Genomic DNA, 44,211 nt, shown 5'->3' with positions numbered 1-44,211 from the left:
CTTTCGATACAGGCCCTAGTAGAGGGGGCGGTCCCGCTCCTCGCCGACCACCGGGGCCGACGGCGGCACGACCACGCGCCGGCGCCTGGCGATGCTGGCGAAGGTGGCGACGCCGATGATGCCCACGGCCATCAGGATCAGGCCGATGACGTCGAGGTTGGCGCCCTTCACCTCCCAGTCGGTGGCGAATGTGAGGATCGCCCCGACCGCGATCAGGATGATGCATCCTCCCAAGCCCATGCCTCTCCCCTTCCCTGCGTGTTCCGTGCGTGATGTTCACTGACCGCGTCCGGGTACCCCTGTCCGGACCGGCCATGCCTGCGGAGCGGGTCTGACCTGGATGGCGACCAGGGGCGCCCCTGCCCGGACAGGCCGTATCCACGGCCCCGGCCCGCCTGCGCGCGGTCGGCCAGGGCACCCCCTGCCCGGACGGGCCGTGTCTGCGGGCCTGACCTGCCCGTGGCCGGCCGGCCACGGGCACCCCCGCCCGGGACCAGGCCGTATCCAGGGGCCCCGACCCGTTTGCGGGGCTCAGGGGCCCTAGACCGCGACCGGGCCGGCACGCGGCCTCTCCAGGGTGTTCTCGGTGAGTACCTCGCCCCTTCACACCGGCGTCACCACCCCTTCCCTTGCACTCGTTCCTCTAGGAAACTCCGCTCACTCCTGTTTCCTCACAGCAAAGAGGACTCCACACTCATGTCTGAACTCAATCGGCGCCGATTCCTTCAGATCGCAGGCGCGACCGCGGGATTCGCGGCACTGTCAAGCAGCATCGACCGTGCCGCCGCCATCCCCGCCAGCCGACGCTCCGGCACCATCAAGGACGTCGAGCACATCGTCGTGCTGATGCAGGAGAACCGTTCCTTCGACCACTACTTCGGCGCGTTGAAGGGCGTACGAGGATTCGGCGACCCGCGCCCGGTGACGCTGGACAGCGGGAAGTCGGTCTGGCACCAGCAGGACGGCGGCAAGGACGTGCTGCCCTACCACCCGGACGCCGAGAACCTCGGCATGCAGTTCATCGAGGGCCTCAACCACGACTGGGCCGGCGGCCACCAGGCCTTCAATCAGGGCAAGTACGACCAGTGGATTCCCGCCAAGACCGCGGGGGCGATGGCATACCTGACCCGCCAGGACATTCCGTTCCACTATGCGCTCGCCGATGCGTTCACCGTGTGCGACGCCTACCACTGCTCGTTCATCGGAGCCACCGACCCCAACCGCTACTACATGTGGTCGGGCCACACCGGCAACGACGGCAAGGGCCGCGGGCCCGTACTCGGCAACGAGGAGGCCGGGTACGACTGGACCACCTACCCCGAGCGTCTTGAGCAGGCGGGGGTCTCCTGGAAGATCTACCAGGACATCGGCGACGGTCTGGACGCGGCAGGGCACTGGGGCTGGATCGAAGACGCCTACCGCGGTAACTACGGCGACAACTCGCTGCTCTACTTCGACAAGTACCGCAACTCAAAGCCTGGCGATCCGCTCTACGACAGGGCACGCACCGGGACCGACGCGAAGGCCGGCGACGGCTTCTTCGACATCCTCAAGGCCGATGTGAAGGCGGGGCAGCTGCCGCAGATCTCCTATATCGCCGCCCCCGAGGCCTTCTCCGAGCACCCCAACTTCCCCGCGAACTACGGCGCCTGGTACATCTCCCAGGTGCTGGACGCGCTCACCTCCAACCCCGAGGTGTGGAGCAAGACCGCGCTCTTCATCACCTACGACGAGAACGACGGCTACTTCGACCACATCGTTCCGCCGTATCCGCCGACCTCGGCCGCCCAGGGCCTGTCGAGCGTGGACACCACGCTCGACTACTTCGGCGGCAACAGCGGCTACGCCGCCGGAGCATACGGTCTGGGGCAGCGCGTGCCCATGCTCGTCGTCTCCCCCTGGAGCACGGGCGGCTTCGTCTGCTCGGAGGTCTTCGACCACACCTCGATAGTCCGGTTCATGGAGAACCGCTTCGGCGTGAGCGAGCCGAACATCTCGCCGTGGCGGCGCGCAATCTGCGGCGACCTGACGTCCGCGTTCGACTTCGGCCTCAAGAACACCACGCCGGCCGCGCTCCCGGACACCGACGGGTACGAGCCGCCGGACACCGAGCGGCACCCCAGCTATGTACCGAAGCCGCCGGCCAACCCCGTGCTGCCCAAGCAGGAGAGGGGTTCGAGGCCGGCCCGCCCGCTGCGGTACGCACCGCTGGTGGACGGGGCCCAGACGGCCTCGACCGGGCGCTTCACCCTCACCTTCAGCGGTGGCGCGAGAGCGGGAGCGCACTTCCTGGTCACGTCGGCGAACCGTACGGACGGGCCGTGGACGTACACCGCAGCAGCCGGCAAGACCCTCTCCGACACCTGGAACACGGCCTACTCCAAGGGCGTGTACGACCTGTCGGTATACGGCCCGAACGGCTTCCTGCGCACCTTCAAGGGCCCGGGCACAACCCCGGGCCCCGAGGTGACAGCCCGCCACATCGCTTCCATCGGCCGCGTCGAGCTGACCATGACGAATGCGGGCCGCGCCGATTGCCACCTCACGGTGACGAACGCCTACAGCGGGACGACGCAGACGTTCACGGTGCGCGCGGGCGGACGCGTCGTGCACACGGTGGATCTGCGCGGCAGCAAGCGCTGGTACGACCTGAGCGTGGTGTCCGACTCGAACAAGACGTTCCTGCGACGGTTCGCCGGGCACGTCGAGAACGGACAGCCGGGTGTGAGCGACCCGGCGATCATCACCGGCTGACCCACTGACCGGCTGCCGTCCGAGGGGGCCGTCCGCACTGCCGCGGGCGGCCCCCTCGCCTGCTCCGAATGGCGTCCGGGAGCCGCCGATCGACCGACACCTGGCCGGGGATTCGCCGTCAAATACGCGCCCTGACGCTCATTCCGTGATTCCGTCGGACAGTTGAAATCCGACATCTCAGGAGTGCTCTGTGCGCAGTTTCACTGTCACGGCTGTTCTCATCGCCTCGCTCGCCTCGGGCGGTTCCCTCTGGGCGGCCGACCGGTCCGCCTCCAGCTCGCCTGCCGCCGGTGAGGCCAATGGCACCAATGTCCTCGTCGTCGGAATCGACAGTCGTACGGGCTTGTCCGCCCAAGACAAGAAGCGACTGCACGTCGGCGGCAAAGGCTGTGATTGCACGGACGTGATGATGGTCGTTCATATCGCCGAGGACGGCCGTCGGATGAGTGTGGTCTCCATTCCCCGGGATTCCTATGTGGAGTTCGCCGATCACGCACATGCGCGGCATTTCGGGAAAATCAATGGCGCATTTGCGCACGGCGGCGGTGATCTCACGGTACGTACGGTGGAGAAAGCGACCGGGCTGCGTATCGATCACTATCTGGAGACGGACTTCACCGGCTTCGCGGACACCGTGGACCGCCTCGGTGGAGCGAAGGTGTGTACGGACAAGTCCCTGCAAGACCCGGGTTCCGGGCTGGACCTGGCCGCGGGAGCACACCGGCTGAACGGAATCCACGCCCTGCGTTACGTTCGCGCCCGGCACCTCTCGCCACCCGGCGACCTGGGCCGGGTGCGCCGTCAACAGCGTCTGCTCATCGAGATGCTGTCCCGGCTGCGAGCTGAGGGAGCCTTCGCCAACCCGGTCGCCGCAGTTCGCACCGCCCTCAAGCTGCGCACCTCAGTACGCACGGACCCGGACACCAACCTCGCGGACCTGATGAAGCTGGGTTCGCGTCTGCGCGGGCTGGCGGCGGATCAGACGGAGTTCGCGACCGTGCCTATCTCGGAATTCGATCACCGCGTACCGCAGTGGGGCTCCACGCTGCTCTGGGACAAGGACCGCTCCGCCGCCCTGTGGGCCGCCCTGCGTGCGGACCGGCCGATCGTCGGCGACCGCGGGATCCGCCCCAGCATGGACGTCCCGGTCGAGATTGCGCCCGCCTCGCTCCACCTCCGGGTCACGGACCAGGAGGTCGCGAGCGCCCTGCGGGCGAACGGCTTCGTCGTGGAGTACGTCCCGCGCAAGCCCGACGAGCCAGGCCCCGCGGGTCCGACCGTCATCACCTACGACCCGGCCCGGGCCCGCCACGCGCCCACGATCGCAGCCGCGCTCCCCGGCGCCCGCCTGCAACCGGTCGCGGGTCATGGCCAGGTCTTCGACATCGCGGTCGGGTCCGAGGCCACCGCCGTCGTCAAGGTCGTCCATGACCGAAGCAGCGTGGAGGGGGCCCCTGTCCACGGCGACCGACTGCGGTGTACGACTCCGGACGAGCCCGCCGGGTGACCCAAGTGCCGTGCGCTTGCGCCCGGCGGCCGGTCTTTCAGGTCATCTGGAGCACGGCGAGGGTATTGCCGGCCGGGTCCGTGAACCATGCGATGGGCGGGCCCTCCGCACGGAAGACGCCCTTCTCGTCCTGGTCGAAACCGGCGTACCGCTCGAAGGTCACCCCGCGCCGGGCCAGTTCACTCACGGCCTCGTCGATGTCCGGAACCGGGAAGTTGAGCACGGTGAAGGACGCCGCGACATGGTTCGGCTTGGGGTAGAGGAGGATGTCTGCGCCGCCCGCGAGATGCAGCGTCAGCATGCCGCCGGTCGCGTCGGTCTCTTCCGAGACCCGCAGGCCGAGCGTCTGGCCGTAGAACTCCTTCGCCTTCTGCAGATCGTTGACCGCGAAGCCGCTGAAGGCCTTGCTGTTTGCGAGCATGACCGCATTCCTTCCATCGGGACATCGCCGATGCGCCGGCCTGCGGCACCCGGGACCGGTCGCGGCGCGACTGGCGCGACTAGCGCGAGTCGTCGGGCTCGGCGCCGTGCCACACCGTGGTCACGTTGCAGAATTCGCGGATGCCGTGGCCCGACAGCTCCCTGCCGTAACCGGAGCGCTTGACCCCGCCGAAGGGCATTGCCGGGTGGGAGGCCGTCATCCCGTTGAAGAAGACACCGCCCGCCTCGATGCCGCGGATGAACCGCTCGGTCTCCTCGTCGTCGCGCGTCCACACATTGGAACTGAGCCCGAAGGGCGTGTCGTTGGCGACGGCCACCGCCTCGTCGAGGTCGGCCACCCGGTAGACCGTGGCGACCGGGCCGAACGCCTCCTCGTGGTGGATGCGCATGTCGGGGGTGATGCCTTCGAGGACGGTGGGCTCGTAGTACCAGCCCTGGGCCGGCTTCTCCGGGCGCCGGCCTCCGCACCGTGCCGTCGCGCCGCGGCGCAGGGCGTCCTCGACGAGCACCTCGACGTCCGCGCGGCCCTGTTCGCTGGCGAGCGGGCCGACATCGGTGGACTCCTGCATCGGGTCGCCGACGGTCAGCTGTTCCATCCGCGCGGTGAAGCGCTCGCAGAAGTCGTCGTAGACGTCGGCATGGACGATGAACCGCTTGGCGGCGATGCAGGACTGGCCGTTGTTCTGCACCCGGGCGGTCACCGCCGTACCGGCCGCCCGTGCGATGTCGGCGGAAGGCATCACGACGAAGGGGTCGCTGCCGCCGAGCTCCAGCACGGTCTTCTTCACCTCGTCGCCCGCGATGGCGGCGACGGAACGGCCGGCCGGCTCGCTGCCGGTCAGGGTCGCGGCGGCAACCCTGCGGTCACGCAGGATCTTCTCGACCGCGCCCGATCCCACGAGCAGCGTCTGGAAGCAGCCCTCCTCGAACCCCGCGCGCCGGAAGAGCTCCTCCAGGTAGAGAGCCGTCTGCGGCACGTTCGAGGCGTGCTTGAGCAGACCGACGTTGCCGGCCATCAGGGCCGGGGCGGCGAAGCGTACGACCTGCCAGAGCGGGAAGTTCCACGGCATCACGGCGAGGACGACGCCGAGCGGGCGGTAGCGGACGATCGCCCGGGAGGCACCGGAATCCTTCACATCGGCGGCGGAAGGGTGCTCGTCGGCGAGGAGGCTCTCGGCGTGTGCCGCGTACCAGCGCATCGCCTTGGCGCACTTCGCCGCCTCCGCACGAGCTGCGGCGATCGGCTTGCCCATCTCGGTGGTCATGATCCTCGCGATGCCCTCCCGGTCCTCGTCCAGCAGCTGTGCGGCCCGGTTCAGCAGGTCCGCCCGCCGGGCGAAATCCGTGGTGCGGTAGCGAGAGAAGGCGGTCGCCGCGAGCGCGAGCCGCCGGTCGATCTCCTGAGCTCCCAGCGCATCGAATGTCTTGAGCGTCTCACCGGTTGCCGGATTCACGGTGGCGATGGGCATGGGACTGTCCTCCTCGAACTCGGTCCTTCGACATTCGCGCGGTACGGAGGGTCCCGCAACGCGGAACGGAGCCCGAAATCCGGCGGCTGCAGCTACCGGCCTCCGCTCTCCAGCCGCAGCTGGACGTCCTTCTCCTGATCGCCGGCCGCCATGCCCTCTTCGGTCACCTCGAACGCGGCGGCGAGTGCGTCCCTCGTCCGGTCCACCGCCCAGTAGCCGCCCTGCACTCCGACCTGGACGGCGGCGGAGAGCCGCGCGGGCTTGTCCGGGTCGGGCGCGGGCTTGTGCGGAGCGTGTGAGGGCTCCACGTCGAAGGTCGCGGTCCACACGCTCAGATGCGGGTGGGGCGTGTACTGGGGAACGTCATCCTCAGCCCGGTCCGAGGCGAATGACCGTCCCAGTACACGAAAGACGGTGTCGGCGTCCTCCCTCGAGCAACCGCTGAGCGTCACCTCGACCGGCGTTGTGTGCTCCTGTGTGCTGTTCACCCTGGTTCCTGCCTCTCCGAACGCTGTTCATGGGCGCCCGCCGGGGGCCGACGGTGTACCGAGGGTTCCCGGCGGAGGCGATGCCTGCCGCGAAGACCCCGAAACGTGTGCAGGCCGAGCCATCGAGAGCTCCAGGGGCACCATCAGTTGCTCGCCGCGGCGCTTCATCGGCGTGCCTTGCGCCCGGTCATCGCGGAGAGGGCGGGCGAGGGGCAGACGCACTGCACGACCCGGTCAGCGGTCCCGGTGCGCGGGCGCAGAGCCTCCGTGCCGGCCGAGACGACGGCCCGGCCGCGGCCAAGCGGGTCGGAGCCGGTGAGCTGCCGGTTCAGGGGCCATCGGCGGATCGGTTCGAGCACACCCATTCGCTTCCTCCAGCAGACCTGCGCTCTTGGGTCTCGCAGGGGTGTCACCACAAGACTCCCCCGCTGATCGTCGGTGTGCGACCGGGCTTCAGCCGGACGGTTCGTCCGGGACCGGCTGTTCGGGGTGTACGCCGCCACTGCGGGGCGCACCGCGCCGGCCGGCCCCCGTCTCGTCCATGTCGGGGATGCTCTGGTCGGGCTCGTTCGCCTGCTCGGCGAACTCGTCGGGGCCATGTGCGTCGAGCGGGTCGCCGCCCTCCTGCGACTGCTGCTGATCGGGCGGGTCCCGGGGCACTGGGGTGTCGTTGTCGGATTGGTCTTTCGGCCGGTGGCCAGTCATGAGGTCCTCCTCTTCCGCGATGAGTACGGGTGCCCTGCCTGGCGGAAATCAACCCGATGCCCGGCTGTCCGGCGACCCGGCAGGCGGGAAGTGCGCACTGGCGCGGGCCGCGCCCGATCACATGGATGAACGGACATGACTAATCGGGATGAGGGGGGTACGCGTTGAGTCAGCGAACCGGGGAGGACCTACAGAGGAGGACCTGATGTGGACAACCATGTATGTCGTCGGGATCGGGCTGGTCGTGGTGCTGATCTGGCTGGTCTGGTGGGACAGTCGCAGGAAGCGCGCCCAGCCGCCGAGTGTGGACGAACAGCCTCGCCGCCCCAAGCACCGCCCGCACATCGACGAAACCCGCGAGCCCGACGATTTCGGGGCGGAGGGCGAACGTCTTGGCCCGCACGAATTCCACGGGTACGGAAACCTGGGTTCCAGGCCCGCCCGCGAGAACCTGCCGTCACACGATGACGACGGCGGAGGCGGCCGCGGCGGGGCCTGAAACAGCGGCGGACGCGAGAGCTGACCCCCTGCGCCGGATGCTGTGGGCCCGGTCCATCGGGTGAGCCGTGTGTCGGTTAGCTTTCATTCATGACGCAGACGGATGAGTTTGGTGAGGACCTTGCGGATTTCGTCAGACGCGTGGGGGAACTGAGGGCGGCGCGTGGTCTGCCGTTGCAGGAGCAGCACACCCTTCTTGACGCGGCTCTGTTCGAACTCCAGCACGTCGCCGAGAATCTTCTGCCGAGGTACGAGCGGCTGGCGGCGCAGGGCCCGGGCAAAGCCTCCGGGGACCGGGCGGAGGAGCAGCTGCTCAAGGCCGTATTCCAGCTGCTGCCGGTGCCCGTGGCCCTGATCGGCGGTGACACGGTGGTGAGGCGCATGAATCCGGCCGCGACAGAACTGACCGGTGTCCGCGCCGGCCATGCTGCGGGCCGGCCGCTGACGGGCGTGCTGCGCCCGGGCGACCGGGCGGCCCTGCGGTCGCAGGTGGCGGCGGTGGCACGCGGAGAGGGCGACCGCAGCCTGCGGGTGCACCTTCAACAGCGGCCCGGCGAGCCCCTGCTGGCCACCCTCGCCGCTCTCCGTACGCCGAACGAACCACACCCGGCGATCCTGGTGGTGTTCCAGAGCGACGCCGTCCGCACCCGGCGGAAGGGCGGCTCGGCGGCCGGATCGCACCGGCAGTTGCCCGACCTGGCCGAAGCGACCAGGCATGCCGAGCTGATGGACCTCCTCGACAGCATGACCACCGCTCTGCTGAGCGGGCCGGTCGCGGACCCGGAGGGCACCCTCGCGACGGCCGCCCCGGTGCTGGACGGCCGGTTCGCGGACTGGGTGATCGCCGACCTGTTCGCGGACGGCCCGCCCAGACGCACGACGGTGCTCGGCCCCGCCGGAGCCGGAAGTGCCGGGGCCCACGCGCTGCTGAAGAAGATCACGGATCAGGACCCGGCGGACTGCCCCCTGGTGGTGGAGACCGCGCGCAGCGGGTCGGTGGCGCTCCAGGTACGGCCGGATGACCCCGAATGCTTCGGCCGCGACGACACCGGCACCTCGGTCCTCCTCCAGGCCGAGGTGACGTCCCTGCTCTGTTTGCCGCTGCGCGGCCCCCGGGACGGCGACCCCGTACTCGGCGTACTGACGCTCTTCCGGACCGGCACGAGACTCGCCTTCTCCCTGGCCGAGGCCCGTGTCATCGATGTTCTCTCCCACCATGTCGCCCTGGCGATGCGAAGACCCGGCTGACTCCGGGATCCGCATGGGCTCGCGGGCAGGGCTGCCCAGGGGGAGGATGGCGCTGGGGGTGAGGCGGCGCGTGTCGGGTGTTTCTGCCCAGTGATGCTCTCCTTCGATCGGGACACTGAGTGAGATGGACAAGAAATCAGCGGCGGTATCGTCCGCAGGTGTGACATCGAGCCATGAGGTGTTCGGCGCCCCGTGCTGGATCACTCTGATGGCGCGCAACATGCGGGACGCGCAGGATTTCTACGGCGCGGTCCTCGGGTGGCGGTTTCGGCGGGCAAGACTTGGCGCCGAGGGCACCGAGTTCAGCCTCGCCCTGTCCGACGGCGCGCCGGTCGCCGGTATCGGTGTGGTCGACGCCGCCCTGCAGGCCCCGGGCGGCTGGACTCCGTACTTCGCGGTCGCCAACGCGGATGAGACAGCGGCGCGTATCCGGGAGCGCAGCGCCACGGTCGCAGTGGGGCCGCTCAACCTGTCAGTGGGCCGCGCCGCGCTGGCGGCGGACCGGGACGGCGCGGTCTTCGGCATCTGGGAGGGAGAACTCATCCCCGACTGGCTGACCTGGCGCAAGAGCGCGCCCGCGTGGGTGCACCTGCGAACCCGGAACGCCTTCGAAGCCGCGATCTTCTACGGAGAAGTCTTCGACTGGGCGTCCGACAAGACAGGCTGCTGCCAGGTCGACTACGAAGAGGACGAGGTCGTGCTGCGCCACGAGGGGCAGATGGTCGCACGTCTGAGCTCCGGCGCGGCGGAAGCTGCTCCGGACCCCATGATCCTGCCGCGCTGGCATGTCTACTTCCCGGTCGCCGATGTGGAGACGACCGTCCAGGCGGCGCGGCACAACGGCGGCGAGGTGCTGGCCCGTCGCTCCACGGACCATGGGTCGGAGGCGACGCTGCGCGACTCCGAGGGCGCGATGTTCACCGTCACCACCAGGGGCTAACGGCCTCAGTAGTCGCCTGTGGTCGTCTGTGTTCGTCGGTGGATGTCTGTGGTCGTCGGTGGTTGTCGTGTGTTGCCTTCCGGCCTTGCCGCGCGGCAGCGCCTGAATTCCGCCAATCCGGCGGGGCGGCGCGCGGCAGCACCGGGCGCCGCCCAGCCGCTCATCCCAGCGAGAGGCGAGCCGACCGGGATGCCGCGCGCCGTTACCGGCCGGACGACTTCCTGGCCTGCTTGGCGGCCCTCTCCTGAGCCTTGCCCCGCATCTGCTCGGCGCGGCCCTCGGCCCGCATCCGGTCATTGTCCAGGGCTATGCCATTGGCTTCGGTCATCTTGCCCTTGAGCTGCCTGGCCTTGGCCTTGAAGGTTTCCTTCGCGCTGCCCATGCCCTTCTTCCTTTCAACCACCGCCGCCGGGGCGTCGGCTACTGCTGCCTGGTCAGAGCCATAACCACCTCATGAGCACTGCGGTACTTCCCCTGCGCCGGCAGCTCGCTGACCAGATCGACGAGTCGGTCGGGGGCGTGGTGGCGCTTCAAGTCCGCCAACAGCTCCCGTGGCGGGGCGGGGAATGCTGTCCGGCTCAGGTACCTGGCCAGCTCGGTACCCATTTCATCCTCGGGCCGGAGTGAGCCGCGAGTGGGCACCGGCCGCAGGGCGACATCCGGGTCGTCGTCCGCGGGGGGCTCGGGGTCGTGCCACTCCTCTACCCGGGTGGGGTGTCCTGACCGGAGCAGCCCCTGCAGTTCATGCTTCATCTCTTCGTCCCTGCGGGCGCTGAGACGGTCGCTGCCTCGCTGCATGTTTCCCTCCTGGAGGCTGGGGACTGGTCGCGTACCCGATCTGCCACACGTAACACGGCGAAGCGAGGCATTTCGAGCGAGTGCGCATGTTTCCGTGGCGCGGAGGCGGGCAGATGCGCCGTGTGCTTCGGACAGGAGGCACGCCCGTGGGAGCCGAAGGCTCCGGGCGTGCCCTGCCCGCTCGGTCTCCCACGGTGAGTGCAAGCCCCACAGGCGAAACAGACCACTCAGGGAGCTCCGAGCATCATGCGCACCTACGCACCCTCCAAGCACCCGCACTCCGATGCCCCCGACACCGCGAGCGCCTTCCGCAGGATGGCCGCTCTGCCCGACGGGCCCGAGCGTGACCAGGTCCGTCAGGAAGTCATCTGTGCCTGGCTGCCCATGGCAGATCGGCTCGCCGGCCGCTTCCGCAACCGGGGAGAGAACATCGAAGACCTCAAGCAGGTCGCGGCTCTCGGCCTGGTGAAGGCCGTCGACGGCTACGACCCCGCCCGCGGCAACGCATTTGAGAGCTACGCCGTGCCGACCGTGGTGGGCGAGGTCAAGCGCCACTTCCGGGATCACATGTGGACCCTCCATGTGCCCCGCCGGGTCCAGGACCTGCGAAACCGGGTCCGGTTCGCCCGCCAGGACCTCTCCCAGACGATCCCCGGCCGCGCCCCCACCAACGCCGAGATCGGGGAGCACACCGGCATGACGGAGGAGGAGGTGCGGGCGGGGCTGGACGCGCTCGACAGCTTTACCGCGCTCTCCCTCGACGCCGAGCTGCCCGGCTCGGACGACGGTTACGCGCTGCGCGACACGCTCGGCACCGCCGACCCGGCGCTCGACGTTGTCGTCGACCGGGAAGCGGTCAAGCCAGGGCTGAGCCGACTGCCCGAACGCGAGCAGCACATCCTCTACCTGCGATTCTTCCGCGACATGACGCAGAGCAGCATCGCCAGGAGCCTCGGCATATCGCAGATGCACGTGTCGCGGCTGATCAGCCGCTGCTGCGACAACCTGCGAGAACAGGTCATGCAGGACGCCGCGTAGCGGGGCGGGGGTTTCCCGGCAAACAGGACGGGCAGCCGCACCCCGGAAGGAGGAACCACGCCATGCCGTCCGCACCGGAATTCACCGCCGACTCCGCCTCAACCGCTCGTGAGCTGTCGAAATTCACCGAACAGGCGATGCAGTTCGCGAACGCGTGCTGCGGTGCCGTAGCCACCGTCGCGAACGGCAGCTCCGACCGTCGCTCGACGGCCACGCATCCCGACCTGACAGCACTGCTGTCAGTGGAGATGACCTCGGGCGAGGGGCCTACGCCGAGCGCACTGGACGCGGGCGAGCCCGTGAGTGCTCAAGACCTGCTGACCGAGGACCGCTGGCCCGACTACCGCGCTGTCGCCCTCGATTCAGGCATCCGGTCCAGCGTGACGATGCCGTTCACCCGGAGCGAGCTCGAGGTGACCTTGAGCCTGTACAGCTTCCAGCCCGGTGCGTTCACCCAGGTCTCCCACCAGCCCGTCTACATCCTCGGCGAACATTTCGCGGAGCGGCTGGTGCGCGACCACTACTACCGGGCCGCTCTCGCCGAGGTGGACCAGCTGGAGGCCGCGCTGCGCTCGCGCCCGGTCATAGACCAGGCGAGCGGCATTCTGATGCATGTCATGGGGTGCGACGCCGCTCAGGCCTTCGGGACGCTCCGTCGTCTCTCACAGAGCAGCAACCGCAAGCTGGCGGAGGTCGCCGAGACCGTCGTACGCAACATGGGGCACGGCCTCGAGAAGGAACTGCCCCGGCTGGCCCCGCCCCCGTAGCGCCGGGCGGGAGGCGGGCTCGCGGCACGGCACAGGGCCGGCGCGCGCGGACTCAGCGGGCGGACTCAGCGGGCGGCCGGGCGACGGCGCTTGCGGCGTACCCGTCGATACCACTGAAGGATCGCTGCCAGCCGGGGGTAGCGTTCATGGTGCTCACGGGTGACACGGTCCAACTCCTCCATCAGTCGCCTGGAGCGATGCTCCGTGTCCAGCTCGTCCAGCATCCGGTCGATCTCGGCGAGCAGCGCGCCTTGCAACTGCCACTGGCGAGGGCGCCGCTGAATGTCCCGGAGCAACATATGCGCCACCTCCTCGCGCTTGGCGGCGGCTGCGGCGAGCTCCCCGGCCAGCCGGGATTCGGCCGCGTCGGCGCTCTCCCTCACCTGTGTGGTGACCAGGACCGCGAAGCTGACGAGGGTGTCCGCCACATGGGCGAGCAGTTCCTCGATGGCGACGGCCACCTCGTCCGGGAAGAGCCGTTCCTCTTCGCGTTCCTTGGCGAGATCGGTGAATGTCCTGGCCAGTACGCGCAGGACGACCGCGCAGATCTCGAGGGTGTCGAGCCCGGTGCGCAGGACGACGCGGTGCAGCAGTCCTTCCTTGACCCGCGGATTGAAACGGAGGCTGTCCTCCGCCTGCCGGAGCGCCGCGTCCACGTCAGCGATGTCGTTGTCGAGACGACGCGCCTCGTGCAGATGGGCGGCGGCGCGCTCCACAGGGGTGGGTTTGCGCAGTTCTTCGCCGAGGCCCAGCAGCAGTTGGCGCATACGCCGGCCCAGCTCCTGGATGGAATCGCCGGCCGTGTGGACCCAGACCGGGGGCACGAACAGGAAGTTGAACAACAGGCCGACCACGGCGCCGATCAGCGTCTCCAGGACCCGGTCCCAGGCGGTATCCCCCACCCGGGTCACTCCGAGGACCAGCATCGCGCTGATCGCGACCTCCGGAACGAACTCGCTCACGCGGACGATCCGGCCCACGATCAGGGAAGCCAGGATGATCAGGCCGAGGCTCCACCAGGTGAGTCCCACGAGCGCGCTGAAGCCGATGGCGAGCACCACACCGGTGACGACGGAGTTCACGCGCCGGACGCCGGTGGTGAGCGTGGCGTAGAGGGTGACCTGGACGACGAGCAGGGCGGTCAGGGGGGCGGTGAGTGGTGCCGGTTCGCTGCTCAGCTGAAGGGCGACGACATAGGAGATGGTCGCGGCCGCGGTGGAACGCACCGTCTGGGCGACGGCGGGCTCCTTGCGCAGGCGGCCGAGCTCGGCCAGCGTCGCTCTTACTGATTCGCGAACATCACGCACCCGTTGGTCCTTCCCGCTCGTCAGCAGGACAGACCTGCCTGGCTGTGAGCGCGCCCGGGTCAGCGCCGCCTGGAGGTGCCGCTGCGGCCCTCGGCGCACTGCGGGCTCGGCCGTACGCGACCGAGGTAGCGTTGCGCCGCAAGCATCGCTTCACGGGCTGTGCGCTCGCCCATCAGCACACACAACGTATAGGCGGTGTCCTCGAAGCGCCTTCGGGCGAGCGGGTCGTGCGGGGCGGCCAGAACGAGGCGTTCCTGGGCCCGGTAGCGGGCCATCACCCCAGCGATCACATCTGCGTCAGGCATCAACATCAGTGCCCTCCCGGAGTGGGACCACCGGTTGGCAGTCGGGCCGGCACTCATTCTGATCCGCGGCGGTCACGTCCGCCATCCGTATGATTACGTTCAGTAACATCGGCCTCACTCGGCCCTGGGGAGCAGCGGTCCCAACGGCCCGAGGTCGATGTTGAGGTCCCCCGGCTCCAGCCCGAATTTGTCCCGCAGTTCTTCCATACGGTCTTCGAGCAGCATCAGGGTCAGTCCGATCCGTTCTTCCTGGTCCTCGCTCAGGTCCCCTTCGTCGACCCGGCGCAGCGCCTGGCGCTCCATGAGCTGGCGGAGCAGTTCCACCACGGTCAGGACCAGCTTCGCAAGGTCGCGTTCGACGGTGTCGGGGTCCAGGTCCAGCCTGCGCGGGGCGCTCACGGGGACTCCTCCCACAGCGACGGGACCCCGGAGCCGACGGAGCTGATGAGGGCATTGAGGTCGATCCGTACGAGATCGACGTCCGCTATCCGCAGCGTGAGGTTCCCGGTGATCACTACGCCGCCGGCGAGCAGCCGGTCGAGCAGATCGACCAGCGCGATCTCGCGCTGGGCAAGGGGTGTCGGCCTGGTGACCGTCATCGGTCGCTCTCCTCACCCGCGAAGGAGTACGGCGCCCAGGGGCCGGTCAGTTCGACCCGCAGGCCCGGCTGGTCGGGACGCAGCCCCTCCACGCACTCGATGAAGGCTGTGCTGTCCTCGCGCGGGACGAGATAGGCGGCGTTGAGGACGTTTTGGCCGGGCGCTTTGGAGAGTTGGGCCTGCTGCGGCCGGTGCAGCATTCCGGCCTCGGCCCGCCGGGAGAGTTCCTCGTGCAGGCGCCGCGACACCGCGTCGGCCAGCTCCCAGGTTCCCTCGCGGGATCGGCGCTCGCTCAGGCGCCGACGCAGATAGTCGCGCCCGGTGGATGCGGACTCCGCGGGGGTGTCCGCCTCGGGCGCGGGTGTCTCCGCGTACACCTTCACACCCCATTCGACGCGCCCGTCGAGCCGCTCCAGGGTGCGTACGAACCGCTCGCGCCCCGTGTCGAGCAGCCGGCGCACCCCACTGTCGTCCCGGCAGACGGTGGCAAGCCGGAGCGGCAGCGGGCAGGTGATCGAGGTGAGAGCCGCGACCACGCCCTGGTGGGCGCGGGCGGTCCCGGTCAGCCAGTCGAGGTCCTCCAGACGGGCCCGGAGCGGGATCTCGCCGAAGTCGTCGGCGGACACCGAGGACACGACCGCGACGAGGTCACCGTGGCTCAGCAGGCGCGGTGGCTCGCCTGCGATGCCGCGGAGGTCTTCGGGCAGCGCCCCGTCGAAGGGGCGGGTGACCGCGTACACGTAGCGCAGCTGGTTCATGCGGGATCCCTGCGTTCGTCCCCTGTCTGGAGGACCGATTCCAGTTCGGCGATGCGGCGCTGCAATCGCTCGTTCTCCTCCGCCAGTTCACCGCCGCCGTCGGCCAGTTCACCGCGACCGTCCGCCAGTTCACCGCGACGGGCGCGGCAGGAGAGGGCGGGATCGTCCTCCCACCAGTCGATTCCCATCTCCTTCGCCTTGTCCACGGAAGCGATGACAAGGCGGAGTTTGATCGTCAGGAGTTCGATGTCCAGGAGATTGATGCGAATGTCGCCGGCGATGACAATCCCCTTGTCGAGCACGCGCTCGAGGATGTCGGCGAGATTCGCACTCTCCGAAGCGCCGTACGAACTGGGCAGGCCGCCGGCGACCCCTTCGAGTTGCCGGTTGCTCATTGCGTCTGCTTTCTGTTCTGAATGGTTTCCAGCCGGTCGAGGAGTTCGTCCTCGCGGCGGTCGAATTCGTCCTCGTCGATCTCCCCCGCGTCGAACCGATCGGAGAGGCGCGCGAGTTCGGCCTGGACGACCGACGGGTCGTAGTACTGCCGCTCCGCCTCCTCAGCCACCTGGCGCAGCACCCAAGCGGCGCCGCGCACAGGGGCTGCGGGCAGGAGCAGCAACTCTCCCAGCAGGCCCATGAGTCACTCCACGAAGCTGTACGGCGGAAGGGGCCCGGTCACGGTCAGCACGAGGTGCGGCTGTTCCTCACGTACGGCTTCGACGGCGTTCACGAACCCCGCGCTCTGTTCGCGGTCCACGAGGAATGAGAGGTTCGTCAGCCACCCGGGGCTCTGCGGACCGGCGCTGACTTCCTCGGCCGCGCCGTTGAGCGCCACCCTGACCAGGTCGGCGTCCTGTGCCTCGCGCACTCGCACGGCGTTCGCGATCCGCTCGCCGAGCTCCAGCTTCCCCTCGTGCGAAGTTTCGCCGCGGGACCGGCTCGCCTCGGCCATGGCCCGCAGCGCGGGGTCGTCCGCGAGCACCCGGCGCAGTACCAACTGCTCGTCGTGGGACGCCTTCACGTTGTACTCGGACTTGCCGTCGAGGGCCTGAAGCCGCTCCAGGTAGTGGTCCTCGCGCTCGGCGAGGACGGTTGCCAGTGTCTCGTCGTCGGGCGAGAGGCCGCCGAAGCGCAGGGGAAGTACGGTGCCCTCCGCCCCCGCCTCGCGAAGGACATGCTGATGCGCGAGGAGGTCGCGCCGTTTGGGCCGCAGGGCTTCGGGCGCGTCGCTGACCAGGGCCATGAGCCGGCCCTGCCGAAGGACGCGCACGGGCCGCGGCGGATCGCCGACTCCGCCCAGCTGCTCCGGAGGGCTCGGGTGCGTGCTCCTGGCGATGCCGTAGACGTAGGTACTCACTCCGACTCCTCCTTCCTGCTGCGGGACGAGGTGCGCCTGCTCTGGGGCTTGGATTCGGGCTCCTCGTCATGGTCCTTCGAGAACACCTCCGAGATGGACTGTGCCGCGCCGGACAGCGCGCCCTTGGACTTGCCGCGGGCGCCGGACTCGGTCATCTGCCCCACCAGGTCGGGCAGGCCGGGGTTCTTGCGGGGGCCCGCCTCCAGGTCGAGGCGGTTGCACGCCTCGGCGAACCGGAGATAGGTGTCGACGCTGGCCACCACGACCCGAACGTCGATCTTGAGAATCTCGATGCCTACGAGCGAGACGCGCACGAACGCGTCGATCACTATTCCTCGGTCGAGTACGAGTTCCAGGACGTCGTACAGACTGCTGCTTCCGCCTGATCCTCCGGCCTGCTGTGCCGGTACAACGGTCATCGGTGGCTGCCTCCTTGTGTGATGTGGGTCATGGACGGGACGGGCCTCAGGAGTCCGCCCGACTCCGCACGTAGCGACGAATCCGGCGGTAACCGGTCATCTCGCCCTGGGAGTCGAGAGTCACCTCGTAACTCGCGAGCAGGCTGGTGGTGTCGGGGATCCGGCGCAGTTCCAGCACCTGGACCTCCAGCGACCAGCCGTCGTCGGTCTCCGTGAACGAGGAGACCGAGTCGGGCTCCATCCCGGTGAGCTCCGCCAGCTGTGCGCGCGCTCGGCGCGCCACCTCCATCAAGCTCAGCTTCTCCGTCGCGCTCTCATTCTTCTTCGCTGTGTTCTCCGATGAATTGGCCATGCTCACCTCGTCAATGCGTGTCTCACCGTTGAGCCGTTCCAAACCTCAACTCATGTCTCGGCATGCCGATGGGCGCCCGGCAGGAGAGAGTGGAAGGGCCTGCGGCCAACCGTTCGGAGGGAAGAGATGCGCCCCGTCGATGCTCTGGAACGGATCGCGTTCCTGCTGGAACGCGCCGGCGCGGAGAACTACCGGGCGCGTGCCTTCCGGGCCGCGGCCGCGGCCCTGGCGCAAATGGACGACGACGAGATCGCCCGGCGCGCGGCGGCGGGCACCCTGGAGGCCGTCAAAGGCGTCGGCCCGAAAACGGCCCAAGCCGTACGGGAGGCGCTGGCCGGCGATGTGCCGCAATACCTTCAGCGGCTTGAAAGCGAAGCACCGCCTTTGCCGACCGAAGGCGGAACGCGGCTGCGTCAGCTGCTGCGAGGCGACTGCCATCTGCATTCCGACTGGTCGGACGGCGGCAGTTCCATCGAGGCGATGGGGTTCGCAGCGGCCGCGCTGGGGCACGAGTGGGCGGTGCTCACCGACCACTCGCCCCGGCTGACCGTCGCACGCGGCCTGTCCGCCGAGCGGCTGCGCGAGCAGCTGGAGGTCGTGGCGGAGCTGAACCGGCAGTGGGCTCCGTTCCGGCTGCTGACCGGCATCGAGTGCGACATTCTCGCGGACGGTTCGCTCGACCAGGAACCCGAGCTGCTCGACGAGTTGGATCTGGTCGTCGTCTCGGTCCACTCCGAACTTCGGATGAAGTCAACCGATATGACGCGGCGCATGGTCAAAGCCGTACAGAATCCGCTGGCCGATGTGCTGGGCCACTGCACGGGGCGGCTGGTCACCGGCAGGGGGCGGCCCGAGTCGCAGTTCGACGCGGAAGAGGTCTTCGCGGCCTGTGCCGCTCATGGCACCGCGGTGGAGATCAACAGCCGGCCCGAGCGGCTGGACCCGCCACTGAGGCTGCTTCGCCTCGCGGTGAGCGCCGGGGTCTTCTTCGCGATCGATACTGACGCCCACGCGCCGGGACAGCTCGACTGGCAGATCTTCGGCTGCGCCCGGGCTGAGGCCTGCGAGGTGCCCCCCGAGCGGGTGATCAACACCTGGAGCGCAACGGATTTGCCCGCCTGGACACAATCACGCTCAGCGCCGGATCATCCTGCCGCGCCCGGTTTGCAAGGGTAGAATCCGGTTCGCGATTGCACGGCCTCCCCGAGCTGGAGCAGTCATGATCACGCCCGAACAGGCACCACCCCCCGAGCCCCCGGCCGGGACGGATGACCTCAGTGCCGCGGTCGCGGAGCTGACCACCGAGGTCACGGCCCTGCGAGGTGATCTCGCCAGCCGCCATCTGCTGGATCTGGCCGCCGGAATCCTGGTGTCCCAGCTCTCCATGCCACCTCCTGACGCGGCGGAGCACCTGGCCCGGCTCGCCGACTCGGCCGGGATCAGCCCCGAAGACCTCGCGGCCGACATCGTGAACGCCGCATCCGGGGCAGTGGTGGCCCACGCCCCGGACGAAACCGAAACACCTGCGGACATACGGCACAGGCGCAGGGCAGAAACGACGGCGGAGTCCCGCGAGACGATCGGTGAGGTCACCGAGGCGCTGCTGGACAGCGGCCTGCGCCCGTTCGGCGCAGCGGCCCTGTGGCTGTGGCGACGCACGACGACCGACTGCCTGCAGCTGGCAGGACGCGCGGGCGTCTCCGAGCTGGAGGCGTCCCACTGGCAGTGGATCCCCCCGGAGACCAAGGGCGCGCTGCACCGCGCCCTGGCGGGGGGCGCGCCGGACTGGCTGCCCTCGGGGCCGCCACCGGACGAGCGCCTTCCGGGGCCCGTCCCGGGCGCCGCCAGAGCCGTCCTGCCGCTCTGGAACCATGGATCGGTCACAGGCCTCGCCCTGATCGCCTGGCCCGGGCCCGCCGACCTGGACGACACCGCACGCCGTACGCTCACGGGCCTGATGGACACCGCGGCCCGGATGCTCGACGTGGTTCCCCAGCAGGCCACCGAGCCGCCGTTGCTCGGCCCGTGGCTCGACCTGCTGACCCATCCGGCCATGACTGTGCGCGCCGACCCCGGCACATCCGTACTGCGCGTCGAGCACCTCAACCCGGCGGCGTTGCAGTCCTCCGGGGGAGTTCACGGACCGGTGGGGCGTCCACTGGCCCAGGTGTTCCCGGCCGCCCACGCCGATCTCGTACGTCTGGTGCGGAGCGCACGGTCGGGCGCGACCCCGCAGCGTGCCGCCCGGGTTCCCGGAGAGCTGCGTCCCGACGGCCCTGACCCGCTGCTCGATGTACGCGTACTGCCGGTCGGGCCGGACCGCAGCGTAGTGCTCTGGCACAGGGCAACGGATCCCGGCCTGGCTGTGATGCGGGTCCTCGATCACCTCGAGAATCTGGGGTCCTTCGAGGACGACCTGATCAGCGGCGAGTCCCGCTGGACGGACGAGACGTACACGATCTTCGGGCTGCCACCGGGCGCTGCGCCGATCCCGTTGCGGCTGCTGGGGGCAAGACTCCATCTCGAGGATGCGGGCAACCTTGATGACCTGCTCGACGCTCTGACCGAGCGCCGGGTGGGCGCGCAGACCGTCGTGCGGACGATCCGTGACGACGGTGGGCTGCGCCATGTGCGCGTCGCCGCCGAGCCGTTGCTGACAGGCGGTGTCCTCACCGGCATCACAGGCGTCTACCAGGACGTCTCCGCGCAGCACCGCACCGAACTCGCGCTCACCGCCGCCTTCGACCAGCTGACCGCCGCCCAGGCGAAGTCCGCGCTGCGGCACCAGGTCGTACTCCAGCTCCAGCGCGCGATCGTCCGGGAGGGGCCCGCGCTGGAGGGGGTGCCTGGTCTTCAGGTCGCGGCCCGCTACCGGCCGGCAGCCCAGGAGTACCGCGTAGGCGGTGACTGGTACGACGTGCTGCCGCTGCCCGACGGCCGGATCCTGCTGGCGGTGGGCGATATCGCCGGCCATGGCATCGAGTCCGCCACGGGCATGGTCTCGCTGCGCAACGCGCTGCACGGCCTGGCTTTCACGGGCAACTCCCCCGGCCGGCTGATGGAATGGCTGAACGACCTCGCGCTGCACGCGGACGGCACTCCGACCGCGACGGTGGTGTGCGGCATCTATGAACCGGCGGACCGGACCCTGTGCTGGGTGAGCGCCGGCCACCTGCCGCCGCTGCTGCTGCGCGACGGGCGCGCCCGACTGCTCGACGCCCCGCGCAACATCCTGCTGGGAGCTCAGCCGCGTGCCGCCTACACGCAGATCATGACGCAACTGCTGCCCGGGGACACGCTGCTGCTCTACACCGACGGGCTCGTCGAGCGCCGGCACGCGGGGCTGGACGAGAGTCTGGCCGTACTGCGGCGCGCTGCCGAGCGATTGGGGCCCGACGGCGTCGACGCGCAGGCGGACCAGCTGCTGAGTGCCGTCACCGGCGATACGGACGACGACACCAGCCTGGTCGTCCTGCGGGTGTCCTGACGCCTGCGTGCGTGGCGGTCAGTCGTTCAGCCACTTGTGGATTCTGGCGATCAGCTCGTCCGCGTCGACGGGCTTGGTGAGGTAGTCATTGGCTCCGACGGCCAGCGTCCTGGCCCGGTCCCCGGGCATAGCCTTGGCTGTCACCGCGATGATCGGGACCTCGGCGAAGCGTGGCATCCCCCTGATGGCGGCGGTGGCGGAGAGCCCGTCCATGCCGGGCATCATCACATCCATGAGGATCAGCTCCACGTCGCTGTTCGAGGCGAGGAGTTCGATTCCGGCACGGCCGTTGTCCGCGCGCAGCACGCGCATGCCCTCGCGCTCCAGGATCGCGGTGAGCGCGAAGACATTCCGCTCGTCATCGTCCACGATCAGCGCCACGCGCCCGGTCAGCGTCGGCTCCTGCGCGCGGTGACCGTCCTCGTGCGGCCGCCCCCTGGCGCTCGGTATCTGCTTTTCCGGTTGGTCGGCGCCGCCGACCGGCAGGTAGAGCGTGAAGCTGCTCCCCTCACCGATCCTGCTCCTCACCCCTATCTCGCCGCCGAGGAGTTGGGCCACTTCACGGCTGATGGACAGCCCCAGTCCCGTACCGCCGTAGCGCCGTCCTCTGGCCAGGTCCCCCTGCTGAAACGCTCCGAAGACCGTCTCCAAGTGCTGTTCGTCGATGCCGATCCCGGTGTCGGAGACCCTGAACGCGAGGGCGGGGGCGCCCTGCAGGGAATCCGGCAGCTCATCGTCGTCGGCGTACTCGACGCGCAGTTCGACCCGTCCGTGCTCGGTGAACTTCATGGCGTTGGAGAGCAGATTGCGCAGCACCTGCCGCAGGCGCGCATCGTCGGTGACGACGGTTTCCGGCATGTTGGGCGCCTTGACCACCTGGAACTGCAGGTCGCGTTCGCTCGCCAGGGGCCGGAAGGTGATCTCCACGTAGTCCAGCAGCCGGGACAAGGTGACCGGTTCCGTATGGACGTCCATCTTGCCCGCCTCGACCTTCGACAGGTCGAGAATCTCGTTGATCAGCTGAAGCAGGTCGGAGCCCGCGGAGTGGATGACTTCGGCGTAGTCGACCTGCTTCTCCGTCAGGTTGCCCTCCGCGTTCTGGGCGAGGAGCTGGGCGAGGATCAGCAGGCTGTTGAGCGGTGTGCGCAGTTCGTGGCTCATGTTGGCCAGGAACTCCGACTTGTACATCGACGTACGCGAGAGCTGGAGCGCGCGGGCCTCAAGTTCCTGGCGGGCGGCCTCGATCTCCAGGTTCTTGCCCTCGATGTCCCGGTTGCGCTCCACCAACAGCGCCGCCTTCTCCTCCAGTTCGGCGTTGGAACGCTGCAACTCCTCCTGCTGCGACTGGAGTTCCAGAGAACGGGTGCTCAGTTCGCTCGTCAGGCGCTGGGACTGCTCGAGCAGCTCGTCCGTACGGGCGCTGGCGATCAGCGATTTGACGATGACGCCGACCGTTTCGCTGAACCTGTCGAGGAAGTCCCGGTGGATGCCGGTGAATGGCCGCAGCGCGGCGAGCTCCATGACGCCGAGCACCTGGCCCTCGACGACGATCGGCAGCACGATCAGGGTCGTGGGTTCGGCCGAGCCGATGCCGGAGGACATGGTCGCGTATCCGGGCGGCAGACCCTCGACGGTGAGCGTTTGCCTGCTGCGTGCCGCCTGGCCGACCAGCGACTGTCCGAGCCGGAAGCGGCGCGGGGGCTTGTCCGGGCCGTCGGGCCCACCGTACGAAGCCATCATCACGAGCTCGATGTCGTCCCCGTCGGGCGTCTCCTGGGCCAGGAAGAAAGCGGCGTAGGGCGCGGACACCAGGCGCGGCACCTCATCCATGATCAGTTCAGCGACGGCGGAGAGATTACGGCTGTCCTGCATCGACGAGGAGAGACGGGCCAGATTGGTCTTGAGCCAGTCCTGCTCCTCATTGGCGCGGGTAGTCGCGCGCAGCGACTCGACCATGGCGTTGATGTTGTCCTTGAGGTCACCGACCTCACCCGGCGCCTCCACCGTGATGGAGCGGGTCAGGTCGCCCTCGGCAACGGCGCTGGTCACCCGTGCGATGGCACGCACCTGCCGGGTCAGGTTTCCGGCCAGCTCGTTCACATTCTCGGTGAGCCGCTTCCAGGTGCCGGAGACACCCTCCACCTCGGCCTGACCACCCAGCCGGCCCTCGCTGCCGACCTCGCGGGCCACCCTGGTGACCTCGGCGGCGAATGAGGACAGCTGATCGACCATGGTGTTGATGGTGGTCTTCAGCGTGAGAATCTCGCCGCGCGCGTCGACGTCGATCTTGCGGGTCAGATCACCTTTCGCGACGGCCGTCGTGACCTCGGCGATGTTACGTACCTGATTGGTCAGGTTGTTCGCCATGGAGTTGACGTTGTCGGTCAGGTCCTTCCAGGTGCCCGAGACGCCCCGTACCGTCGCCTGACCACCCAGGTTTCCTTCAGTGCCGACCTCGCGGGAGACGCGGGTGACCTCCTCCGCCATGGTGGACAGCCGCTCCACCATCGTGTTGATGGTCTCCTTCAGCTCCAGGATCTCCCCGCGGGCGTCGACGCGGATCTTCTGGTCGAGATCGCCCCGCGCGACCGCGGAGGCGACCTGGGAGATCGAGCGGACCTGCGAGGTGAGGTTGTCGGCCATCGTGTTGACGCCGGTGGTGAGCTCCAGCCATACGCCGCTGACCTGGGGGACGCGCGCGTGGCCGCCGAGCCGTCCTTCGCCGCCGACTTCGCGCGCGACCCGGGTGACCTGGGACGTGACCAGGGACAACTGGTCGACCATCCCGTTGTAGACAGCCGCGATCTCGCCGAGGAGCTCCGCCTCGTCGGCCGGCAGCCGGTGGGAGAAGTCGCCGTCACGTACTGCCGTGAGCCCCGCGAGCAGTTTCCGGAGCCCTTCTTCGCTCAATTCCGCCGATGGGCGACCGAGCCGTCCACCGGAGGTGTGCGCAGAATCCATCGCTGACCTCGCCTGCTACGACCGACGACACGTCCACTCTCGCACGTGGAGGTGTGACGGACACCCTCGGAGCCGGCGGCCCCCACAAGGGCGTAAGGCTTCGAAACGCGCCATTCGGGTAAATATCAGCCAGAAGCTCATACGGCGATACCCAAGCAGCGTCGAAGGAGTCTCATGTCGAGCCTCTCGCGCACCCGCGATCCAGCCGTTTGTGCCGCGCCCGCCCCACGCCCGCCGGCGCTCGTCGACCTTCCGGAGATCCCGGACCCACGGACGGTCGGCACCATGGACGCGCGGTCACTGTCCGTATCGCTTTTCCGGCGGCTCGTATCACTGGAGGAGGGCACACCGGAGTACGCGTATGTACGGAACACCCTGGTCGAGCTCAACCTCAGCCTCGTCAAGTTCGCCGCGACCCGGTTCTCGCACCGCAGTGAGTCGATGGAGGACATCCTCCAGGTCGGGACGGTCGGCCTGATCAAGGCCATCAACCGCTTCGACGTCGAGCGTGAGGTCGAATTCGCCTCCTTCGCGCTCCCGACCATCGAGGGCGAGATCAAGCGCTTCTTCCGGGATGCCAGCTGGGCTGTGCGCGTGCCGCGGCGGTTGCAGGAGCTGCGCATCGGCATCGCCAAGGCGTCGGACACACTCGAGCAGCGGCTGGGGCACCCGCCGACGGATGCCGAGCTGGCCGCCCAGCTGGACGTCGACGAGGACGAGGTGCGGCAGGGGCGGCAGGCGGCGAACGGCTACAGCGCCCGTTCGCTGGACGCGCCGCTCGATGACGACAGAGCCCCGGGGCCGGCACAGCTGTGTCTGGGCCAGGACGAGGGGGCCTTCGACACGGTGGAGTGCATCGCCGCACTGAAGCCGGTGGTCGCCACCCTTTCCGAGCGGGATCGGCTGATTCTGTCCCTGCGGTTCGTGGAGGACCTGACTCAGCGCGAGATCGGTGAGCGGCTGGGTATCTCGCAGATGCATGTCTCACGGCTGCTGACCCGCGTCCTGACGTTGCTGCGCGAGGCCCTGCTGCGGGACGACGGTCAAGACGGTCGGGACGGTCAGGACAGTCAGAAAAGCGACGACGGTCGGGACGGTTGAGGAGACAGCGTTAGGCAATAGGCGCTACCAGCCTGCTGCCCCGCACCCCGCTACCCCTGCCGAGCACCCTGCATGCGCAGTGGCGCCGCCACCTCCACCCACACTGCCTTCCCCCTCCCCCGAGGCACCGAGCCCCAGCTCCGGGCGAGCCGGTCCAGGACGATCAGGCCGTGGCCGCCGGGCACAGCCGCTGCCAGCGGGCGCGGCCGTGGGGGAAGCGGGCTGTCGTCGGTGACTTCGATCCTCAGCCGGTCCGCCGAGCAGTGCAGCGTAAGTTCCTGAGGTCCATGGGCGTGCAGACAGGCATTGGTGACGACCTCGGACACCAGCAGAAGCACATCCTCGACTACTGCCTGGCCCTCCTCGTCGGCGGCGGGAATCCACTGCCAGTCGGTCAGGGCCTCCCGGCTGAAGTCCCGGCAGCGCCCCACAACACCCTCGGTGCCGTACAGGCCGAGCCGGCGGGTCTGCCCCTGCGACGGGAGGACGACACTCACAACCTCCTCCTCTACTTCTCTGAATTGTCAGCAAGAGCCTCGTCAAGGCTCGCGTGCATACGGAAGACGGCACCGGCGCCCGTGATGTCGAACATGCGGGCAACCGGCGGTTGCAGGGCGACAAGCTCCAGCCGAATGCCGGTCTCATGGCCGTCGCGTCGACTGCGCAACAGGGCGTTGAGCCCGGTCGAGTCGCAGAACCGCAGGTCCGAGAAGTCGGCCAGAATCCGGCTCGCCCCGGACGCCAAGCCTTCGGCGAGAGCTTCGCGAAGCGCCTCGACCGAGTCATGGTCGAGCTCACCCGCGAGTGTCACCACAAAAACGTCCTGAGCCGGCATCTGCCGGACAGCGGCCACGAGCCGCGTGTTGGCAGCGTCGGCACGTCCGGCCACGACGCACCACCTCTCGTTCCACGCCTTTCCCCTGGCGGCGGGGCTGTCCGATGACCCTCTTGGGTGACTGGTGCCCGGAATACGGCGTTGTATTCCGCAGCCGCCGTCGGCAGCCTTTCGATCGCCGCGCGGGTGCGCCAGGAGCTCATCCGGACCGGTCTGGCGGGAGTCCTGACATCACGGCCAGTGATCCACATCACATCTTGCTGTGACCCGTGATGTTTTGTGGGCGGGGTGCGCTGGGTAGTGCAGGCCGCCCACGTGACGGGTGCGCCGCAAGGAAACTTATCCGAGAGGTGGGGCACTTGAGCCCGCGTACGTCGCATGCGTACAGACCACTGAGCATGAAGCGCCGAACCTGGCTGACCCTGGGCGCTGTCGTCCTCGGCGGGGCGGGGGTGGTCACCATAGCCACGGCCAACCCGTCAGATCCGCCCAGGAAGCCGCACCAGGAGGAGCGGGCGGCCAAACTGCGTACGCTCGAGCTGGCCAAGGGCGGGGCCACGAAGCGGGAGCTGCCGGACACCGACACCGAGCCGTTCTCCCTCGTGGGCATCGGCTGGGACAGCTCGACCGCCAAGGTCGAGGGCACGGCCCAGGTGCGTACGCGCAGCGCCGAGACGGGCAAGTGGTCCGGCTGGCAGGCACTGGACCTGGAGGCGCACCGGCCCGAGGGCGCCGAGGGCGCCGACCGCGGAGCGTCCGAGCCGCTGTGGGTCGGGCCGTCCACCGCCGTGCAGGTACGCGTCGACTCGGGCAAGGCACTGCCCAAAAACCTGAAGCTGCACATGGTCGACCCGGGCGTCAGCAAGGCCGAGGCCAAGAACCCGGCCGCTCCGCTCATGGACAACGCCGCGTTCGCGGAGGAGACCCCGTCCGCGTCCCCGACCGAAGCGGTCACCCCGACCGACCCGGTCACCCCGACCGATGCGGTCACCCCGACCGATGCGGTCACCCCGACGGATGCGGTCACCCCGACGGACTCGGCCTCGCCGACCGACCCCGTGACTCCGACCGACTCGGCGGCCCCGACCGGCTCGGCCTCGCCGACGAGCACCCCGACCGGGACCCCCGCTCCGACGCCCACCAAGCCGACCGCGCCTCCCTCGACGGTGAAGCAGCCGCCGATCGTCAACCGCGCCCAGTGGGGCGCCGACGAGTCGATGGTCGACGACCCCGCCGAGTACCTCGACAAGGTGCAGGCGGTCTTCATCCACCACACCGTCGGCTCGAACAACTACAGCTGCGCCGAGTCGGCCGCCCTGGTCCGCGGCATCATGACGTACCACGTCAAGACCGAGGGCTGGAACGACCTCGGCTACAACTTCCTGGTCGACAAGTGCGGCCAGATCTTCGAGGGCCGCGCCGGCGGGGCCGACCTGCCGGTCAAGGGCGCGCACACCTACGGCTTCAACAGCTACTCCACCGGCATCGCCGTGCTCGGTGACTTCGAGGGCGATGCCGCGACGGGCAAGCCGGCCGGGAAGCCGACCCCCGCCGCGCTGCAGTCGGCGGCCCGCGTCGCCGCCTGGAAGCTCGGCCAGTACGGCGGCAACCCCAAGGGCACCGTGACGCTGACCGCCCAGGGCAACACGGGGAAGTACACCGAGGGCCAGCAGGCCACGCTGAACACCGTCTCCGGTCACCGCGACGGCTTCGCCACCGCCTGTCCCGGCAAGAACCTGTACGCCAAGCTCTCCTCGATCCGTGACTTCGCGGCCGGCCCCGGCCGCAACTCCGCGATCCCGACCACCGACTTCAACCGGGACGGCATCACCGATCTGGTCGCCGGCCTGCCCCGGGTCGCGAGCGGCGACGGCTCGGTCACTGTCCTGCCCGGTACTCTCAACGGCCCCACCGACGCCGGCAAGCGCACTCTCAACCAGGAGAGCGCGGGCGTTCCCGGCCGCTCCGAGAGCGGTGACTCCTTCGGCGCGTCCTCCGCGTACGGGGACGTCAACGGCGACGGTTATGCCGACCTGGTCATCGGCGTCCCGGGCGAGAACGAGCTGGCGACACAGGTCGACACCGGCTCCATCAGCGTCCTGTACGGCCCGGCGCTCACCAGCGGCAAGGCGTACTGGACCGATGCCGCGGTGCGTACCAACGGCGAGAAGCTGGGCACCACGGTCGCCGCGGGTGACTTCAACGCCGACGGCAAGGCGGACATCTTCTCCGTCGCTCCCGGTGTCCCGGGCCGCTGGTGGGCGTACGACTCCGCGACCGGCGCCGCCAAGTCCGGCCTGCTGAACACCGCCGCGTACACCGGAGCCGTCGCCTACGCCTCGGCCGCCACCGGTGACTTCAACAAGGACGGTTATGCCGACGTCGCGGTCAACTTCCGTGACCCGGGCGGGATTTCGCGACTGCTGTGGCTGAAGGGCTCCGCGTCCGGACTGCAGCGTGTCGGGATCCTCACCGCTCGGGGCGGCCGTGCCCTCGCGGCCGGCGACATCAACGGCGACGGATACACCGACCTCGCCGTCGGACAGCCCTCGGCCGCCGAGTCCGGCACGACGGCCAAGGGCGGTGCGGTGACGGTGGTCCTCGGCTCGGCCACCGGCCTGACTTCCACCGGCCGGATCACCCTTCACCAGGACTCCACCAGTGTCCCGGAGGTGGGTGAGACCGGTGACGACATGGGCGCCGCCGTCTCCGTAGGCGATCTCAATCTCGACGGGTACGCGGACATCCTGACCGGCGTGCAGGGCGAGGACATCACACGCCTCGGGGCCACTCGCACGGACGCCGGCATGGTGATCCTGCTGCGCGGCTCGGCCACCGGCCCGAGCGGCACCGGCTCGTTCGCCTATACGCAGGACACCGCCGGGATCCCCGGTGAGTCCGAGGCCGGCGACCGCCTCGGCTCATCCGTCTCGCTGACCGACCTGTCCGGCTACACGCGGGCGGATCTGGCCATCGGCGCGGACGGCGAGGACGCGAACAACGGCACGATCCTTCAGATCGACAACAGCGGCACGTCCGGCGTGATCCCTTCGTCGGGTGTGTACTACGGCACCGCGGCGCTGGGCGCGCCCGCGGGCGTCCGCATCGGCCAGGTGCTGACGCCGTAACCGACAGACGCCGGCCGACTGCGTGGCCCGGGCCCCCGGGGCCCGGTCCGCGCGGCCGGCCGGCTGTTTCGCGCTCATGGGCTGCGCGATCGAAGGACCGCGCGCTCAGGTACTGGATGAGGCGACCCGCCATGAATGAACGAGAACTGCTGGCGGCAGTAGACCGGTTGACCCATCGGGACCCGCGGACGCTGGAGTGCGGTGAGCCGGGGCATCCGGCGGGCCATGCGTGCCTGAGCACTTCCGGCGGGCCACGTCTGTCGTGCCTTCTCGACGCGGTGGGCGAGCGGTACGGCCGGCCCCGCCCGCTCGTCAGGCGCGGGCGCAGTGCGCCGACGCTCTCCGAGAGAACCGGGCTGCCGCTCCTCGCCCCCTTCGGGGAGCGCGTGACCGAGATGTACGCATGGGCGTACGGCACCTGGTGGATCGGTTGCGGCATCATTGCCGCCGACGACGGCATGCGGCTCGTGGTTCTCGTCGCGCATCGGGCCGCCCCGGCACTCGAGGAGCTGGCGCGGGACGCCACCTGGGTCGACCGCGTCGTCTTCGTCACGGGCCAGGACCGGGAACTGACGCACACGGTCGGCTGGCACACGGCCGAGGCCTGGCTGGGTACCGGTCTGCCCAGCGACTACAAGCAACTGGCTCAGATCTTCGGGTGCGGCTCTTTCGACGGCTACCTCGACATGTTCCTCCCCAATGGTCCGCAGGGCAGCCTCGACCTCGTCGAGCACGCCCTGTCGATGGCCTCGTGGGACGACGACGAGGACGGCAACACATTGTGGGCGCCGCACCGGTTGTTCCCTGCGCCGGGCGGGCTCCTGCAGTGGGCGGGAAGCGAGCGGGAGGACTCGTTCTACTGGCTGACGGAGGGGGCGGACCCCGATCGCTGGCCCATCATGGTGACGAAGGACGACTACAGCGGCTGGATCCGGTTCGACGGCTCGACCGCGGAGTTCATCTTCCGCCTGCTCACCGACCCGCGGCACCCGTACTCGACCGCCCGGTACTTCGACGCGCACTGGTTCATGAGCTACGGGCAGTGAGCGACACCCCCTACTGCTTGGCGGGCGGCTTTCTCGTCCGAGCGACTCCGTTGTCCGGCCCGCTCTGCTGACCCGCGGGCGGCGCGTCGATCGTGCCGCCCTCGCCCTTGGGCGGGCGTTCCTGTGGCGACGACTTGCCAGGCTGTTCGCTCAACAGCCGCGCACAGTACGCCGCCACCGCGTCCGGGCCGCCGGCCGCGTCCTCGAGTCGCTGCCAGGCTGTGCTGTCGAGCGCCCCGCCCCGCCCCTCCTTCGACTCGTACGCGCGGCAGTGCGCCAGATCGTCCTTCGCCGCCGGCGGTCGCTCACCGGGGATGCGGGCGCCGGGTCCGGTCGTCAACGGGGGCTCAGGCTCCCCCGGAATCTCCGCCTGGCGTGACGACACACTCGGCGCCGGCCCCGGCTCCAGGGGCGGCTCGCCGAACGGTGTGGGGATCGTGCCCGACGCCATCGCCACCCCGCCCAGCATGGCTGCCGCGACGAGAGCGCCGATTCCTGTCCTGATCCACCGAATTTCAACGCCCGGACTCTTGGGGCGCCAGTCGTCCTCGGGTCGCGTGGGCGCGGCCGGCGCACCGGCCTGACGCGCGGCCCGGAATGCGACAACAGCCCGCACCTCGGCTTCCGCCGAGAAGGGCGTGGGACGCGCGGCGGCAGCCAGCAGGGCCTCGAGCGTCGGCGTCTGCTGCTCGTGCTCGGGGTTCATAACACCTCGGGGTCGGTTTTCGGTCATCTCGCCTCTCCCAGCGCACGAGAGTCCGAAACTGTCACACGCATGGGCTGAAGTGAGGCGAGCTGTTGCTCCAGCCGCTTCAGCCCGCGGTGCGTGGCGGAGCGGACCGCTCCGGGCCGCTTGCCCAGCACCCGGGCGGCCGACGCCCCGTCGAGGCCGATGACCGTCTGCAGCAGCACCGCCTCCGCCTGCTGCCGGGGCAGATTCGCGATCAACGCGAGGGCCTGCTCGGTGGAGATGGATTCGAATGCCTCACCGGCCGTGTCCTGCCTGGCCGGCAACTCGGCGAGTTCGCTCTCGAAGAGCGTGGTCCGAGGACGGCTCTTCAGCCGACGCAGATGGTCGAGAGCACGGTTGCGCGCGATGCTCGCGGTCCACGCGCGAAATCCCGCTCCATCTCCACGAAACCGCCCCAGGTCACGAGCAATCTCGAGCCACGCCTCGGACGCCACGTCCTCGGCGTCGTCTCCGACCAGACCGCGCAGATAGCCGAGAAGAGGGGGTTGCACCCGCCGGTAGGCCGCGGCAAAGGCGTCTTCGTCCCCCTCCTGAGCCCGCTCGACCGCCGCACCCAGCTCTCCGTCGTACGTCTGTGCACGACGGTCGCCACCACGCTTGCCCACTCGTTCCTCTTCATCGCGCTGACACGACACGCCTGTGCCGATGTCCCCCACCGACCACAGCGTCAGGAATCACAGAAGTGTCACAGCTGTTCGAGGCGACGTCCGCGCCCGGGCGCCGCGAAAGGAGTGGGGGTTGCTGCCGCCCGAACGAGGCCTGAGCGATCTACCCTCATTACAGGAGGGGGGTGGAAGGCCGGCCTGTCGACCGCCGCCGGTCTCTGCCGAGAGGAGGCGGACATGAAGGCGTCGTTTCGACGGTCCGCGATCTTCACAAGCGCGGCCGCACTCACCAGGAGGTACCCATGAGGATGCTCATCAATGTGCCGGAGACCGTCGTCGCCGACGCCCTCCGCGGTATGGCCGCCGCGCACCCCGAGTTGTCCGTCGATGTGGAGAACCGGGTGATCGTACGGCGCGACGCGCCCGTCGCCGGGAAGGTGGGGCTCGTCTCCGGTGGCGGGTCCGGGCACGAGCCGCTGCACGGCGGCTTCGTCGGGCTTGGGATGCTCTCCGCCGCGTGCCCGGGAGAGGTCTTCACGAGCCCGGTGCCGGACCAGATGGCGCGGGCGGCCGTCGCCGTCGACAGTGGTGAGGGTGTGCTGTTCATCGTCAAGAACTACACGGGCGACGTCCTCAACTTCGACATGGCGGCCGAGCTCGCCGAGGACGAGGGGGTCCGGGTCGCCAAGGTGCTCGTCAATGACGACGTCGCGGTGACCGACAGCCTGTATACGGCGGGTCGGCGCGGCACCGGCGCGACCCTGTTCGTCGAGAAGATCGCCGGTGCGGCCGCCGAGGAGGGCGCGCCGCTGGAGCGGGTCGAGGCGATCGGCCGGCAGGTGAATGAGAGCTCCCGGAGCTTCGGTGTGGCGCTGAGCGCCAGCACGACGCCCGCGAAGGGCAGCCCGACCTTCGATCTCCCCTCGGGTGAGCTGGAGTTGGGCATTGGCATCCATGGTGAGCCCGGGCGTGAGCGGCGCCCGATGATGACGTCGCGGGAGATCGCGGACTTCACCGTGAACGCGGTACTGGAGGATCTGGCGCCGACGGGCCCTGTGCTGGCGCTCGTCAACGGCATGGGGGCGACGCCGCTGCTGGAGCTGTACGGCTTCAACGCCGAGGTGCACCGGGTGCTCGCCGAGCGCGGGGTGCCCGTCGCCCGTACGCTCGTCGGGAACTATGTGACCTCACTCGACATGGCAGGCTGCTCGGTGACGCTCTGTCAGGTCGACGAGGACCTGCTGCGGCTGTGGGACGCGCCGGTGCAGACGCCCGGGCTCCGCTGGGGCCGCTGACCGATCAGGAGCTGCGCCAGGCCTCGCCGCTCACCTAACTCATCGACTCGCCACAGGGAGTTCATGTGCTGGACGCCGACTTCTTCCGCCGCTGGCTGGCGGCCGCCGCGGCGGCCGTGAACCGTGAGGCGGACCGCCTTACCGAGCTGGACTCGGCGATCGGCGACGCCGACCACGGCAGCAATCTCCAGCGCGGTTTCGCGGCGGTGACGGCGGTCATGGAGAAGGAGGCGCCGCAGACGCCCGGGGCCGTACTGACCCTGGCGGGACGGCAGTTGATCTCGACAGTGGGTGGTGCCTCCGGTCCGCTGTACGGGACGTTGCTGCGGCGTACGGGAAAGGCGCTCGGTGACGACGCCGAGGTGACGCCCGCGCAACTGGCCGACGCGCTGCGCGCGGGCGTGGCCGCGGTGGCCCAGCTCGGCGGGGCCAAGGCCGGCGACAAGACGATGATCGACGCACTCGATCCGGCGGTCGAGGCTCTCGGCGACTCCACCGCGTCGTTCACGGCCGCCGGAGAAGCGGCCGAGCAGGGCGCGCTGGCGACCGTGCCGATGCAGGCGCGCAAGGGCAGGGCGAGCTATCTGGGCGAGCGCAGTATCGGGCACCAGGACCCGGGGGCGACCTCCTCCGCCCTGCTGATCGCGGCACTGGCGGAGGTGGCGGGATGAGCGCCGACAAGCCGGTCGGGATCGTGCTGGTCTCGCACAGCGCGGAGGTGGCCGCGGCCGTCGCCGAGCTGGCCAAAGGGCTCGCCGGCGGCGGTGCGACCGCGCCCGTCGCCCCGGCGGGCGGCACCCCGGACGGCGGCCTCGGGACCAGCTCGGAACTGATCACGGCGGCCGCGGCCTCGGTCGACGGGGGCGCGGGGGTGGCCGTCCTCGTCGATCTGGGCAGCGCCGTGCTGACGGTGAGGGCACTGCTGGCCGAGGGCGACGAACTCCCGGACCGGACACGGCTGGTGGACGCGCCCTTCCTGGAGGGAGCGGTGGCCGCGCTGGTGACCGCTTCGGGGGGCGGCGACCTGGACGCGGTGGAGGCGGCGGCCTCGGAGGCGTACGACTACCGCAAGGTGTGAGCCCGGCCGGGCGTCTCGCCGTCGCCGATCGAGGCCAATTGTTAACGGGAATCATTTTCAGGTAGCGTGCCGGGTGCATCCCCACCCAGGAGGTTCCCGGTCCCATGGCCGTACCCAAGCGCAAGATGTCCCGCAGCAACACCCGCCACCGCCGCGCCCAGTGGAAGGCCACCACGCCCCAGCTGGTGACCGTCACCGTGGACGGCGTCCCCCATCAGGTGCCGCAGCGGCTTGTGAAGGCGTACGAGCGCGGTCTGCTGAGGCCGGAGGGCTGACGGGCAGTCCAACTGCGTCTCCGAGCCGATGCCGCCGGCTTCGCGTGCTCGCGGGACGACGGCGCGACGCTCGGCGACCTGGCCCGGCTTGGCTGCCTGGTGAGGGACGTTCACCTGCACCGAGGATCACCTCACGCCGCCCGTGACGCTCCATCAGGGCTTGGGGTCACCGGCCGGACCCGGTGGCTCCCGCCCGCGGAGCCATCGGGGCGACGCCGTCACCCGACCGGAGTCACGTACGCCGCGGATCGGCGGACGTCCGGGCCGTACCGCGTGACCTGGCACGACCGTCGCGGCCACTGCGACGGACGGGTGGTGACACACCCCGACCGCGTCACCCTCGCCGCATGCGGCGACCCCGTCGGCCTCCTAGCGTCTTTCGCAACGAGGGGCATTTCTTCTTCTGCGCGGAAGACATCCGCAATGGCCCTCGGGAACACGGAGAACTGACCATGCGCGCGATACGTGTCGCCTCCCTCGCCCTGATCGGCACCGCCGCGCTCACCGTCGGCGCCCCAGCGGCGGTGGCCGCCGACGGGAGCGACCTCATCCCTCCCGGTTTCACCGTCACCCCTTCGACCGCCGCGCCCGGCGGCACCGTGACTCTGAACGCCACCGAGTGCGCAGTCCCACCGGTGACCGTCTCCTCGGGAGTCTTCGACACCGTCACGCTCGATGAAGGACACTCCGGCACGGCGAAGATCGATGCGCGGGCCAGGCCGGGTACCGAGGACGAGGTCACCTTCGAGTGCAACGGCGAGAAGGTCACCACGCCCCTCACCATCAGCGGCGGCTCCGAGTCGCCACGCGAGGATGGGACCGGGACCGGGACCGGGACCGGGGCCAAGAAATCACCCTCGGGGGTCGAGACCGAAACCGAGACCCTCCCCGACGCGCTCACCGAGACCGGGACCGAGGCGGATACCGGGGACTCCCACACCGAGACTGAGGGCGAAACCGGCGACCCGTCGGCCGAGAGCGAGGCCAAGGCCGAAACAGGCCGCCCGCACACCAAGACCGACACCGGCGACTCGTACAGCGATACCAAGACCGACACCGGTGACTCGCACACCGGGAAGGGAACCTCGCACACCGGGACCGGCACGACGAAGCCCGGCGCGGGCGTCCACGCCGGCGCCGGCGGCAGCTTCGCCGAGCTGAGCCCCGCGCAGATCGCCGTCGGCTCCGCCCTCGTCGCGGGTGGTGTGCTCGGCGGCGGTGTTCTGCTGTTGCGCCGCGGCTCCGGAGAAGGCGTCTGACGCCGACACAGCTGCTCCGCCGCCCCGGGCCCCCGAGGTCCTGGGCGGCGGAGCGCCACCCGGGCCCCATACGGGACGGAGGAAGAGCGTCCATGCATACGTCCAAGCGCCGCAGCTCATGGTTCACGGTCGCCTCTGTCCTGCTGCTCGGGCTGTTCCTCCTGCGCAACGGATCCAGCGAGCCGGTCGGCGGCCCGCCCCAGCCCCGCCCCGCCGTCGCGGCCGGCCAGAGCGCGGGCGACCCGCTGCCACCAGCACCCGACGCGCTCCCCCACTCCCCGCCGCGGCGGATCGCCATTCCGTCCGTGCGGCTCGACGCCCCCCTCACCGATGTCGGAGTCGACGCCGACGGCTGGATCGACGCTCCGCCACTGGAGAAGAGCAATCTCGCCGGCTGGTACAAAGGCGCGGCCGGCCCCGGCGAGCGGGGCACATCCGTCATCGTCGGCCATGTCGACAACAAGGCGGGTCCGGCCGTCTTCTACGAACTCGGCTCGCTGGTACGGGGCAGTCGCGTCGAAATCCTGCGCGGGGACGGCCGTACGGCGGTGTTCGCCGTGTACGGCATCGAGACCTTCGCCAAGAAGGACTTCCCGGCCGCCCGCGTCTACCGGGACACCCCGGAGCCGGAGTTGCGCCTGATCACCTGTGGCGGCGGCTATACGAAGAAGGCCGGCTACGACGGGAACGTCGTGGTGTTCGCCCGCCTTGTCGAGGTGCGCTGACAAGGTGCCCGCACGACGGCACGGGTTCGAACACTGGCAGACTGCAGGTATGTCCGCTCCCCGCCGCCGTTGTCCGGTCTGCCGTCGCGAAATCGCCGTCGTCGCGGGGCGGTTCGCCCGGCATGACCCGGTCGGCTCGCGTACCGCGGCCGAACTCGTCTCCTGCCCCGGGTCCAGGCAGCAGGCACAGCTCGATCCGGCTCTGCAGCCGGATCTCGACGGGGCTGTCGTGCCGGACTTCCCAGGTCAACTCCCCCTGTTCTGAAGGGCAGGCGCGCCCTCAGGTCGCGCTGCGCTCGCTCGCCAGTTGCAGCTCTTCCTCGACGCCACGACCGGCTCGCAGCAACTCCCTCCAGCGCTCCTTACTCCAGTCGGCGGGGCGGGTCGTCTCGATGAAGTCCTCGACCAGTGCCAGAAAGCGCGCCGGATCGGCGTGGAAGGGAAAGTGGCCCGCGCCTTCGAAGATCTCCAGCCGGCTTCCGGGCATCGCCGCATGCGCGCCGTGCGCGTGGTCCACCGGCACCACACTGTCGCGCGATCCCCACAGCAGCATCGTCGGCATCCCCTGGGCCAGATAGCAGCGGTCGAGCATGGTCACCACCTGGCCCCGCCAGTCCACGACCGCGCGCAGTGTGCGGATGAAGGCGCTGCGCGAGGTCGCGTCCGGCAGCGAGTCCACGAGGTTGAGCAGCTCTCGGGCGTCCTGCCCGAGATCGGTGTCCAGCATCCTCATCAGCTCGGCGAACAGGCCGGTCCCGTGCCGCATCCCCGGCAGCGTCAGCGCCGAGAGCAGCAGGTCGGCGCCCGGCAGTGAGACCGCCCTGAGGACGGGATTGACCTCCCGGCCGACGCCGCCCGCGCTGACCAGGACCAGTCGCTCGGTGCGCTCGGGGAACTGGTACGCGAACTGCATGGCCACTCCCCCGCCGAGCGAGTGGCCCACGAGGGTCGCCCGGTCGATGCCGAGCACGCCGAGCAGGTCCCGCATGCCGTTCGCGTAGGCCGCGACCGAGTAGTCCGCACGCGGCTTGTCCGACGCGCCGTGGCCGAGGAGGTCGGGCGCGATGACGGTGTAGCGACGGGCCAGCCCGGGGATCAGGTCCACCCAGGTGGCGGAGGAGTCTCCTATGCCGTGGACGAGGAGGACGGCCGGACCTTCGCCGGCGATGCGGTACGCGCGACCGTAGCCGTGCACCACACGGTGGCGCAGCTGCACATCGTCTTCGCCGACGGAGCGCAGCCTGCTGCGGTCCGGTGTCTGCGGTTCGAGGCCGGTGACCATCCGCTCACCTCCTGCGCGGTTCCTCATCCGCTCTTTCGAATCTGCCCCTCCGAGCGTAGAGCCGCCACCGCACGGGGGATTTCCGGAAGGTTTCGCCCCGGGTACGGCCCCCTGCGGGGCGAGCGGGCGCCTTGCCGGGCGGGTGCGTCCCGGGCGCGACAGGGCCCCGCCCACCGGATATATTGGTCTACACCACTTGCGTCTTCAGAGATGTGCCTCCAGAGACAGGGATCATCGTGGAAGTTGTCATCGTTCCGGACTCCGCCACGGGCGGCGAGCTCATCGCCGAAGCCATGGCCGCCCTGCTGCGACGCAAGCCCGACGCCCTTCTGGGCGTCTCCACCGGTTCGACCCCGCTGCCCGTCTACAAAGCTCTCGCGGCCAAGGTGCGCGACTTTGAAGTGGACGCCTCCCATGCCCGGATCTGCCAGCTCGACGAGTATGTCGGGCTGCCCTCCGGCCACCCCGAGGCGTACCGCTCCGTGGTCCTGCGCGAGGTCGTCGAACCCCTCGGGCTCACCGACGCGTCCTTCATGGGCCCCGACGGGTCGGCCGACGACGTCGCGGCCGCCTGCCTCGACTACGAACGCGCCCTGGCCGAGGCCGGCGGCGTCGATCTCCAACTGCTCGGTATCGGTACGGACGGGCACATCGGTTTCAACGAGCCCTGTTCGTCACTCGCCTCCCGCACCCGGATCAAGACGCTGACCGAGCAGACACGACAGGACAACGCCCGGTTCTTCAAGGCCGTCGAGGAGGTCCCCCACCACGTGATCACCCAGGGCATCGGCACCATCCTTCAAGCCCGCCACTTGGTCCTGCTGGCCACCGGCGAGGCGAAGGCCCACGCCGTGGCCCTCGCCGTCGAAGGCCCGCTCTCGGCACTGGTGCCCGCATCCGCCCTGCAACTCCACCCGCATGCCACGGTCGTGGTCGACGAGGCGGCCGCCTCCAGCCTCAAGCTCGCCGACTATTTCCGCGCCACCTATGCCGCCAAGCCGCTGTGGCAGGGCCTGTGACACCGGCCGGGCGTCCCGGCCGGAAGGGAAATGTTCCAGTCGAGAAGTAATTGAGCCCACAACGACTCGGATACGCCTACGAGTTGATACGGTTCACCTCGCTCAGCACTGTGACGCGCGTTCAACTATCGCGCAACCGTGCAGCCCCGGGGGAATCCATGAACGACGACGACATAGATCTCGTCAGAGCGAGCCTGGAACGCGTCCGACGGCGTGCCAGTCACGTGGTCCGCTACTTCTACGCCCACCTGTTCGCCCACCATCCGCACCTGCGCCGGCTGTTCCCGGCAGCGATGGACGATCAGTACGAGCGGCTGTTCGCCGCCCTGGTGCATGTCGTGGACAATCTCGGCCACCCCGGGCTGCCCGCCCATCTGGCGCAACTCGGCAGGGATCACCGCAAGTTCGGGATTGGCGACGACGACTACACGGCGGTGGGCGAGAGTCTCTTCGCCGCGGTCCGTTACCACAGCACGCAGTCGTGGGACGCGCGGACCGAAGCGGCCTGGCTGCGGATGTACACAACCACAGCAGAGGCGATGACCGGCGGGGCACACAGCTCTCTCGCCAGGAACGAGCCGTCGTCGTGGGAGGCAACTGTCGTCTCGCACCGGCTCCACGGTGGGCACACGGCCGTCGTCCGCGCCATTCCGTCCGCCCGCTATCCATGGCGGCCCGGCCAGTACGCCACGATCGAGCATCCCGAACTGCCGGGTGTGTGGCGGCCCTACTCCCTGGCCGGGCGCCCCGGCCGTGACGGTGTGCTCGAATTCCATATCGGCCGCGTCCCCCAGGGGTTACTCAGCAACATGTTGTGCGACAACACAGAGCCCGGCCACATACTGCGGCTGGGCGCCGCATCGGGATCCGCCCTCGCCCCGCCGCCCGGTACTGAAGCCGTCACTCTCATAGCGGCAGGCTCGGGCTGGGCCCCGGTCAAGGCGGTCCTGGACGAGTTACTAGCCCGCAGGCCCACGCCCCGTATCCGTATAGACGTCGTGGCCCGCGGCGAGGCCGACTTCTACGACGGGGGCTCCCTCGCCGGCCTCCTGCGGGCTCACCCCTGTCTGAGCGCCTACTGGTGGTACGAGGAACGGGCCGAGGGCCCGACGCGGGCCGCGGAACGGCTGCACAGCAATCTGCGCGCGCGCCGGGAGTGGACCGGCGAGACCGTGTATCTGTGCGGTCCGGTGATGTTCGTGCAGGAGACGACCGAACTGCTGCACGAGTGCGGGCTGCCCGCAGAATCGCTTATCCGGGATCCTTTGCCCTCGTCGGTGCAACAGCGCGGACACGTCTCGCACGCGGAACAGTGCCTTGATCCGCGACCGGTGAACTGGATCGACCCAGACGCCCGTACCCGCCCGCTCGACCTCCCGGCGCCCGAGTCCCACTCCGAGTCCCACCCTGCCCCTCAGCCCGAAGCGCAGCCTGAGCCCGTACCCCCGGACAGCGGCAGCTGGTTCGCACCGCACCGCACGGCAGGACGGGTCTGACCGCCCCCGGGCAAGACCGTTCGTCCGTACACAGCGCGCTGCGCCGGCGTCGATCCCGCCGCAGCCGGGTGGTGACACAGGACCGGCCAAACGGCCGGATTGCCGCGTCGGCCAGGGAGATTTCCCGCTGACGCCGTCCCACCGAAACACATTCCGAATTGGTCATTTCTCGCGAACTGGACACAAGGCGGCGCGCCGGGACCAGTTGTATTCGGCTTGTTTCCCGCCCCGGATCGCATTTTCCTGTGAAGCGATCGTGAATACCTCTCCATATCCGACCGGTGATATCCCTCTGACCATGCCAAATCACCGCCGATCCCGGCCACACCCAATGGCCGCCGGATGACTGAATCGGTCCCTTGACCACCCTTCAGCCACGAACCAGACTCCCTAGAGGCACTCATGCATCAGGAGCCACAAGCACAGGCACATGCCGACGGCCCTGCGAGACCGATATCGCACGGGGTGTGTGACGGGGGAATGCAGTGAAGAGCGCGTATGCCGGCTGGACGCATACGCGCGGTCCTTCACATCCCCTCCTCATCTCTTGGTGCGCGAAGGGAATGGAGGGGGAATGCCGACGCACATGGGCTATCCCGGCGTATACATCGAAGAACTTCCCAGCAGCATCCGGACCATCGCCTCGGTCACCACATCGGTGGCCGCGTTCGTGGGGCACACCCGCCGGGGTCCGCTCAACCAACCCGTGCGGGTCACCAGTTTCGCCGACTTCGAGCGGCGCTTCGGCGGACTCACCTCGCAGAGCGCCGTCAGCTACGCGGTGCACCAGTTCTTCGGCAACGGCGGCACGGTCGCGGTGATCGTCCGCGTCGCCAAGGCCGGCACCGGCGAGGAAGCGTGCGTCACCCTCCACTCCACCGAGGGGCACAGCGAGTGCCCGGTGCTGGAGGTGCACGCCAAGGAGCCCGGCGTCTGGGGCTCGGGCCTGCGGGTGGCCGTCGACCATGACACCCCTACCCCGGACAAGACGTTCAACCTGCACATTCTCGACGCGCGTGGCGGCACCCGTGAGTCCTTCACCGGGCTTTCGATGCACTCCGGCCACGGCCGCTTCGTGGAGACGGTCGTGGGCGCCGGCTCCTCCCTCGTCCGGGTCAAGGCGCTCGACGAGGACCGGCCCGACCCCTCCGGCACGGTTTCCAAGCCGTTCTCGACCGAACTGCCGGACCTCAACGTCGAGTTGAAGGTCAAGATCGGCGACGTGGAGCGGGAGTTCACGCTCCACGAGCCCGACCACGACGGCGAGCCGCCGCGCACCGTCACCGAGCTCGCCCTGCTCCTCGAGCGCAAGTTGCGCGCGCTGCCCGACGCCCCCGGCAAGCACGCCTTCGCCGGAGCGGAGGTCACCGCCTTCGGCCGCCGAGTCCAGGTCGTCGCAGGGTCCACTGACCCCGACGACACGGTCCGCTTCATCGGCGAGTGCGCCAACGACCTGGGCCTTGAGGCCTCGGTCAACCCGCCCGTCTTCCCGCTCCAGGGCGGCAAGGACGGCGACCCGCCCGGGCCGCGCGACCTCATCGGCAGCGAGGCGCGCAAGACCGGCGTGCAGGCGCTGCGCGACGTGGACGACGTCAACATGCTGGCTCTGCCGGAGCTTTCGGCGTACGAGTCCACCGAGGACATGGTCACCGTACTGTCCGCCGCCGAGCAACTGTGCCGGGAGCGGCGGATCTTCCTGCTCGTCGACTCGCCGTCGACCTGGGGCAGCGTGGACGCGGCGCGGGCCGGAATCGGCGCGTTCGAGCCCGTACGCAGCAATCAGGCGGCCCTGTACTTCCCGCATCTGCAGCTCACAGACCCGCTGACGGGACGGCTGCGTTCCTTCCCGCCCTCGGGCGCGATCGCCGGCGTGATCGCCAGGACCGACGGCGAGCGCGGCGTATGGAAGGCGCCGGCCGGGACCGAGGCGCGGCTGGCCGGTGTGCGGTCACTGGCGGTCAAGCTCACCGACCGGGAGAACGGGCTGCTCAACCCACTGGGCATCAACTGCCTGCGCACCTTCCCCGTGGTGGGTCCGCTGGTATGGGGCGCGCGCACGCTCGAAGGCGCGGACGCGCTCGACAGCGAGTGGAAGTACGTGCCGGTGCGCCGGCTCGCGCTGCATGTCGAGGAGAGCCTGCACCGCGGTCTGCAGTGGGTCGTCTTCGAGCCGAACCACGAGCAGTTGTGGCAGCAGATCCGGCTGAAGGCGTCGGCATACCTCAACGACCTTTTCCGCCAGGGCGCGTTCAAGGGCGGCACGCCGCGCGAGGCGTACTTCGTCAAATGCGACAGGGACACCACCACCGACGCCGATATCGACGCCGGAGTGGTCAATGTCGTGATCGGCATCGCGCCGGTCAAGCCGGCGGAGTTCGTGATCGTCAAGATTCAGCAGATGGCCGGACAGTTCGACCTCTCGTAACCACGGAACCACGGAAAAGAAACACGAAGGAAACCGATGGCTGAGTTCCAGATAAACGCCCATCGCTTCGACCCGTACAAGAATTTCAAGTTCCTGGTCCTCTGGGACGGTCGAACGGTCGCGGGCATCAGCAAGATCAGTCCTCTGAAGCGCACCACCGAAGTGGTCAAGCACCGCCACGGCGGCGACCCGAGCTCACCGCGCAAGTCGCCGGGCCGCTCCGAGTTCGAAGGCGTCACGCTCGAACGCGGCGTCACGCACGACCCGGAGTTCGACCGCTGGGCCAACAAGGTCTGGCAGGTCGGCGCCGGGCTCGGTTCGGAGGTCTCGCTGCGGGACTTCCGCAAGGACATCATCATCCAGGTGCTCAACGAGGCCGGGCAGGTGGCCGTCTCGCACAAGCTGTACCGGGCCTGGGTGAGCGAGTACCAGGTGCTCGGCGAGCTCGATGCCAACGCCAACGCCGTCGCCATCCAGAGCGTCAAGCTCGAATGCGAGGGCTGGGAACGGGACTACGAGGTGGAGGAACCGGTCGAGCCCTCGTTCACCCATCCCGCCTGAGCACGGCCTGTCACACCGGAGGAATGAGGGATGACGCCGACGGGGCCGGCCGAGCTGCTCGCCACCTGGGAGGCCGGTCTGGCGCAGCACGACTCGGCAAGGTCTCTGCTGCTGCACCGGGCGGCCCGCCCGGGGGCTATCGCCGACGACTTGCTGTCGATGCCGGTCGGCGAGCGGGAGGCGGATCTGTTCGCGCTGCGCCGGGCCTTGTTCGGCGAGCGCATGCAGGTCCGTGTCGAGTGCGCGTCGTGCGGCGAGGCGATGGAGTTCGACCTCGACGCGACGCTGTTCGGCACCCGGACGCGGACGCCCGACGGGCCGCTGCGAGTGGAGGAGGGCGAATGGGCGGTCGAGTTGCGGCTGCCCACCGTCGCCGACCTCGCGGCGGCCGGCGCGGTGCCGGATCCGGCTCAGGCGCGCCGGGTGCTCGTGGCGCGCTGCACGGTTTCGGCCGTACGGAACGGCGAGGACATTGCCCCGGAGCGGCTGGCCTCGCTGCTGCCGGAGCACATACAGCGACGGCTCGGCGGGACCGCGGCCGAGGCGGACCCGGCGGCCGATGTGACGTTGAACGTCGCCTGTCCCGAGTGTGGTGAGGCCACCCCGGCCGAGTTGGACATCACTTCCTATCTGTGGACCGAACTGGACACCTGGGCACGGGACTTGATGCTCGACGTCCATCTGCTCGCCACCGCCTACGGGTGGAGCGAGCCGGAGATTCTGGCGCTCAGCCCGCTGCGGCGTCGTTACTACCTGGAGCTGTGCGCAGATGCCTGACTACTTCGACCGGCTGCTGGCCCGGTACACGCCGGTGCCGGCGGCCGGTGGCGCTGCGGCGCGGGTCCGGCCGCGGCTGCCCGGCCCGTTCGAACGTGTCGAGGCGCTGCGCAGCGAACCGCCGGAGCCGGACGCGCCGGCGGCGCTGGTTCCGACCGCGCCCGGTCCCGCCTTCGGTCCTGCCGAGCTGGTCCGGCACGAGCGGGAAGTGCGGACCGACCACCACACCGTCGTACGGACCGAGGCGGCGCGGCCCGGCGAGGCCGAGATGCCTGCGGCGCCGCCGACGCCGGGTCCCGGGCCGCTGCTGCGGCCCGCCGCGACGGCTTTGCCGACGGCGCGTCCGGCCGCCGAC

At 69.5% G+C, this 44,211-nt stretch carries 48 protein-coding genes and 1 pseudogene; 25 read left to right on the top strand and 24 right to left on the bottom strand.

Annotation, left to right across the window (positions count from 1 at the left end; translation table 11 throughout):
• Positions 1-15: 15 nt before the first annotated feature.
• Positions 16-240: a DUF6458 family protein gene (locus J7E87_RS28550; protein WP_215097435.1), complete on the bottom strand. Its 225-nt coding sequence runs from the start codon at positions 238-240 to the stop codon at positions 16-18.
• 456 nt (positions 241-696) lie between these two features.
• On the opposite strand from J7E87_RS28550, the gene J7E87_RS28545 reads away from it, so the two are divergent.
• Both J7E87_RS28545 and J7E87_RS28540 read left to right on the top strand, forming a co-directional pair.
• Positions 697-2,754: a phosphocholine-specific phospholipase C gene (locus tag J7E87_RS28545; protein WP_215097433.1), complete on the top strand. Its 2,058-nt coding sequence runs from the start codon at positions 697-699 to the stop codon at positions 2,752-2,754.
• A gap of 190 nt (positions 2,755-2,944) precedes the next feature.
• Entirely contained in the window at positions 2,945-4,261 is a 1,317-nt protein-coding gene (locus J7E87_RS28540; protein ID WP_215097432.1) for an LCP family protein, read from the top strand.
• 37 nt (positions 4,262-4,298) lie between these two features.
• Here the strand turns inward: J7E87_RS28540 and J7E87_RS28535 are convergent, their stop codons facing one another.
• The 5 genes from J7E87_RS28535 to J7E87_RS28515 form a co-directional block, all read right to left on the bottom strand.
• Positions 4,299-4,682 carry a VOC family protein gene (locus tag J7E87_RS28535; RefSeq protein WP_215097431.1) on the bottom strand — a complete coding sequence of 128 codons (384 nt, stop codon included), beginning with the start codon at positions 4,680-4,682 and terminating at the stop codon, positions 4,299-4,301.
• 79 nt (positions 4,683-4,761) lie between these two features.
• The gene (locus J7E87_RS28530) at positions 4,762-6,171 is read right to left on the bottom strand and encodes an NADP-dependent succinic semialdehyde dehydrogenase (protein ID WP_215097430.1); all 1,410 of its coding nucleotides are present in this window, start codon (positions 6,169-6,171) and stop codon (positions 4,762-4,764) included.
• Positions 6,172-6,263: 92 nt separating this feature from the next.
• Entirely contained in the window at positions 6,264-6,659 is a 396-nt protein-coding gene (locus J7E87_RS28525) for a hypothetical protein (protein WP_215097429.1), read from the bottom strand.
• A 164-nt stretch (positions 6,660-6,823) separates the two neighbouring features.
• The gene (locus J7E87_RS28520) at positions 6,824-7,024 is read right to left on the bottom strand and encodes a hypothetical protein (RefSeq protein ID WP_215097428.1); all 201 of its coding nucleotides are present in this window, start codon (positions 7,022-7,024) and stop codon (positions 6,824-6,826) included.
• 88 nt (positions 7,025-7,112) lie between these two features.
• Positions 7,113-7,364, bottom strand: coding sequence for a hypothetical protein (locus J7E87_RS28515; RefSeq protein ID WP_215097427.1), 252 nt, complete (start codon positions 7,362-7,364; stop codon positions 7,113-7,115).
• A gap of 205 nt (positions 7,365-7,569) precedes the next feature.
• Here J7E87_RS28515 and J7E87_RS28510 point away from each other — a divergent pair, with 205 nt between their 5' ends.
• The 3 genes from J7E87_RS28510 (at position 7,570) to J7E87_RS28500 (ending at position 10,050) form a co-directional block, all read left to right on the top strand.
• The gene (locus J7E87_RS28510) at positions 7,570-7,863 is read left to right on the top strand and encodes a DUF6479 family protein (protein WP_215097426.1); all 294 of its coding nucleotides are present in this window, start codon (positions 7,570-7,572) and stop codon (positions 7,861-7,863) included.
• 89 nt (positions 7,864-7,952) lie between these two features.
• A complete protein-coding gene (locus tag J7E87_RS28505) occupies positions 7,953-9,110 on the top strand; it encodes a PAS domain-containing protein (RefSeq protein ID WP_215097425.1) in 1,158 nt (385 codons plus the stop codon).
• 124 nt (positions 9,111-9,234) lie between these two features.
• On the top strand, positions 9,235-10,050 hold the full coding sequence (locus J7E87_RS28500; protein ID WP_215097424.1) for a VOC family protein: 816 nt from the start codon (positions 9,235-9,237) through the stop codon (positions 10,048-10,050).
• A gap of 202 nt (positions 10,051-10,252) precedes the next feature.
• Here the strand turns inward: J7E87_RS28500 and J7E87_RS28495 are convergent, their stop codons facing one another.
• Positions 10,253-10,432, bottom strand: a complete 180-nt coding sequence (locus J7E87_RS28495; RefSeq protein ID WP_215097423.1) for a CsbD family protein — start codon at positions 10,430-10,432, stop codon at positions 10,253-10,255.
• A 38-nt stretch (positions 10,433-10,470) separates the two neighbouring features.
• Positions 10,471-10,848, bottom strand: coding sequence for a DUF2795 domain-containing protein (locus J7E87_RS28490; RefSeq protein WP_215097422.1), 378 nt, complete (start codon positions 10,846-10,848; stop codon positions 10,471-10,473).
• Between the two features lie 246 nt (positions 10,849-11,094).
• Here J7E87_RS28490 and J7E87_RS28485 point away from each other — a divergent pair, with 246 nt between their 5' ends.
• Together J7E87_RS28485 and J7E87_RS28480 are read left to right on the top strand one after the other, a co-directional pair.
• On the top strand, positions 11,095-11,886 hold the full coding sequence (locus tag J7E87_RS28485; protein ID WP_215097421.1) for an RNA polymerase sigma factor SigF: 792 nt from the start codon (positions 11,095-11,097) through the stop codon (positions 11,884-11,886).
• Between the two features lie 62 nt (positions 11,887-11,948).
• Positions 11,949-12,653 carry an ANTAR domain-containing response regulator gene (locus tag J7E87_RS28480; protein ID WP_215097420.1) on the top strand — a complete coding sequence of 235 codons (705 nt, stop codon included), beginning with the start codon at positions 11,949-11,951 and terminating at the stop codon, positions 12,651-12,653.
• A gap of 65 nt (positions 12,654-12,718) precedes the next feature.
• Here the strand turns inward: J7E87_RS28480 and J7E87_RS28475 are convergent, their stop codons facing one another.
• The 10 genes from J7E87_RS28475 to J7E87_RS28430 form a co-directional block, all read right to left on the bottom strand.
• Positions 12,719-13,960, bottom strand: coding sequence for an aromatic acid exporter family protein (locus tag J7E87_RS28475; RefSeq protein ID WP_215097419.1), 1,242 nt, complete (start codon positions 13,958-13,960; stop codon positions 12,719-12,721).
• A gap of 59 nt (positions 13,961-14,019) precedes the next feature.
• Positions 14,020-14,271 (bottom strand): DUF5133 domain-containing protein, encoded by a 252-nt coding sequence (locus J7E87_RS28470; protein WP_215097418.1) that lies wholly within the window; start codon positions 14,269-14,271, stop codon positions 14,020-14,022.
• Between the two features lie 108 nt (positions 14,272-14,379).
• Complete coding sequence (locus tag J7E87_RS28465) at positions 14,380-14,664, bottom strand: gas vesicle protein K (protein ID WP_215097417.1); 285 nt, start codon at positions 14,662-14,664, stop codon at positions 14,380-14,382.
• A complete protein-coding gene (locus tag J7E87_RS28460) occupies positions 14,661-14,864 on the bottom strand; it encodes a gas vesicle protein (RefSeq protein WP_215097416.1) in 204 nt (67 codons plus the stop codon). The genes J7E87_RS28465 and J7E87_RS28460 overlap by 4 nt, the downstream gene beginning before the upstream one ends.
• The gene (locus tag J7E87_RS28455) at positions 14,861-15,622 is read right to left on the bottom strand and encodes a GvpL/GvpF family gas vesicle protein (protein WP_215097415.1); all 762 of its coding nucleotides are present in this window, start codon (positions 15,620-15,622) and stop codon (positions 14,861-14,863) included. Before J7E87_RS28455 ends, J7E87_RS28460 begins: the two co-directional genes overlap by 4 nt.
• Positions 15,619-16,017 carry a gas vesicle protein gene (locus tag J7E87_RS28450; protein ID WP_251018134.1) on the bottom strand — a complete coding sequence of 133 codons (399 nt, stop codon included), beginning with the start codon at positions 16,015-16,017 and terminating at the stop codon, positions 15,619-15,621. The genes J7E87_RS28455 and J7E87_RS28450 overlap by 4 nt, the downstream gene beginning before the upstream one ends.
• Positions 16,014-16,259, bottom strand: coding sequence for a gas vesicle protein GvpG (locus J7E87_RS28445; protein WP_215097414.1), 246 nt, complete (start codon positions 16,257-16,259; stop codon positions 16,014-16,016). The genes J7E87_RS28450 and J7E87_RS28445 overlap by 4 nt, the downstream gene beginning before the upstream one ends.
• A 3-nt stretch (positions 16,260-16,262) precedes the next feature.
• A complete protein-coding gene (locus tag J7E87_RS28440) occupies positions 16,263-16,979 on the bottom strand; it encodes a GvpL/GvpF family gas vesicle protein (protein WP_215097413.1) in 717 nt (238 codons plus the stop codon).
• Complete coding sequence (locus tag J7E87_RS28435) at positions 16,976-17,398, bottom strand: gas vesicle structural protein GvpA (protein WP_215097412.1); 423 nt, start codon at positions 17,396-17,398, stop codon at positions 16,976-16,978. Before J7E87_RS28435 ends, J7E87_RS28440 begins: the two co-directional genes overlap by 4 nt.
• Positions 17,399-17,444: 46 nt before the next feature.
• Positions 17,445-17,750: a gas vesicle protein gene (locus J7E87_RS28430; protein ID WP_215097411.1), complete on the bottom strand. Its 306-nt coding sequence runs from the start codon at positions 17,748-17,750 to the stop codon at positions 17,445-17,447.
• A gap of 126 nt (positions 17,751-17,876) precedes the next feature.
• Here J7E87_RS28430 and J7E87_RS28425 point away from each other — a divergent pair, with 126 nt between their 5' ends.
• On the top strand, positions 17,877-18,926 hold the full coding sequence (locus J7E87_RS28425) for a PHP domain-containing protein (protein WP_215097410.1): 1,050 nt from the start codon (positions 17,877-17,879) through the stop codon (positions 18,924-18,926).
• A 43-nt stretch (positions 18,927-18,969) separates the two neighbouring features.
• Positions 18,970-21,237 (top strand): SpoIIE family protein phosphatase, encoded by a 2,268-nt coding sequence (locus J7E87_RS28420; protein WP_215097409.1) that lies wholly within the window; start codon positions 18,970-18,972, stop codon positions 21,235-21,237.
• 18 nt (positions 21,238-21,255) lie between these two features.
• Here J7E87_RS28420 and J7E87_RS28415 read toward each other — a convergent pair whose 3' ends face one another.
• A complete protein-coding gene (locus tag J7E87_RS28415) occupies positions 21,256-24,198 on the bottom strand; it encodes a HAMP domain-containing protein (protein ID WP_215097408.1) in 2,943 nt (980 codons plus the stop codon).
• A 174-nt stretch (positions 24,199-24,372) separates the two neighbouring features.
• Here J7E87_RS28415 and J7E87_RS28410 point away from each other — a divergent pair, with 174 nt between their 5' ends.
• On the top strand, positions 24,373-25,299 hold the full coding sequence (locus tag J7E87_RS28410; protein ID WP_215097407.1) for a SigB/SigF/SigG family RNA polymerase sigma factor: 927 nt from the start codon (positions 24,373-24,375) through the stop codon (positions 25,297-25,299).
• A gap of 50 nt (positions 25,300-25,349) precedes the next feature.
• Here the strand turns inward: J7E87_RS28410 and J7E87_RS28405 are convergent, their stop codons facing one another.
• Positions 25,350-25,796, bottom strand: coding sequence for an ATP-binding protein (locus J7E87_RS28405; protein ID WP_215097406.1), 447 nt, complete (start codon positions 25,794-25,796; stop codon positions 25,350-25,352).
• Between the two features lie 11 nt (positions 25,797-25,807).
• Positions 25,808-26,188 carry an STAS domain-containing protein gene (locus tag J7E87_RS28400; RefSeq protein ID WP_308313107.1) on the bottom strand — a complete coding sequence of 127 codons (381 nt, stop codon included), beginning with the start codon at positions 26,186-26,188 and terminating at the stop codon, positions 25,808-25,810.
• A 344-nt stretch (positions 26,189-26,532) separates the two neighbouring features.
• Between J7E87_RS28400 and J7E87_RS28395 the strand changes: the two genes are divergently transcribed.
• Positions 26,533-29,262: an FG-GAP-like repeat-containing protein gene (locus tag J7E87_RS28395; RefSeq protein ID WP_215097405.1), complete on the top strand. Its 2,730-nt coding sequence runs from the start codon at positions 26,533-26,535 to the stop codon at positions 29,260-29,262.
• A 131-nt stretch (positions 29,263-29,393) separates the two neighbouring features.
• Positions 29,394-30,308 carry a hypothetical protein gene (locus tag J7E87_RS28390; RefSeq protein WP_215097404.1) on the top strand — a complete coding sequence of 305 codons (915 nt, stop codon included), beginning with the start codon at positions 29,394-29,396 and terminating at the stop codon, positions 30,306-30,308.
• A 10-nt stretch (positions 30,309-30,318) separates the two neighbouring features.
• Here the strand turns inward: J7E87_RS28390 and J7E87_RS28385 are convergent, their stop codons facing one another.
• Both J7E87_RS28385 and J7E87_RS28380 read right to left on the bottom strand, forming a co-directional pair.
• The gene (locus J7E87_RS28385; protein WP_215097403.1) at positions 30,319-31,014 is read right to left on the bottom strand and encodes a hypothetical protein; all 696 of its coding nucleotides are present in this window, start codon (positions 31,012-31,014) and stop codon (positions 30,319-30,321) included.
• Between the two features lie 23 nt (positions 31,015-31,037).
• Entirely contained in the window at positions 31,038-31,664 is a 627-nt protein-coding gene (locus tag J7E87_RS28380; RefSeq protein ID WP_215097402.1) for an RNA polymerase sigma factor, read from the bottom strand.
• 302 nt (positions 31,665-31,966) lie between these two features.
• On the opposite strand from J7E87_RS28380, the gene dhaK reads away from it, so the two are divergent.
• The 7 genes from dhaK to J7E87_RS28345 all read left to right on the top strand — a co-directional run bounded on the left by dhaK (position 31,967) and on the right by J7E87_RS28345 (position 36,561).
• Entirely contained in the window at positions 31,967-32,959 is a 993-nt protein-coding gene (dhaK, locus tag J7E87_RS28375; RefSeq protein WP_215097401.1) for a dihydroxyacetone kinase subunit DhaK, read from the top strand.
• 65 nt (positions 32,960-33,024) lie between these two features.
• A complete protein-coding gene (gene dhaL / locus J7E87_RS28370; RefSeq protein WP_215097400.1) occupies positions 33,025-33,630 on the top strand; it encodes a dihydroxyacetone kinase subunit DhaL in 606 nt (201 codons plus the stop codon).
• Positions 33,627-34,037 carry a PTS-dependent dihydroxyacetone kinase phosphotransferase subunit DhaM gene (locus J7E87_RS28365; RefSeq protein ID WP_215097399.1) on the top strand — a complete coding sequence of 137 codons (411 nt, stop codon included), beginning with the start codon at positions 33,627-33,629 and terminating at the stop codon, positions 34,035-34,037. Before dhaL ends, J7E87_RS28365 begins: the two co-directional genes overlap by 4 nt.
• Before the next feature lie 104 nt (positions 34,038-34,141).
• The gene (gene rpmF, locus J7E87_RS28360) at positions 34,142-34,312 is read left to right on the top strand and encodes a 50S ribosomal protein L32 (protein ID WP_215097398.1); all 171 of its coding nucleotides are present in this window, start codon (positions 34,142-34,144) and stop codon (positions 34,310-34,312) included.
• Between the two features lie 452 nt (positions 34,313-34,764).
• Positions 34,765-35,571 carry a hypothetical protein gene (locus J7E87_RS28355; RefSeq protein WP_215097397.1) on the top strand — a complete coding sequence of 269 codons (807 nt, stop codon included), beginning with the start codon at positions 34,765-34,767 and terminating at the stop codon, positions 35,569-35,571.
• A gap of 92 nt (positions 35,572-35,663) precedes the next feature.
• The gene (locus tag J7E87_RS28350) at positions 35,664-36,296 is read left to right on the top strand and encodes a class F sortase (protein ID WP_215097396.1); all 633 of its coding nucleotides are present in this window, start codon (positions 35,664-35,666) and stop codon (positions 36,294-36,296) included.
• A 49-nt stretch (positions 36,297-36,345) separates the two neighbouring features.
• Positions 36,346-36,561, top strand: coding sequence for a hypothetical protein (locus tag J7E87_RS28345; protein WP_215097395.1), 216 nt, complete (start codon positions 36,346-36,348; stop codon positions 36,559-36,561).
• 15 nt (positions 36,562-36,576) lie between these two features.
• Here J7E87_RS28345 and J7E87_RS28340 read toward each other — a convergent pair whose 3' ends face one another.
• Positions 36,577-37,578 carry an alpha/beta fold hydrolase gene (locus tag J7E87_RS28340; RefSeq protein ID WP_215097436.1) on the bottom strand — a complete coding sequence of 334 codons (1,002 nt, stop codon included), beginning with the start codon at positions 37,576-37,578 and terminating at the stop codon, positions 36,577-36,579.
• Between the two features lie 236 nt (positions 37,579-37,814).
• Here J7E87_RS28340 and nagB point away from each other — a divergent pair, with 236 nt between their 5' ends.
• From nagB to J7E87_RS28310, 6 genes and pseudogenes are all read left to right on the top strand, one after another.
• Positions 37,815-38,597 (top strand): glucosamine-6-phosphate deaminase, encoded by a 783-nt coding sequence (nagB, locus tag J7E87_RS28335; RefSeq protein WP_215097394.1) that lies wholly within the window; start codon positions 37,815-37,817, stop codon positions 38,595-38,597.
• A gap of 158 nt (positions 38,598-38,755) precedes the next feature.
• On the top strand, positions 38,756-40,093 hold the full coding sequence (locus tag J7E87_RS28330) for a globin domain-containing protein (protein WP_215097393.1): 1,338 nt from the start codon (positions 38,756-38,758) through the stop codon (positions 40,091-40,093).
• 574 nt (positions 40,094-40,667) lie between these two features.
• Positions 40,668-42,518 (top strand): phage tail sheath C-terminal domain-containing protein, encoded by a 1,851-nt coding sequence (locus tag J7E87_RS28325; RefSeq protein WP_215097392.1) that lies wholly within the window; start codon positions 40,668-40,670, stop codon positions 42,516-42,518.
• A 36-nt stretch (positions 42,519-42,554) separates the two neighbouring features.
• Positions 42,555-43,079, top strand: a complete 525-nt coding sequence (locus tag J7E87_RS28320) for a phage tail protein (RefSeq protein ID WP_030352235.1) — start codon at positions 42,555-42,557, stop codon at positions 43,077-43,079.
• 30 nt (positions 43,080-43,109) lie between these two features.
• Positions 43,110-43,856: a hypothetical protein gene (locus J7E87_RS28315; protein WP_215097391.1), complete on the top strand. Its 747-nt coding sequence runs from the start codon at positions 43,110-43,112 to the stop codon at positions 43,854-43,856.
• Positions 43,849-44,211 (top strand): annotated as a pseudogene (locus J7E87_RS28310) (hypothetical protein); the annotation flags it as partial. The gene J7E87_RS28315 and the pseudogene J7E87_RS28310, both read left to right, overlap by 8 nt.

Source organism: Streptomyces sp. ISL-1 (assembly GCF_018614585.1).
Classification (GTDB): Bacteria; Actinomycetota; Actinomycetes; order Streptomycetales; family Streptomycetaceae; genus Streptomyces; species Streptomyces maoxianensis.
This window is presented reverse-complemented; position numbering and strand designations above follow the sequence as displayed.

Excerpts from the sequence above, each read along its gene's own strand:
- J7E87_RS28515 (WP_215097427.1), bottom strand. The coding sequence starts at position 7,364 with ATGACTGGCCACCGGCCGAAAGACCAATCCGACAACGACACCCCAGTG.
- J7E87_RS28505 (WP_215097425.1), top strand. The coding sequence starts at position 7,953 with ATGACGCAGACGGATGAGTTTGGTGAGGACCTTGCGGATTTCGTCAGA.
- J7E87_RS28500 (WP_215097424.1), top strand. The coding sequence starts at position 9,235 with ATGGACAAGAAATCAGCGGCGGTATCGTCCGCAGGTGTGACATCGAGC.
- J7E87_RS28355 (WP_215097397.1), top strand. The coding sequence starts at position 34,765 with ATGCGCGCGATACGTGTCGCCTCCCTCGCCCTGATCGGCACCGCCGCG.
- J7E87_RS28430 (WP_215097411.1), bottom strand. The coding sequence starts at position 17,750 with ATGGCCAATTCATCGGAGAACACAGCGAAGAAGAATGAGAGCGCGACG.
- J7E87_RS28435 (WP_215097412.1), bottom strand. The coding sequence starts at position 17,398 with ATGACCGTTGTACCGGCACAGCAGGCCGGAGGATCAGGCGGAAGCAGC.
- J7E87_RS28495 (WP_215097423.1), bottom strand. The coding sequence starts at position 10,432 with ATGGGCAGCGCGAAGGAAACCTTCAAGGCCAAGGCCAGGCAGCTCAAG.
- J7E87_RS28535 (WP_215097431.1), bottom strand. The coding sequence starts at position 4,682 with ATGCTCGCAAACAGCAAGGCCTTCAGCGGCTTCGCGGTCAACGATCTG.
- J7E87_RS28350 (WP_215097396.1), top strand. The coding sequence starts at position 35,664 with ATGCATACGTCCAAGCGCCGCAGCTCATGGTTCACGGTCGCCTCTGTC.
- J7E87_RS28510 (WP_215097426.1), top strand. The coding sequence starts at position 7,570 with ATGTGGACAACCATGTATGTCGTCGGGATCGGGCTGGTCGTGGTGCTG.
- J7E87_RS28395 (WP_215097405.1), top strand. The coding sequence starts at position 26,533 with ATGAAGCGCCGAACCTGGCTGACCCTGGGCGCTGTCGTCCTCGGCGGG.
- J7E87_RS28550 (WP_215097435.1), bottom strand. The coding sequence starts at position 240 with ATGGGCTTGGGAGGATGCATCATCCTGATCGCGGTCGGGGCGATCCTC.
- J7E87_RS28415 (WP_215097408.1), bottom strand. The coding sequence starts at position 24,198 with ATGGATTCTGCGCACACCTCCGGTGGACGGCTCGGTCGCCCATCGGCG.
- J7E87_RS28325 (WP_215097392.1), top strand. The coding sequence starts at position 40,668 with ATGCCGACGCACATGGGCTATCCCGGCGTATACATCGAAGAACTTCCC.
- J7E87_RS28450 (WP_251018134.1), bottom strand. The coding sequence starts at position 16,017 with ATGAGCAACCGGCAACTCGAAGGGGTCGCCGGCGGCCTGCCCAGTTCG.
- J7E87_RS28480 (WP_215097420.1), top strand. The coding sequence starts at position 11,949 with ATGCCGTCCGCACCGGAATTCACCGCCGACTCCGCCTCAACCGCTCGT.
- J7E87_RS28490 (WP_215097422.1), bottom strand. The coding sequence starts at position 10,848 with ATGCAGCGAGGCAGCGACCGTCTCAGCGCCCGCAGGGACGAAGAGATG.
- J7E87_RS28390 (WP_215097404.1), top strand. The coding sequence starts at position 29,394 with ATGAATGAACGAGAACTGCTGGCGGCAGTAGACCGGTTGACCCATCGG.
- J7E87_RS28455 (WP_215097415.1), bottom strand. The coding sequence starts at position 15,622 with ATGAACCAGCTGCGCTACGTGTACGCGGTCACCCGCCCCTTCGACGGG.
- J7E87_RS28385 (WP_215097403.1), bottom strand. The coding sequence starts at position 31,014 with ATGAACCCCGAGCACGAGCAGCAGACGCCGACGCTCGAGGCCCTGCTG.
- J7E87_RS28365 (WP_215097399.1), top strand. The coding sequence starts at position 33,627 with ATGAGCGCCGACAAGCCGGTCGGGATCGTGCTGGTCTCGCACAGCGCG.
- J7E87_RS28530 (WP_215097430.1), bottom strand. The coding sequence starts at position 6,171 with ATGCCCATCGCCACCGTGAATCCGGCAACCGGTGAGACGCTCAAGACA.
- J7E87_RS28330 (WP_215097393.1), top strand. The coding sequence starts at position 38,756 with ATGAACGACGACGACATAGATCTCGTCAGAGCGAGCCTGGAACGCGTC.
- J7E87_RS28485 (WP_215097421.1), top strand. The coding sequence starts at position 11,095 with ATGCGCACCTACGCACCCTCCAAGCACCCGCACTCCGATGCCCCCGAC.
- J7E87_RS28420 (WP_215097409.1), top strand. The coding sequence starts at position 18,970 with ATGATCACGCCCGAACAGGCACCACCCCCCGAGCCCCCGGCCGGGACG.
- J7E87_RS28410 (WP_215097407.1), top strand. The coding sequence starts at position 24,373 with ATGTCGAGCCTCTCGCGCACCCGCGATCCAGCCGTTTGTGCCGCGCCC.
- J7E87_RS28315 (WP_215097391.1), top strand. The coding sequence starts at position 43,110 with ATGACGCCGACGGGGCCGGCCGAGCTGCTCGCCACCTGGGAGGCCGGT.
- J7E87_RS28320 (WP_030352235.1), top strand. The coding sequence starts at position 42,555 with ATGGCTGAGTTCCAGATAAACGCCCATCGCTTCGACCCGTACAAGAAT.
- rpmF (WP_215097398.1), top strand. The coding sequence starts at position 34,142 with ATGGCCGTACCCAAGCGCAAGATGTCCCGCAGCAACACCCGCCACCGC.
- dhaK (WP_215097401.1), top strand. The coding sequence starts at position 31,967 with ATGAGGATGCTCATCAATGTGCCGGAGACCGTCGTCGCCGACGCCCTC.
- J7E87_RS28340 (WP_215097436.1), bottom strand. The coding sequence starts at position 37,578 with ATGGTCACCGGCCTCGAACCGCAGACACCGGACCGCAGCAGGCTGCGC.
- J7E87_RS28445 (WP_215097414.1), bottom strand. The coding sequence starts at position 16,259 with ATGGGCCTGCTGGGAGAGTTGCTGCTCCTGCCCGCAGCCCCTGTGCGC.
- J7E87_RS28470 (WP_215097418.1), bottom strand. The coding sequence starts at position 14,271 with ATGTTGATGCCTGACGCAGATGTGATCGCTGGGGTGATGGCCCGCTAC.
- J7E87_RS28460 (WP_215097416.1), bottom strand. The coding sequence starts at position 14,864 with ATGACGGTCACCAGGCCGACACCCCTTGCCCAGCGCGAGATCGCGCTG.
- J7E87_RS28425 (WP_215097410.1), top strand. The coding sequence starts at position 17,877 with ATGCGCCCCGTCGATGCTCTGGAACGGATCGCGTTCCTGCTGGAACGC.
- J7E87_RS28545 (WP_215097433.1), top strand. The coding sequence starts at position 697 with ATGTCTGAACTCAATCGGCGCCGATTCCTTCAGATCGCAGGCGCGACC.
- J7E87_RS28345 (WP_215097395.1), top strand. The coding sequence starts at position 36,346 with ATGTCCGCTCCCCGCCGCCGTTGTCCGGTCTGCCGTCGCGAAATCGCC.
- J7E87_RS28520 (WP_215097428.1), bottom strand. The coding sequence starts at position 7,024 with ATGGGTGTGCTCGAACCGATCCGCCGATGGCCCCTGAACCGGCAGCTC.